Genomic DNA, 56,392 nt, shown 5'->3' on the forward strand with positions numbered 1-56,392 from the left:
TGCAACGTCGCACCGACATCCGACGTACGCGTCGTCGTCATCGACTGCACCGACACCGGTGCGTCCCCGCCGACCGCCACCGACCCGACCTGGATCTGGCGGCTGACCCGTCGGTCGGCGAGCTTGGTCGGAACGTCCGGCATTCCGAGAGAAATCGCAGTCATGCGCTGAGCATCCCCAAGGTGTGGATCAGTGTGGATCGAGGTCCCGAGACAGCGGGCTCCAGGCTTCGAGGTTACGGCACCGCGGGAGGACGGGAGGCACCCCGTCGGCGAGCCCGTCCCCCGTGGCGCCCCGCCGGGGCCCCTGCGACGTCAGGTGATCTTGACGGGGTTCACGATATCGGCGACGAGCACCAGCAGCGTGAAGCAGATGAAGATTCCGGCTACCACGTAGGCGACGGGCATGAGCTTCGCCACGTCGAACGGTCCGGGGTCGGGGCGCCTGAAGACCCGGGCCACGTTGCGGCGCAGGGATTCCCAGAGCGCTCCGGCGATGTGTCCGCCGTCCAGCGGGAGCAGGGGCAGCATGTTGAAGAGGAACAGGGAGAGGTTGAATCCGGCCAGCAGGAACAGCATCATCGCGATCTGGTTCTGCGCCGGGACGTCGAGGTTCATCACCTCGCCGCCGATGCGCGCCGCGCCGACCACGCCGACCGGTGAGTCGTCGGCACGCTCGCCGTCGCCGAACGCCGCGTCCCACAGGTCAGGGATCTTGGACGGCAGCGCGATGATCGAGTCGACGCCGTTCTCGATCATGTCGCCCATGCGGACGACCGAGTCGCCGAAGGAGAGCGGCAGGATCTCCGTCTTCGCCGCGAAGCCGAGGTAGCCGGCGCTGACGTACTGGTCGGGGACGATCTCGCCGTCCGCGTCCTTCTTGGCGACGGCGTTCTTCTTCAGCACGGCGTTCAGGGTCTGTTCCTGGCCGTCGCGCTGCACGGTGATGGTGGCGGGGCCGATGGTCTCGCGGATCTTCTCCGAGAGCGTGGCCCAGTCGTCGACCTTCCGGCCGTTGAAGGCGACGATCGTGTCGCCCTCCTCCAGTCCTGCCGCCTTCGCCGGGGAGACCGGGTCGGAGGCCTTGCAGGTGTCGCGGTTCTCGCTCTGCGCGATGACGCACTGCTGGACGCCCGCGACCTCGGTGGTCTGCGTCTGGAAGCCGAACGACATCGCCACGCCCATGAAGATCGCGACGGCGAGGACGAGGTTCATGAAGGGCCCGGCGAACATCACGATCACGCGCTTCCAGGGCTTGCGCGTGTAGAAGAGGCGGGTCTCGTCCCCCGGCTGGAGCTCCTCGAAGGCGGCGGACCTGGCGTCCTCGATCATCCCGCGCCAGGGCGAGGTGGAACGCGCTTCGAGCCGGCCGTCGGGGCCCGGCGGGAACATCCCGATCATGCGGATGTAGCCGCCGGCGGGGATGGCCTTGATGCCGTACTCGGTGTCGCCTCTTCTGCGCGACCAGATCGTCGGTCCGAAGCCGACCATGTACTGCGGCACCCGGATGCCGAAGAGCTTGGCCGTCGACAGGTGGCCCAGTTCGTGCCAGGCGATCGAGAACAGCAGACCCACGGCGAAGATGGCGATCCCCAGGATCGTCATCAGGATCGTCGTCGTACTCATACGTGCGCCTCCGCTGTCGCTTCCGCCGAGAGCTCCCGGGCCCTGGACCGCGCCCAGGTCTCCGCTTCGAGGACGTCCGCGACCGTCAGTGAAGTTCCCGTGGCGGGGGTGCCGTGTTCGGCCACCACCGCCGTGACCGTATCCATGATTCCGTTGAAGGGCAGCCGGCCCGCCAGGAACGCGTCGACGCACTCCTCGTTGGCGGCGTTGAACACGGCGGGGGCCGTCCCGCCCAGGGTGCCCACGTGACGGGCGAGCCCGACGGAGGGGAAGGCCTCGGTGTCGAGCGGGAAGAACTCCCAGCTGGAGGCCTTCGTCCAGTCGAAGGCGGGGGCGGCGTCCGGGACGCGCTCGGGCCAGCCGAGACCGATGGCGATGGGGCCCCGCATGTCGGGCGGGGTCGCCTGGGCGAGGGTGGATCCGTCGGTGAACTCCACCATCGAGTGAACGTACGACTGGGGGTGGACCACGACCTCGATCCGGTCGAACGGGATGTCGTAGAGGAGGTGCGCCTCGATGACCTCGAGCCCCTTGTTGACCAGGGTCGCGGAGTTGACCGTGATGACGGGGCCCATGGCCCAGGTCGGGTGTGCGAGGGCCTGCTCGCGCGTGACGCCGGCCAGTTCGCTCCTGGTCCGTCCGCGGAACGGGCCGCCGGACGCGGTCACGACGAGCTTGCGGACATCGGCGCGCTTCCCTGCGGCGAGGGCCTGGAAGAGCGCGGCGTGCTCCGAGTCGACCGGGATGATCTGGCCGGGGGCGGCGAGGGCCTTCACCAGCGGGCCGCCGACGATCAGCGACTCCTTGTTGGCCAGCGCGAGGGTACGGCCCGCCTTCAGGGCGGCGAGCGTGGGCGCGAGGCCGATCGAGCCGGTGATCCCGTTGAGCACGGTGTGGCAGTCGCTCGCGGCGAGCTCGGTGGCCGCGTCGGGTCCGGCCAGGATCTCCGGGAGGGGCTCGCCCGCCCCGTAGGCCTCGCGGAGCGCCTCGCGCAGCGCGGGCGCCTTGTCCGCGTCGGCGACCGCGACCGTGCGCACCCGCAGCTGCCGCGCCTGCTCGGCGAGGAGCTGGACCCTGCCGCCCGCCGCGGAGAGGGCGGTGACCCGGAAGCGGCCGGGGTTGCGCAGGACCAGGTCGATGGCCTGGGTGCCGATGGAGCCGGTGGAGCCGAGGATCACCAGATCCCGGCGGCCTTCCGCCGCGTCGAAGACAAGGTGCGGATCGGCGAGGGGTGCGGGGCTGTCGCTCATGGCCCCCATTGTTGCCGCATCCGCTGTGTGCACCGACAGCGCGCCCCCGTCGGCGCGCGCCTCAGGCCTGCCCGGCACGGAATTTCTTCCACTGGGCCGCCAGGACGGCGTCCGGGATCCCGCCGATGTCGGTGGTGCCCAGGATCTCGCCGCGGAAGGCGAGGGTGGTCGAGCCGGACCGTACGACGGTGAGGTACTCGTACAGCTTCAGCTTCCCCTTCACGTCGAGGACGGTGAAGCGGTAGGACTGCGCCTCGTCGGCCTCCTCGGCGAAGGCGGGCGGTGTGACGGGTTCGACCTTCTCGTACGTCGCGCGGGCGATCGCCCGCTCCTCGGTCAGCCCGCCGGCGCACTCCCGGCCGGCCGTGCCGAGCGCCTTCATGACCTGGGCCGCCTCGCCGTCGGCGTACGAGCGCAGGGTCACGTCGACGGTGACTCCGAGCATCTCCTCGGGCTTGTCGACCTTGCGCTGCACCTGGGCGGTGGGCTCGTGGCCGCTGACGTCACCGGCGAGGCTGACGAGCGGCTGGCAGACGGCCGGGGTGGCGGTGTAGGCGTCGCCGAGCGGCCCGTCCAGGGTGTAGTCGGACGCGGTGAACTCGCCGACGCGCTCCCCGTCGGTGAAGGCGACCGCGGTGAGCTGTGCCTCGGTGAGCCCGCCGGCCGGGGCCGGCGTGGCCGCCGGACGGGAGGCGGCTCCCTTGCCGGGCTTCCCCCCGCCGTCCGCCGGTTCCTCACCCGATCCGCCACCGCATCCGGTGAGGACCGCGAGGGCCAGTGCCACGCACCCCATGGCCGCGGCGCCTCGCCGCTCGTCCGCCCCGTACACCCCGAACATCCCTGCCCCTGTCTCCCGTTGACCCGCCGGGCCTGTGTCCCGTGCGCGGCCGAGGCTCGATTGTGCGGCATCCGGGATCAGAACCACGTATCGATGCCGGACTTCTCCCCCGGCCGGGCCGTGTCCCGCGCGTCGTGGCCGGCAGGCTCGTGACCGGGTGGCGGAACGGCGCCGCGGGCCGGGCGGGGACCGGACGGCCGACCCGCGGGGGCGAAATCCAGCAGGCGCGGCTCCTCCTCGCGCAGCAGTGCCGGGACGGACAGGGCCGCGCTCCGGTACATCGTGCGGGCGACCGTGGCCCGCCCCGCGCCGGAGCGCACGGTCCTACGCCGCGGCGCTCCTCGCCACGAACTCCGCGAACTCCTCGTGGAAACGGGGGAACGTCTTGCGCACGCAGCCGGGGTCGTCGTAGCTCATGCCGGGGGTGAGCAGTCCGGCGACCGCGAACGACATCACGATGCGGTGGTCGCCGTGGGTGACGACCTCGGTGGGCCGCGGGGTACCGGGGTGGATCTCGATCCAGTCGGGTCCGGTGTGCACGGTGATGCCCATGGCCCGCAGGTTCTCCGCGCAGGCCTCCAGCCGGTCGCACTCCTTCACGCGGGTGTTGGCGACGTCCTCGATGCGCACGGGCGAGGTGGCGTACGGCGCGATGGCGGCGAGGGTGGGCATCGTGTCGGAGATGTCGCGCATGTTCACCGTGAGACCGGAGAGCCGCCCGGAGGACCGTACGGTCGTGGAGTCCGCGGTCGTACGGACGTCGGCGCCCATGCGGCGCAGCACGTCGGTGAAGCGCAGGTCTCCCTGGAGCGCGGCGGAGCCGAGACCGGGGACGGTGACCTCACGGCCGGTGAGCGCCGCCGCGGCGAAGAAGTAGCTCGCGGTGGACGCGTCGGGCTCGACGGCGTACGTGGCGGCGCGGTAGCCCCCGGACGGGACGGTGAAGGTGTTCCCCTCCCGGACGACCTCGACGCCGAAGCTCCGCATCATCGCGAGGGTGATCTCGATGTACGGCGCCGAGACGAGCTCCGTGACCTCGATGCGGAGTCCTTCGGCGGTGAGCGGGCCGAGCATCAGGAGCGCGGTGAGGTACTGGGACGACTCCCCCGCATCGAGGGTCAGTTCGCCGCCCTTGACGCCCGACGCCTCGATGGTGAGCGGGTGGTGGCCCTCGGCTCCCTCGTGGCGCAGGTCGACGCCGAGGGTGCGGAGTGCCTCGGTGAGCGGGGCGAGCGGGCGGCGGCGCATCTGCGCGGAGGCGTCGAAGCGGTAGGTGCCGGAGGCCGCGGCGGCGGCGAGCGTCGGGAGGAAGCGCGCGGTCGTGGCACCGTCGCGGCAGTGGACCTCGGCGTCCGTGACGGCGGGGCCCGAGGGGCGCCCCTCGATGTGCCAGCGGTCCGGCTCGCGCCTCACCCCGTACCCGAGGCGGGTCAGGCCCTCGGTGAACCCCTCGGTGTCGTCCGAGTGCAGGGGCCGCAGGAGGGTGGTGGTGCCGTCCGCCGCGGCGGCCAGGAACAGGGCGCGGGCGGTGACGGACTTGGAGCCGGGAACATGGGTGACGGTCACGGGCGTCCATTTTGCCCTGCGCCGGGCGTGCCCGCGGGACGCGTCCAGGCAGTGGACGCGTCCCGCGGGGGTGCCGGGTTCAGCGGACGGGGCGGTGGACGTTCTCGCCGGTGGCAGGGCCGGGGGTGGCGTCGGCGATCCAGGGGCCGTCGCCGCTGGGGTCGATGACGCCCTCCTCCAGCCAGGTGTAGGTGCCGGAGAGAACGCCGTCCACGACGCGCTTGTCGATGTCGTCGGTGTTGGACCAGAGCCGGCCGAAGAGTTCCTCGACCCGGATGCGGGCCTGCCGGCAGAACACGTCGGCGAGCTGGTACGCCTCGCGTCCGTGGTCCCCGTCGACCCGCAGGTGCTCGGCCCGGACGCAGGCCGCGCTCATCGCGAAGAGTTCGGCGCCGATGTCGACGATCCGGCCGAGGAAGCCCTGCTTGGTCTCCATGCGGCCCTGCCAGCGGGACATGGCGTAGAAGGTGGAGCGGGCCAGCTTGCGGGCCGAGCGCTCGACGTACCGCAGGTGGGCGGAGAGGTCGGGGTGCCCCGGAACGCGGAACTCGGCGTACGAGTTGGGCAGCTGGCCCGGACCGCTGACCAGCTTGGGGAGCCAGCGGGCGTAGAAGCCGGCGGCGTTGGCGCCCGCCCTCGCCTTGTCGGAGAGCGGCTTGTCGGGGTCGATGATGTCGCCGGCGACCTTGAGGTGGGCGTCGACGGCCTCGCGTGCGATCAGCAGGTGCATGATCTCCGTGGAGCCCTCGAAGATCCGGTTGATCCGCATGTCGCGGAGCATCTGCTCGGCGGGCACGGCGCGTTCACCGCGCGCGGCGAGCGAGGCGGCGGTCTCGAAGCCGCGTCCGCCGCGGATCTGGACCAGTTCGTCGGAGATCAGCCAGCCCATCTCGGAGCCGTACAGCTTGGCGAGGGCGGCCTCGATGCGGATGTCGTTACGGCTCTCGTCGGCCATCTGCGAGGAGAGGTCCACGACCGCTTCGAGGGCGAAGGTCGTCGCGGCGATGAAGGAGATCTTCGCGCCGACCGCCTCGTGCCGGGCGACCGCCCTTCCCCACTGCTCGCGGACCGCCGACCATTCGCGGGCGATCTTCAGCGACCACTTGCCCACACCGACGCACATGGCGGGCAGCGAGAGGCGGCCGGTGTTGAGCGTGGTGAGGGCGATCTTGAGGCCGGCGCCCTCGGGGCCGATCCGGTTGGCCGCGGGGACCCGGACCTGGTGGAAACGGGTCACGCCGTTCTCGATGCCGCGCAGGCCCATGAAGGCGTTGCGGTGCTCCACGGTGATGCCCGGGGAGTCGGCCTCGACGACGAAGGCGGTGATGCCGCCCTTGTGGCCCTCCGACTCCGGGACCCGCGCCATCACGACGAGCAGGTCGGCGACGACGCCGTTGGTCGTCCAGAGCTTCACGCCGTCCAGGACGTAGTCGTCGCCGTCGGGCACGGCCGCCGTGGCGAGCCTGGCCGGGTCGGAGCCGACGTCCGGTTCGGTGAGGAGGAAGGCCGAGATGTCCGTGCGCGCCAGGCGCGGCAGGAAGGCGTCCTTCTGCTCCTGCGTGCCGAACATCTTCAGCGGCTGCGGCACGCCGATGGACTGGTGGGCGGAGAGCAGCGCGCCGATCGAGGGGTTCGCCGAACCGGCCAGTGCCAGCGCCTTGTTGTAGTACACCTGGGTCAGCCCCAGGCCGCCGTACTTGGTCTCGATCTTCATGCCGAGGGCGCCGAGCTCCTTGAGGCCGGCGACGACCTCGTCGGGAATCCTGGCCTCGCGCTCGATGAGGGCGCCGTCGACCCGGGTCTCGCAGAACTCGCGCAGCCGGGCGAGGAAGGCCTCGCCGCGCCGTACGTCGTCGGGAGCCGGCTGGGGATGGGGATGGATCAGGTCCAGCCGGAAGCGGCCGAGGAAGAGTTCCTTGGCGAAGCTCGGCTTGCGCCAGTCCTGTTCACGGGCGGCCTCGGCCACCTGCCGCGCTTCGCGCTCGGTGACTTTCGGGGCCTGGGGGATGTCGGATGGGGCGGACATGAGGAGCTCACCTCGCCGCGAGTCGGGATGTTGGTCGGGCTGTACGCGTGCCGATCGGTACTTCTCGTCCGTATCTACCCGATCTGCGCACCCCCCACCACCTCTGGGGCAGGTCCGGAGCGCTGCTCGGCAGCGGTTGGAGCCCGGCGCTGCGGCCCCGCCGGCCCGCCGCGACGGCGGGAACCGCTGCGGCCGTGACGGCGGGAAGCGCTGCGCCGGTCGGGCGACCTCGTCCTGGACGCCCGCGGTCCCGGAGGCCGCCCCGGAGGGACGCCCCGGAGGGACGCCCCCAAAGGCCGGTCCACCGGCGCGGCGTGCGGCCGCGCCGGTGGAGGTGTGCGCCTGCCCCGGACCTGCCGTCAGTCGAAGACGTAGGTGGTACCCAGGACCGCCGCGTGCTCCAGCACGTCTTCCAGGGGGTCGTCGATCTGTCCGGTCTGGATGAGCCCCACCTGGGGCCCGTTGTGCGAATGGGTGTGCGTCTCGTCGGCGCGGGCCGCCGCGGCGGACAGCCCCACGGCCATCAGAGCGGCACCGCATGCGGCGGATCCTCGGAGCAGTAACGGCGTCCGGTATGACTTCACGCTGTGACCTCGTCTTCTTCTCATCGGATGTGTCCATCCGCTGCTCGCCTCAACCGCTGGAGGAGCGCCAGGTCACGCAAGATCATCCGACGGTGGCAGATCCGTCGCCGCGCTCGTGGGCGTTTGGGCCCGGGGCCCGACCGGCCCGGGCCCCCGCCGGGTCCCGCAGCCCGCGGGGTGCCGGGCGCACGCGGTGCCCCGGCGTACGCGGCGCTTTGGCGTGAGCGTGCCGGGCTGCCGGCTACGGGGCCGCCGTGTACTGGACGACGGTGTCCTCGCAGGGACCTTCGGCGAGCACCTTCAGCGCCTCCATCTCCGTGTCGTCCGCGGTGAGCTGCCAGCGGAGCTTCGTCGCCACCCACTCGCCGGCGTAGCGGCAGTGCGCCTCCGGCACGGGTGGGAGCCAGTCCGCCGGACCCCGGTCGGCCCTCTGCCGGTTCGTGCGAGCCGTCACCGCGGACAGCGAAGCGGCCGCCCCCTGGTCGTTGGCGTACGCCTCGCGGCGGGCGGCGGTCCACGCGGACGCGCCGGAGCCCCAGGCCTCCGCGAGGGGCACCGTGTGGACCACGTCCACGGCCGCGGGACCGGCCACCTGCTGGCCGTCGTAGTACGACACCCACGTGCCGCCGGTCAGCGTGCACCCGGCCCCCACGGCCGGGACGTCGACCGCTTCGGCGAGCAGCACCTCGTTCCGGGTGTCGCAGCCGTCGGAGGGAAGCTCGCCCGACGTCCAGTGCGCGAAGGCGGACGGCTGGTAGCCGGTTCGGTTCTCGTCGACGACCTTCACCAGCCCGACGGCGTCGGCGAGCGTGGTCACGACGGCGGGCCGCGCGCCCGCAGGAGTGGGAGCGGGGGCGGCCTGCCCCGGAGCCCCGAGGAGGAGCGGGAGCAGGGCGAGGGTGAGCGCGGAGCCGCGCGGGAGGTTCTTGATCACACCGGCGTTCTACCGGCCCGCCCGGCCCCGCCGGGTACCCGGCCGTCACCCCCTCACCCGCACGGACGTGGACGTTCACCGCAGGAACGATTCGCGGGAAGGGCCGGCGGGAAGGGGCTGGGCGGGCTCGGTGGGCCGTCAGGATCGCGCACGTGGTCCCCGGCGCGGGCCGTCAGGATCGCGCGCGTGTCCCCCGGCGCGGGCCCTCACCCGGCGGAAGGCCCCGTGCCCGCAGGCCGGGTGCGGGGATGAGGGAAGGAACGGAACCGGCCGGAGCCCCCGCACAGCGGGCTCCGGCCGGTTCCGTTCCGCGCCGTGGTGCAGAAGGTCCGCGTCGCGGCCTACAGGGCCCACGCCGTGGTCCACAAGGTTCGCGCCGTGGTCGACAGGGCCCGCGCCGTGGTCCACAAGGTTCGCGCCGTGGTCTACAGGGCCAGGCCGGTGAGGACCAGCACCCGCTCGTAGGTGTAGTCATCCATGGCGTAACGCACGCCCTCGCGGCCCACTCCGGACTGCTTGGCACCGCCGTACGGCATCTGGTCGGCACGGTAGGAGGGCACGTCGCCGATGACCACGCCGCCGACCTCCAGGGCCCGGTGGGCACGGAAGGCCGTCTGCAGGTCGTGGGTGAAGACGCCCGCCTGCAGGCCGTACTTGGAGGCGTTGACGGCGGCGAAGGCCTCCGCCTCGCCCTGCGTCTTCTGGACGTACAGGACCGGGCCGAAGATCTCCTCGCGGGCGATCGTCGTGGTGTCCGGGAGGTCGGTGAGGACCGTAGGGGCGTACGTGGCGCCGTCGCGCTTGCCGCCGGTCAGCAGCGTGGCTCCCGCGGTGACGGCCTCGTCGACCCAGGACTCGACGCGGCGGGCGGCGTCCTCGCTGACCAGCGGGCCGACGTCGGTGGCCGCGTCGGAGGGGTCGCCGGTGACCAGGGCCTCGACGGCCGCGACGATCTTCGGGACGAGCCGGTCGTACACGGAGGCGTCGGCGATGACGCGCTGCACCGAGATGCAGGACTGGCCGCCCTGGTAGTTGGAGAAGGTCGCGATGCGGGTCGCGGCCCAGTCCAGGTCCTTCTCGGAGGAGTAGTCGCCGAGCACGACGGCCGCGCCGTTCCCGCCGAGTTCCAGGGTGCAGTGCTTGCGCGGCACCGACTCCATGATCGAGTAGCCGACCGGCCCGGACCCGGTGAAGGAGATCACCGGCAGGCGCTCGTCCTGGACCAGGGCCGGCATCTTGTCGTTGGGCACGGTCAGCACGGACCAGGACCCGGCCGGGAGCTCCGTCTCGGCCAGCAGCTCGCCCAGGATCAGGGAGGAGATCGGGGTGGCGGGCGCCGGCTTGAGGATGATCGGGGCACCGACGGCGATGGCCGGGGCGACCTTGTGGGCGCTCAGGTTGAGCGGGAAGTTGAAGGGCGCGATGCCGAGGACGGGACCGCGCGGGAAGCGCCGGGTCAGTCCGAGGCGGCCGGTGCCGCCGGCGTCGGTGTCCAGCCGCTGGGCGTCGCCGCCGTTGAAGCGGCGGGCCTCCTCGGCCGCGAAGCGGAAGACCGAGACGGCCCGGCCGACCTCGCCGCGGGCCCACTTGATCGGCTTGCCGTTCTCGGCGGAGATCAGCTGGGCGATCTCCTCGGTGCGCTCGGTGAGGCGGCGTACGACGTGGTCGAGGGCGGCGACCCGTACGTGGGCCGGGGTCGCGGCGAACTCCTCGCGCACCGCGTAGGCGGCGGCGACGGCCTCCTCGACCTGGGCGTCGGTCGGCACGGAGACCGCGCCGACGAGCCGGCCGTCGTAGGGGTTGGTGACGTCGAAGCTGTCCTCGCCGGTGGCCTGGCGGCCGGCGAGCCAGAAGGCGTGGGTGGAAGTCATGGCGGTACCGGCCCTTCGGGGGTGGTGAACGACGATCGCCGGGTGCCACGGGCACCCGTCGGCCCCACCGTAGGGCGACCCGGCACGGATGAGGTTTGTCCGCCGTGGAGTGGAGCCAGGAGGCGATGCGCCGGTTTGTCGTAGCCGGACTGCGCGCCCGAGGAGGCCGCCGTCCTCGTGAGCCCTACCGCAGGCCCGAGGAGGCCGCCGTCCCCGTGGGCCTACCGCGCGCCCGGGGACGCCGCCGTCCTCGTGAGCCCTACCGCAGGCCCGAGGACGCCGCCGTCCCCGTGAGCCCTACCGCGGGCCCGAGGAGGCCGCGGTCGCCTTCAGGGCGAGCCACAGCTCCATCCGGACGTCCGGGTCGTCCAGCGAGCGGCCCAGGATCTCCTCGACCCTGCGCATCCGGTAGCGCAGGGTGTGGCGGTGGACGCCCAGGTCGGCGGCCGCCGCGTCCCACTGACCGTGCCGGGAGAGCCAGGCGCGCAGGGAGGCGGTGAGGTCGCCCCGGCCCTTGGCGTCGTGCTCCCGCAGGGGCCTCAGCATCCCGTCGGCGAAGGCGCGTACGGCGTCGTCGGCCAGGAGCGGCAGGACGGATCCCGCCGCCAGTTCCTCGTGCTCGACCAGGACCCTGCCCCTGCGGCGGGCGACGGAGAGCGCCTGCTCGGCCTGTTTGTACGCCGCCGACACGGCGATCGGGCCGGCCGGGGCGGACAGGCCGATGACCACCTCGCCGTCCTCGGCCGTGGGCTCCCGCACGGGGCGGTCGTCCTCGGCCCGGGCGGCATGGGCGGCGCAGGCCGCGACCGCGGCGCCGCCGTCCGCGGCCAGGACCACGAGGCGCTCGCCCTCGGGCACCATCAGCAGCGTCTCGCCCGAACGAGAGGCCGCCGCCTCCATCGCCTCCACCAGCAGTTCCGTCCCCGTGGAGGCCGGCGCCTCGGCGATCAGGAGCCTGAAGGGGGCGTCCAGCAGGCCCCCGTACAGGTCTCCGGCGACAGCCCTGGCGTGGTCGGGCTGCCCCGCCAGCAGCATCCGCAGTACCGCCGCGCCCAGGCGTTGCTCCGCGCCCTGGAGGGAGCGGGAACGGGCCGTGGTGAGGGTCAGCAGGGCGACCGCCGAGTGCACGGCGTACCGCTCGGCCGTGCCCAGCGCCGCCCCCGTGCCGACGGCCAGCGCGCCGCGGGTCCGGTGGCCGGTGCCGAGGGACTGGAGCTCGACCCGGTCGTCGCTGTCGCTGTCGCCGACCACCGCGCTGGCCGGTGCGGGGCGCTCCCGCAGGCGCTCCACGTCGGGGGTGAGCCGGGCCGCCCGGCGGGCCGCCCAGTCGGGCGCCGCGGCGACGACGGCCCCCGAGGCGTCGTACAGGGCGGCCCAGCCGTCGACGTGCGCGGCCAGGCGGGTGAGGAGCGCCGCGGGCCCGTCGCCGGCGATCGCGGCGCGGGTCAGCTCCCGCTGTGCCTCGAAGCCGGCGGTGACGGACCTGTACTGGTCGGCGGCGATCGCCGCCGACACCGCCTTGCTGATCGCGAGGAAGGGCGTGCGCCGTGGCACCTCGAGCAGCGGCAGACCCGCCTCCTCGGCCGCGTCGACGAGCGCGGGCGGGATGTCCTCGTAGGTGACGCCGACACCGAAGCCGATCCCGGCGACCCCCGCGCCGGCCAGCCGCTGGACGTAGCGGCGCATGGTGTCCGGGTCCTCGGCGTCGAGGTTGGTGGCCGTGACGAGGAGCAGCTCGCCGCCGTCCATGTACGGCAGGGGGTCGGCGAGCTCGCTCGCGTGGGCCCAGCGCACCGGCGTACCGAGCCGGTCGGCCCCCGCCCGGACGGTGAGCTTGAGCGCCGAGTGCTGGACGAGCGAGGCGAGTGTGAGGGGCATGGGACCGCCGGACCTCTGGAAGTCGTTGCGCCGCCCCGTACGAACGGCTCGGGTGCGCCGCCCGTGCGGGCGGCCCGCGTGCACCGCGTCGTACGGGTGGCCGGATTACGCCGCCCCGTACAGGCGGCCAGGTCCGATTCTGCCAGGGCGGCAGGGTCCGCGTAACCTCGCCGCTCAGCCCCCCAGGTCGACCAGGAGCGGGGCCGCGTGCTTGCCCTCGACGTCGGTGAGCGACAGGACGGCGTGCCCGGCGGGCAGCTGGTACGCGAGCTCGGATGCCGACCAGCGCTCCCGCTCGACCCTTCGCACGGTCACGGCGTCCCTGGTCACGGCCTTTCCGGTGACCAGCTTGCGCAGGCCGTGCAAGGCGCGGGTGAACGGCTGGTCCGCGAAGACCGCGTGCTGGGCCACCTCGCGGGTCTCCACCCACTCCTTGCCCCAGACCTCGGCGAAGCGCTTGCCGTCCCAGGTGGTGACCCCGCTGAAGACCATGCAGCAGCCGACCGCGCCGAGCAGCGCGGTGTGCAGCGCTTCTGGGACGTCGTCGACGGTACGCAGCGCCAGGACCGCTCCCGCGTTGACGGTTCGCAGCCGCCTGATGTTCCGGACCGTCTCGGCGGTGACGGTGTGCGTGGCGTCGTCCAGGACGAGGCAGACGAAGAGCGAGCGGTCGGACCGCGCGGCGGCGATCGCCGTGAACTGGGCCAGGACCAGCCGGGCGAGCAGTCGCGAAGCCTCCGCGTGCCCCCGCTCGGGCAGGTCGATCCTGACCCGCAGCGGCAGGTGTTCGAGGGAGCGCAGCGAGAACGGCCGGGCCTCCTCCCCGGTGGCGAAGAACGGTGCGAACGCGGGCCGGTCCAGCAGCGCGATCCGGTCGGCGAGCACCGGGCCGGGGTCCCCCGGGGCCGACTGCTGCCTGCCGCGGGCCTCCAGCTCGCGCAGCATCGTCCGGTGGCCGCCCGCCGCGAGTGCCTCCCGCAGGGAGTCCGTCGCGGCCAGGTCGCCGTCCAGCAGCTCCCGGAGCGCCGGCACCCCGGGGAAGTGCCCGTGGACGGCGCGGTAGGGGCCGAGCAGCTGGGCGAGCACGGTGGCCGCGCGCCTGCTGTCCAGCTGGGTCACGTCGCCGACGAGCCCTTCCGCGAGCACGCCCGCCGCCTCGTCGGGGTCGGTCGTGCCGCCGTAGAGGTCGAAGTCGTGCACGGACGCGGGGTCACCGATCCGCACCACGACGTCGAACGCGTCGTCCGGGCCGAGCTCTCCTCCGCCGCTGCCGACGGCGAGCACGGCCGCCCGGCCGGCGAGTGCCTGCAGGGACAGTGACTCGACGACGGGGCGCACCAGACGGGCCGACTTGCCGGAGCCGGGGGGCCCGACCGCCAGCAGCGAGGTGCCGAGCAGCGCGGGCTCCAGGGCGACGCCCGAGCCGCGACGGGCATAGGGGTTGTGCGGGTGTTCGGCGACGCTGCCGATGCGGACCTGGCCGGTGAGCAGGTCGTGCGGAGCCGTGCGGAGCGGCAGGTCGCGGGCGCCCGAGGGGTGCAGGGCGGCGGCGCCGCCGGTGCGCAGCACGGCCTCGGTGAGTGCGGCCAGGCGTTCGGGGTGCGCCCGGCCCACGCTCCAGGCGTGGCGCACGCGCGCGACGTCGACGTCGTTCATCCGGCCGGTGCGCACCTCCGCCGCGAGGGTGTCGGCCGCGTCCGTGCGCCCGGCGGCGCGCAGTTCCGGCCACTCGTCCGGAGTGGGGGCGTCCGGGGGTGCGGCGGGGTCACGGGGCGGCTCGGCAGCGGGCTTCCCGAGCCGTCCGGCGATCAGTGCGCGCCAGCCACCGAGGCGCGCGAAGGGCCAGAGCACACCGAGGGCGATCAGGGCGTAGATCACGTTCACCACGGCCTGGCTCTGGTAGATCTCGCCTCCCGCCACCGAGGCCACGAGGATGAGGACGGGCCGGACGAGCGGCACCGCGTCCTTCCACACGAGAAGTTCGGCGAGGCCCGCCGCGGCGGCCGTCGCCAGCCCGAGGAAGAGCCGGCCCCGGCCCGCGACATGGCGCCGGAAGATCTCGGACCAGTTGCCCAGACGCCCGCACCCGTAGACGAGCAGCCCGAAGAGGACGGCCTCGTAGACGGTGAGGGCGTCGGCGCCCTCGATCGTGCGGGGCCCGCCGAAGGTGCCGGCGTACCACCAGTCGCCGGGGGTGAAGAGTTTCAGCGGCACGAGCCTGTAGGGGATGTACCCGTTGCGCCAGAGGGACCACAGGAGCAGGCCGCTCAGTACGGAGATGAGCACGCCGACCAGCAGCGAGCGGTCGGACACGCCCTCGGGCCGCTCGGGCGGGCGCGGGGTGTGCCCGAACCGCCACACGCCCGGTTCGCGTACGGGGCGGGGGGTGCGCAGCCATTCCTCGAGGCTCTCCTCGGCGGCGGGACGCCGGGGGCGCGGCGCGTACGAGGGCGGCGGCGGCACCGCGGCAGGCGGCCCCGCGTGGGCCGGGAGGGGCGGGCCCACGGGCGGTGGCCCAGCGGGACGCGGCACCCGTTCCGCGCCTGTGCCGCGTGCGTCGTACGTGCCTTCGGTGTCCATGAACCGCTGCCCCCTGACCAGCCAGGTCCCGCCTTCTGCACGGCCAATCTAGTGCCCGGGCACCGGGAGTTCAGCCATGCGGCCGGATGACCCGGCGGCACAGGTGCCGGGGTGCCCGCCCGGCCATCTGTCCGTCGCGGACAAGGACACGCCGCCACCACTCCCGATCGGAGCATGACCGGCACCCTCGGCCGCCCCTAGCCTGCAGAAACAGAAGCGTCCGAAACACCCCCAGGAGCCCCGCATGTCCGACCTCCCGCAGGAGCGCCGCGTCCTCACCGCCATCCCCGGCCCGAAGTCGGCCGAGCTGCAGGCCCGCCGTGTCGCGGCGGTGGCCGCGGGTGTGGGTTCCACCCTGCCGGTCTTCACCGCCCGCGCCGGCGGCGGGATCATCGAGGACGTGGACGGGAACCGGCTGATCGACTTCGGTTCCGGCATCGCCGTGACGTCGGTGGGCGCCTCCGCCGAAGCGGTCGTACGCCGTGCCTCGGCGCAGCTCGCCGACTTCACCCACACCTGTTTCATGGTGACGCCGTACGAGGGTTACGTGGAGGTCTGCGAGCAGCTCGCCGAGCTGACGCCGGGCGACCACGCCAAGAAGTCGGCGCTGTTCAACTCGGGTGCCGAGGCCGTCGAGAACGCCGTGAAGATCGCCCGCGCCTACACCAAGCGCACCGCGGTCGTCGTGTTCGACCACGGCTACCACGGCCGGACGAACCTCACGATGGCGCTGACGGCCAAGAACATGCCGTACAAGCAGGGCTTCGGCCCGTTCGCGCCGGAGGTCTACCGGGTGCCGGTGGCGTACGGCTACCGCTGGCCGACCGGTGCCGAGAACGCCGGGGCCGAGGCCTCCGCGCAGGCCATCGACGAGATCACCAAGCAGATCGGCGCGGACAACGTCGCCGCGATCATCATCGAGCCGGTCCTCGGCGAGGGCGGGTTCATCGAGCCGGCCAAGGGCTTCCTCCCGGCGATCGCGCAGTTCGCGAAGGACAACGGGATCGTCTTCGTCGCGGACGAGATCCAGTCCGGCTTCTGCCGCACCGGCCAGTGGTTCGCCTGTGAGGACGAGGGCATCGTGCCCGACCTGATCACGACGGCCAAGGGCATCGCCGGCGGCCTCCCGCTCTCGGCGGTGACCGGCCGCGCCGAGATCATGGACGCCGCCCACGCGGGCGGCCTCGGCGGGACGTACGGCGGCAACCCGGTGGCCTGCGCGGGTGCGCTCGGCGCCATCGAGACGATGCGCGAGCTGGACCTCAACGGCAAGGCCAAGCGCATCGAGGAGGTCATGAAGGGCCGCCTGGCCGAGATGCGGTCGAAGCTCCCCAACGGCGACACCATCGGCGACATCCGCGGCCGGGGCGCCATGATCGCGATCGAGCTGGTGAAGTCCGGCACGAAGGACCCGGACGCGGCCGCCGCGGCGGCGCTGGCCAAGGCCTGCCACGCGGAGGGGCTGCTGGTGCTCACCTGTGGCACGTACGGCAACGTCCTGCGCTTCCTGCCGCCGCTCGTCATCGGTGAGGACCTTCTGAACGAGGGCCTGGACATCATCGAGCAGGCGTTCGCCCGTATCTGATCCGTGCGAATCACCCGGGTGCCGGCACGCCGCTTCGGGCGGTGTGACCGGCGCCCGGGTGAGAGCGTGTGAAGAAGGTGTGCGGGGGCGATGGCGGGATACCGTTGTCACTTCCGGTGCCCGCTTCCTCTGACGTACGGTTTTTCCAGATGAGAGAAACACCCCGCCCGCAGGGGACTGCGGGCGAACCCGGGCCGGGGCTCCCCCAGCGCCGTCCCGGACGTGCCATCGCGCACACCGCTGGAGCCTCGTGCTCCGGGACTCCTCACCGATCGGATGGCCGCTCGCCCCACACCCCCCGGGGCGCGCGGCAAACCGATCCGACCGGCCACCTCGGAACAATCCCCCCTGTTCCCCGGTGGCCGGTTCTTCTCGTCTCCACGGCCGTGACGCTGCTGGCCCTCTTCGCCCTGATCACCTGGCAGGTGCTGGCCGACGGCCCGCTGCTGGCTCCCGACGAGCGGCTCGGCCTCGGCCTGGCGGGGCGAGGCCCGGGGTGGCTCACGGACCTCTTCGCCGACCTCGGCAACATGCAGGTCGCCGTTCCGGTACTGGCGTGCGCGGTCGTCCACGCCTGGTTCCGCGGCGCCCGGCGGGCCGCGCTGTACGCCGTACTCGCCATGGCCGCCGTCCCGGCCCTCGTCGTCCCGCTCAAGCTGTGGACGGACCGTCAGGGTCCGCTGACGGAGGCGACGGGCTACTTCCCCTCGGGGCACACGACCACGGCGATGGTGGCGTACGGGGCCGCTGCCCTGCTGCTGGTCCCGTACGTGAGGCGGACATGGGTGACGCTCGTCGCCGCCGTCCTGCTGACGGCGGCGACGAGCGTCGGTCTGGTGCTGCGCGGCTACCACTGGCCGCTGGACGTGGTGGCCGGCTGGTGCCTCAGCGGGGTGCTGCTGCTCGCCCTGCGGGCGGGTACCCGGGGCGGTCAGCCTCCGAAGTAGGCGTCGAAGTTCTTCGAGAACTCCCAGTTGTTGAAGCGGTCCCAGTTGATGGACCAGGTCATCAGCCCGCGCAGCCCGCTCCACGTGCCGTGCGTCCGGTAGCTGCCGCAGTCGGTCTTCTTCGTCAGGCAGTTCAGCGCCTTGGTGACCTCGGCGGGCGAGGTGTGACCGTTGCCCGCCTGGGTGGACGCCGGGAGTCCGAAGGCGACCTGCTCGGGGCGCAGGGCCGGGAAGACCTTGCTCTGGTCACCCGCGACGGGGAAGCCGGTGAGCAGCATGTCAGTCATGGCGATGTGGAAGTCGGCGCCGCCCATCGAGTGGTACTGGTTGTCCAGGCCCATGATGGAGCCGGAGTTGTAGTCCTGGACGTGCAGCAGGGTGAGGTCGTCGCGCAGGGCGTGGATGACCGGCAGATAGGCACCCGCGCGCGGGTCCTGGCCGCCCCAGGGGCCGGAGCCGTAGTACTGGTACCCGAGCTGGACGAAGAAGGTCTCGGGGGCCATGGTGAGGACGAAGTCGTCGCCGTACTTGGCCTTGAGGGACTTCACCGCGGAGATCAGGTTGACGATGACGGGGGTCGTCGGGCTGCGGAAGTCCGTGTCGCCCGTCGCGAGCGAGAGCGAGTGGCCCTCGAAGTCGATGTCGAGGCCGTCGAGGCCGTAGGTGTCGATGATCTTGCTGACGGAGGAGACGAAGGCGTCGCGGGCGGCGGTGGAGGCGAGCTGCACCTGTCCGTTCTGGCCGCCGATGGAGATCAGCACCTTCTTGCCCGCGGCCTGCTTCGCCTTGATGGCCGCCTTGAACTCCGCCTCCGTCTCCACTCCCGGGCACTCGGCCACGGGGCAGAGCGAGAAGCGGATGTCACCGGAGGTGACGGAGGTCGGCTCCCCGAAGGCGAGGTTGATGACGTCCCACGAGTCGGGCACGTCGGCCATGCGCGTGTAGCCGGAGCCGTTGGCGAAGCTGGAGTGGAGGTAGCCGACGAGCGCGTGGGCCGGGAGTCCCGCGTCGCTCCCTCCCCCGCCCCCGGCGGCCGTGCTCACGCTCACGGCGGCGGACTTCGCGGACTCACCGGCCGCGTTGACCGCCGCGACCTGGAAGCTGTACGCGGACGAGGCGGCCAGTCCCGTCACCGTCGCCGAGGTGCCGGTGGCGTCGAGGACCTTCGTGCCGTCGCGGTAGACCCGGTAGCCGGTGGCTCCGGCGGAGGCCGTCCAGGACAGCGGGACGGTGGAGGCGGTGGCGGTGCCGGCCCGCAGTCCGGTGGGAGCGGCGGGGACGGCCACCGGGTCGCCGCCGGGGCCCGTCAGGGTGAGGTCGTCGGCGTAGTAGGCGGGGGTGCCGTACCAGCCGTGGGTGTAGACGGTGACCGAGGTGGTCGAGGAGCCGGTCCTGAAGGTGGTGCTGATCCGCTGGTAGGCACCGGCGGACTGCGTCCAGGTGGAGACGTCGGTGGTCCCGGTGCCGGATGCCCCCAGGTAGACGTAACTCCCCTGCACCCAGGCGCTGAGCGTGTACGCGGAGTCGGGCTTCACCGTCACCGTCTGGGAGCAGCGCGCGTTGTCGCTCCCGGCCGGGGTCGCCTTGAGCGCCGAGGTCCCGCCGTGCACGGGCGTGCTGACGGTCGCTCCGCTGCCGCCCGAGCAGGACCAGCCGTCGAGTCCGGCCTCGAAGCCGCCGTTGCGCGCCAGGTCGGCGTCGGCCGCTCCGGCGGCGGGCGCCGCCGCGGCCAGACCGCCCGCGGCGAGCAGCACCGCCGAGAAGGCGGCCAGAAGTCCGGAGAAGCGGACGGGTGGTCCGGTGCGTTCCACAACAGCCTCCGTGCAGGGGGGAATTGAGCGGTCCGCGCACAACATGGTCCAGACCAATCCACTTGTCAAGACCTCTGGCAGTGCCTCACCCCTCCCCGCCGCGCGCCCCGCGGGCGGCGGCTGCCTCGTGCAGGGCGAGCTCCAGGAGCGCCGGATCGGTGAGCGTGCCCGATCCGTCCGGCAGGATCAGCCACCGCACCCCGCCCACCGTGCTGCCGGGCCGGGGCACGACGATCCACGTCCCCTCGCCGATGCCGCGGATGCCTGTCCCGATCCAGCGGGCCGCCGTCCCCGGCGGCACGAAGAAGCCCATGCGGTGATCGCCGAAGTCGGCGAGAACGGGGCCCGGCCGGTCGACGAGACGGGTGAGCACGTCGAGCGTGGGATGGCCCAGCTCGCCCGGGACGACGAGTACGTCCCAGCGCTTCCCGGCGGGGAGGAGCGCCATCCCCTGGGGGTCGCGCTCCCATTCCCTCCGGCAGGCACCCGGATGCGGTGCCACCGATGCGAGCCACGCGACCGCGGCTTTCGCCCCCGTGCCTGCCATGGACGTCCTCCTTCTCCCCGTGGGCACCGGCAGGGTCCTGCCGGTGCGTGCACGGGGAGAGAGAGGGCCCGGCCCGGATCATGACGCGGGTTCGGCCACCGATCGGTGGTGAGCTGGGTCACTCCCGGCTCAGCTGTCGAAACCGAGCCCCAGCCGGTCCATGGTGCGCAGCCAGATGTTGCGGTGCCCGCCGTTGCTGTCGGCGCGGGCGAGGGACCTCTTGGTGAGCTCGATCCCGGCCCACGCGAAAGGTTCGGGCGGGAAGGGCAGCGGCTTCGAGCGGACCATCCGCAGCGCGGTGCGCTCGGTCTCGCGGCCCGAAAGCAGGTCGAGCATCACATCCGCGCCGAAGCGTGTCGCCCCGACCCCCAGGCCGGTGTAGCCGGCGGCGTAGGCGACCCGCCCGCGATGGGCCGTGCCGAAGAAGGCGGAGAAGCGCGAGCAGGTGTCGATCGCGCCGCCCCAGGCATGGGTGAAGCGCACCCCCGTCAGCTGGGGGAAGCATTCGAAGAACTGCCCGGCGAGTTTCAGGAAGGTCTCGGGCCGCTGGTCCAGGGAGGGGTCCAGCCGCCCGCCGTAGGGATAGATCGCGTCGTATCCGCCCCACAGGACGCGGTTGTCGGCGGAGAGCCGGAAGTAGTGGAACTGGTTGGCGCTGTCCCCCAGCCCCTGTCTTCCGCGCCAGCCCAGCGAGGCGAGCCGGCCGGGGCTGAGCGGCTCGGTCATCAGGGCGTAGTCGTACACCGGCACCGTGTACGGGCGTACCCGTCTCACCAGCGAGGGGAAGATGTTCGTGGCGAGGGCGACGTCCCGGGCGAAGATCCGGCCGTACGGCGTACGCACCGCCATACCGGCCCCCGACCGGGCGAGTTCGAGTGCCCTGGTGTGCTCGTGGATCCGTACACCGAGGGTGAGGCAGGCCTTCTTCAGGCCCCAGGCGAGTTTCGCCGGATGCAGCATGGCGACGCCGCGCCGGTCGAGGAGGCCTCCGAGGAACGTCGGCGAATCCACTTCCGCCCGCACCTGGTCCCGGTCCAGGAACTCCAGTCCGGTGAAGCCCAGTTCCTCGGTCCTGCGATGCCATCCCCGCAGCTCTTCGAGCTGGTGGGGGGCCGTGGCCACGTCGATCTCGCCGGTGCGCTCGAAGTCGCAGTCGAGGGAGTGGCGGCCGACGGCGGCCTCGATGGCGTCGAGGTTCCGCGCGCCCAGCTCCTCCAGCTTCCCGATCTCGCCGGGCCAGCGCTCCAGGCCGTTGGCCAGGCCGTGTGTCAGTGACGCGGCGCAGAATCCGCCGTTGCGGCCCGAGGCTGCCCAGCCCACCTCGTTCCCCTCGACGAGGACGACGTCCCGCCCGGGATCGCGTTCCTTGGCGAGCAGGGCGGTCCACAGTCCGCTGTAGCCGCCGCCGACGACCAGCAGGTCGCACCGCTCGTCGCCGGTCAGCGCGGGAAGGGCCTCCGGCTTTCCCGGGTCGTCGAGCCAGTAGGAGAGGGGACGTGCGTCGGAGAGTGAGTGTGCGGCAGTACGCATGGCGTCCGGGGCCATGGTTTCCAACTCCTTCGGGTTCTACTTTCCCGCGTTGCTCTTCCGCCGGTTCGCGATGAGCTGTCCGGTGAGGACCACCGCCACGGCGATGACGAACATGGCCGTACCGATGACGTTGATCTGCACGGGCGTCCCTCGCTGGGCCGATCCCCAGACGTACATGGGGAAGGTCACGGTGGAGCCCGCGTTGAAGTTGGTGATGATGAAGTCGTCGAAGGAGAGCGCGAAGGCAAGCAGCGCTCCCGCCGCGATCCCGGGTGCGGCGATCGGGAGGGTCACCCGGAGGAAGGTCTGCACCGGCCCCGCGTAGAGGTCGCGGGCCGCCTCCTCCAGTCGCGGGTCCATCGACATCACGCGTGCCTTGACCGCGGTCACCACGAAGCTGAGGCAGAACATGATGTGGGCGATGAGGACGGTCCAGAAGCCGAGCTCGGCCCCCATGTTGAGGAAGAGCGTCAGCAGCGAGGCGGCCATGACGACCTCGGGCATGGCCATCGGCAGGAAGATCAGCGAGTTGATCGCGCCACGCGCCCGGAAGCGGTAGCGGACCAGCGCGAAGGCGATCATCGTGCCGAGCACGGTGGCGCCGGCTGTCGCCCAGAAGGCGATCTTCAGGGAGAGCGAGAGCGAGCCGCAGAGGTCCGCGGCGCCGCAGGGGTCCTTCCAGGCGTCGAGGGAGAAGTCCTGCCAGGCGTAGTTGAAGCGCCCGTTGGGCCGGTTGAAGGAGAAGACCATGACGACGACGTTCGGAAGGATCATGTAGGCGAGAGTCAGCAGACCCGCGATCACGACCAGGTTCCGGCGGATGAGACGGAGTACGGACATCAGACCAGGTCCTCCGTCCCGGAGCGGCGGATGTAGACGGTGACCACGAGCAGGACGACCGCCATGAGGATGAACGAGAGTGCCGCGGCGGTCGGGTAGTCCAGGACCCGCAGGAACTGGGTCTGGATGACGCTGCCCACCATCTTGGTGTCGGTGGAGCCGAGGAGTTCCGCGTTGACGTAGTCGCCGCTCGCGGGGATGAACGTCAGCAGGGTGCCGGAGACGACCCCGGGCATGGAGAGCGGCAGCGTGACCTTGCGGAAGGTGGTGGCGGGCGTGGCGTAGAGGTCGCCCGCGGCCTCGTGCAGCCGGCCGTCGATCCGCTCCAGCGAGGTGTAGAGCGGCAGGATCATGAAGGGCAGGAAGTTGTACGTCAGGCCGCAGACGACGGCCATCGGAGTGGCCAGCACCCGGTTGTTCTCGGTCCAGCCGAGCCAGCCGGTGACGTCCAGGACGTGCAGGCTGTTCAGCACCTCGACGACCGCGCCGCCGTCGGCCAGGATCGTCTTCCAGGCCAGCGTCCGGATGAGGAAGCTGGTGAAGAACGGCGCGACGACCAGCACCAGCACCAGGTTGCGCCACCGTCCGGCCTTGAAGGCGATCAAGTAGGCGAGCGGGTAGCCGAGCAGCAGGCACAGGAGCGTGGCGGTACCCGCGTACAGCAGCGACCTGACGAACTGCGGGTAGTAGTCGGCGAGCGCGTCCCAGTAGGTCCTGAAGTGCCAGGTGACCTCGAAGCCCTTCTCCAGGGACCCGGTCTGCACGGAGGTGGAGGCCTGGTAGACCATCGGCAGCGCGAAGAAGACGAGCAGCCACAGGATGCCGGGGAGCAGCAGCCAGTAGGGGACGAGCCGTCTGCGGGCGGACGGCTTGCGGACCTCGGCTTCTGCGGGGTGCGCCGGTGGCGCCTCGGTGACGCTCACGCCGCGTCCTCCAGGCTCTCGGCACCGGCGCTGATGTCCTGGGCCGCGTCGAGCCCGAAGGTGTGCTCGGGGTTCCAGTGCAGGACGACCTCGGCGCCGGGGACGAGCCGGCTGTCGCGCTCGACGTTCTGCTCGTAGACCTGGAGCGCCGTCCCGGCAGGGCTCTCGACGACGTACTGGGTGGAGACTCCGATGAAGCTGGAGTCGGTGATGCGCCCGGTGACACGGTTGCGGCCGTCGGGTATCGCGGCAGCGTCCTCGGCGTGGGCGAGCGAGATCTTCTCGGGCCGCACACCGACGAGCAGCTTCCCGCCGCCGGACGCCGGGGACGTGCACCGGGCTCCGGGCAGGCGGAGCTTCCCGCCGCCGGCCGCGACGACGACATCGGCGCCGGCGGAGACTATCTCGCCCTCGATGAGGTTGGAGGTGCCGAGGAAGTTGGCCACGAAGGTGGTTCGCGGGTTCTCGTACAGATCGGCGGGGGCGCCGAGCTGTTCGACCCGGCCGCCGTTCATCACCGCGACGGTGTCGGCCATGGTCATGGCCTCCTCCTGGTCGTGGGTGACGTGGACGAACGTGATGCCGACCTCGGTCTGGATGCGCTTGAGTTCGAGCTGCATCTGGCGGCGCAGCTTGAGGTCGAGCGCGCCGAGGGGCTCGTCGAGCAGGAGCACCTGGGGGTGGTTGATGAGCGCGCGGGCCACGGCGACGCGCTGCTGCTGGCCGCCGGAGAGCCGGTGGGGTTTGCGGTGGGCGAAGTCGCCGAGCTGGACGAGCTCCAGCATCTCCCCGACCTGCTTCTTCACGGACTTGATGCCGCGCCTGCGCAGGCCGAAGGCGATGTTCTCGAAGACGTCGAGGTGCGGGAAGAGCGCGTAGCTCTGGAAGACGGTGTTGACGGGCCGTTTGTACGGGGGCAGGTCCGTGATGTCACGGCCGCCGAGCGAGACCGTGCCGGTGGTGGCGTCCTCCAGGCCCGCGATCATCCGCAGCGTGGTGGTCTTGCCGCATCCGGACGCGCCGAGCAGCGCGAAGAAGGAGCCCTGCGGGACGGTCAGGTCGAGGGGGTGCACTGCGGTGAAGGAGCCGTAGGTCTTGCTGATCCCGGTGAGACGGACGTCGCCGCCCTCTGTCTGCTGCTGTGTCATGGGTCGCGGTCCCGGTGGTGTCGGAGGAGATCGGGCGGGGGACGGGCCGGTCAGGCACCGATGAGCGCGGCGAACTTCTCCTCGTACGCCGTCTCCTCCTCGGAGCTGAGGGAGCGGAAGGCCCGCGACTTCGCGGCCATCGCCTTGTCGGGGAGGATCAGCGTGTTGGACGCCATGGACTCGTCGATCTTCGCGAGTTCACCGGCGACCCCGTCCACCGGGCAGACGTAGTTGATGTACGCGGCCAGCTGGGCGGCCACGGGGAGCTCGTAGTAGTAGTCCATGAGCTTCTCGGCGTTCGTCTTGTGCCGTGCCTTCGCCGGGACCAGCATGTTGTCGCTGGAGGTGATGTAACCGGCGGCGGGGATGGTGAACTTGATGGCCGGGTTGTCCGCCTGGAGCTGGATGATGTCGCCCGCCCAGGCCACACAGGCCGCGATGTCGCCCTTGCTCAGGTCCGCCGTGTAGTCGTTGCCGGTGAAGCGGCGTATCTGCTTCGTGTCCACACCCTTCTGCATCCGGCCGATGGCCGCGTCGAAGTCGGCGTCGTCGAACGAACCGGGGTCCTTGCCCATGTCCAGGAGCGTCATGCCGACCGAGTCGCGCATCTCGGAGAGGAAGGAGACCTTGCCCTTGAGCTTGGGGTCGTCCAGCAGCTGGGTGATGGAGTCGACCTTCCGCCCGCCTGTCGCCTTCTCGTTGTAGGCGATGACGGTCGGGATGCCGGTCCACGGGTAGGAGTAGGCGCGTCCCGGGTCCCAGTCGGGCGTACGGAACTGGGCGGAGAGGTTCGCGAAGGCGTGCGGCAGGTTCGCGTGGTCGAGCTTCTGCGCCCAGCCGAGCCGGATGATCCGCGCGGCGAGCCAGTCCGTCACGATGATGAGGTCGCGCCCGGTGTCCTGGCCCGCGGCAAGCTGCGGCTTGATCTTCCCGAAGAACTCGACGTTGTCGTTGATGTCCTCGGTGTACTTGACCTTGATGCCGGTGCGTTTCGTGAACGCCTCCAGCGTCGGACGGCTCTTCTCGTCCTCGCCGACATCCATGTACTCGGTCCAGTTGGAGAAGTTGACCTGCTTCTCCGTCGCCGAGTGGTCGTCGGACTCCGCGGTGTCCCCGTCCCGCTTCGCGGGCGGGATGCCGCACGCGCTCAGCGCCCCGAGGCCGCCGAGCGTGAGGGCGCCCATGCCCGACGCCCGGAGGAGGGAACGGCGGGTGAGGGCGCCCCTGCCGTTGCTGAGGCTGCGCCTCATGGCGGCCAGTTGGGGCGCCGAGAGGCGCTCGGGCTCGTACTGCTCCATACGCGTGGGCCCTTCCGGGTGGGTGGGGCCGCCGTGCGGCGGCCGCTGCTATCGGTCCCCGAAGACGGTGCGGTGCCAGTCCTTCGCGGCTACCGCGGTGTTGTCGTACATGACGTGCTTGACCTGCGTGTACTCCTCGAAGGAGTACGACGACATGTCCTTGCCGAAACCGCTGGCCCGGTAACCGCCGTGCGGCATCTCGCTGATGATCGGGATGTGGTCGTTGATCCACACGCAGCCCGCCCTGAGCTCACGGGTGGCGCGGTTGGCCCGGTACAGGCCGGTGCTCCAGGCGGAGGCGGCCAGTCCGTACGGGGTGTCGTTGGCGAGGGCGATGCCCTCGTCGTCGGTGTCGAAGGGCAGCACGACCAGGACGGGGCCGAAGATCTCCGCGCTGACGATCTCGCTGTCCTGGGGGGCGCCCGTGATCAGGGTCGGCCGGTAGTAGGCCCCGCCGGCCAGGGCGCCGCCGGGAGCCTCGCCGCCGGTGACGACCGTGGCGTAGGCGCGGGCGCGGTCGACGAATCCGGCCACGCGGTCGCGCTGCTGACGGCTGATCAGCGGCCCGAGGTCGGTCGCCGGGTCGAAGGGGTCTCCCAGCCGCACGCTCTCCATCAGTGCGGCCACCCGGCTGACGAAGGCGTCGTGGAGGGGGCGCTGCACGTAGGCGCGGGTGGCGGCCGTGCAGTCCTGGCCGGTGTTGATGAGGGAGGCGGCGACCGCTCCCTGGACGGCGGCGTCGAGATCCGCGTCGTCGAACACGAGGAAGGGGGCCTTGCCGCCGAGTTCCAGGTGCAGGCGCTTCACGGTGGAGGTGGCGAGCTCGGCGACGCGCCTGCCGACCGCGGTGGAACCGGTGAAGGAGGTCATCACGACGTCGGGGTGTGCGACGAGGTGCTCACCCGCGTCCCGGCCGGCACCGGAGACGATGTTGATCACGCCGTCCGGGATGCCGGCCTCGGTGGCCGCCTGGGCGAACATCAGCGAGGTCAGCGGGGTGATCTCGGCGGGCTTCAGCACGATGGTGTTGCCCGCGGCGACGGCCGGGAGGATCTTCCAGGCGGCCATCTGGAGCGGGTAGTTCCAGGGTGCGACGGAGCCGATGACCCCGAGGGCCTCGCGGCGTACGTAGGAGGTGTGGTCACCGCTGTACTCGGCGGCCGACTTCCCTTCGAGGTGCCGTGCGGCGCCCGCGAAGAACGAGGTGTTGTCGACCGTGCCGGGGACGTCGAACTCGGTGGAGAGCTTGAGCGGCTTGCCGCACTGCAGGGACTCGGCGTACGCGAGATCCCCGGCCTGCCCGTCCAGTACGGCGGCGAAGCGGTGCAGCGCCTGGGAGCGTTCGCCCGGGGTGAGCCCCGACCAGCCGGGGAACGCCTCACGCGCGGCGGCGACGGCCGCGTCGACCTCCTCGGTGCCGGCCAGTTCGTAACGCAGGACCGTCTCGCCCGTCGCGGGGTCGACCACCTCCTGGTGGCGCCCGGAGGTGCCCGGGCGCAGCCGGCCACCGATGTACTGCGCACCCGCCGCGAAGCGCTCCCGCATCTGGAAGCCGTTGTCCATGACGCTCTCCTCCGCCACCCCCGTGACCAGGGGCGGCGTAGCTTCTTGTCGAATTGAGTGCCGATCCTGACAGAGGTGACCTCCACCAACAAGTGATTCCGTTGTTTCCTTTTGGTTACGCGACGGAATCTGTCGACGATGTGTCTCGTGCACACGGAAATCCCTGTACCTCCTGTCAGTGGCGGATGCCAGACTCGGCTGCCATGGAACGGGATTGCGTGCACCGTGACGCCCTCGAGGCGCGGGTGGCCGGCGGGGAGCGTGTGAAGTACCTGCCGTTCTGGGGGCATCGGGCCCGCACGGACGGCGTGCTCGGGAAGAGCTGCCTCAGTCAGTGGTGGCCGGCGCCCTTCACCGTCGACACGGTGACCTATGCGACGGCGGAGCACTGGATGATGGCCGGCAAGGCACGGCTCTTCGGCGACCCGGAGGCGGAGGCCGCGGCGGTGGCGGCGCGCAGCCCGGCGGAGGCGAAGAAGGCCGGGCGGCTGGTCAGGGGATTCGACGACGCCGTGTGGGAGCGGGAGCGGTTCGCCCTGGTCGTCACGGGCAGCGTCCACAAGTTCGGCCAGGACCCGGCCCTGCTGGCGTATCTGCTGGGCACCGGCGACCGGGTGCTCGTGGAGGCCAGTCCGATGGACCGGATATGGGGCATCGGACTCGCCGAGGACGATCCGCGCGCCCTGACACCGGCCTCCTGGCGGGGGCTGAACCTGCTGGGCTTCGCGCTCATGGAGGCGCGTGCGCTGCTGCGCGCCGGGTGAAACGGGCTGTGGCCGGTCCGGGAGGGGGCGCCCCCGGACCGGCCACACGCGCCGGTCCGCCGTGGGTCAGCGTGAGGAGCCGAGCACCAGCGACGTGGCGTAGGGGTCGTCGTACTCGTAGTCGTACTCGCTGCCCGAGTCCTCGTTGGCGATGGCCCAGATCATGAACCCGAGGAAGACCGCGCTGACGACGATCGCGATCGACCCCAGGATGATCCCGGCGAGCGCCATCCCCCCGTTGGTCGCCTCACCCCGCTTGGCGCGGCCGCGGCCGATGACGCCGAAGATCAGGGCGAGGATGCCCAGGATGATGCCGAGCCCCCACATGCAGAACCCGGCCACGGCGATGATGCCGAGCACCAGCGCGGCGACCCCGAGGCCGTTCGAGGGCGCCGGACCCCAGGCCGGCTGGCCCGCGTAACCGGGGTAGCCCGGGTAGCCGTACGCCCCGGACGGCGGCGCCGGAGAGGGGTAGGCGTACGCCGCGGACGGCGGGGCGGCAGGGTCCGGGTAGCCGTACTGGCCGGCCTGGCCCGGTCCGTTCGGCGCCACCGGCGGCGCGGGGACGCCGGGCTGCGGGGCTGCGGGGCCGAAGCTTCCGGGCGGTGCGGGTATGTGCCCGCCCCTCGGGTCCGGGCTCGGCATGGACGTGACCGTGGGCTGGTTGTGCACGGCGGGCGGTCCGGCGTCAGCGGGCTGCTTGCCCAGATCGACGCGGCTGTCCGGCGGTGCCCACGGATCGCGCGGCACGCCCTCGCCACCGGGCTGCGGTGTGTTGTCTGACATGGGCCTCCCCCATCGTGGTCCAGCCATGCTACGGCGCGGCATCAGGCCCCGGACCCCGGCCTACGATGATCCGTGCAGCCGGTCCGCCCGGCCCAGAACAGAGATCCGGGAGAATCCGATGAACGATCTGCACCCCTTCATCGCGGGGCTGCCCAAGGCCGAGCTCCACGTCCATCACGTGGGTTCCGCCTCGCCGCGCATCGTGGCCGAACTCGCGGCCCACCACCCCGACTCCAAGGTCCCCACCGACCCCGAGGCGCTGTCGGACTTCTTCACCTTCACCGACTTCGGGCACTTCATCGATGTCTACCTCTCGGTGGTGGACCTGATCCGCACCCCCGAGGACGTCCGGCTGCTGACCTTCGAAGTCGCACGGGACATGGCCCGGCAGAACATCCGGTACGCGGAGCTGACCGTCACCCCCTTCAGCTCGACGCGGCGGGGCATCCCGGAGCAGGGCTTCATGGAGGCCATCGAGGACGCCCGCAGGGCGGCCGAGACCGAGCTCGGTGTCGTACTGCGCTGGTGCTTCGACATCCCCGGCGAGGCAGGCCTGGAGGCCGCCGAGGAGACGACCCGGCTCGCCGTCGATCTCCGGCCCGAGGGGCTGGTCTCCTTCGGTCTCGGCGGACCCGAGGTGGGCGTGGACCGCCCGCAGTTCAAGCCGTTCTTCGACCGGGCGATCGCCGAGGGCCTGCACTCCGTCCCGCACGCCGGGGAGACCACGGGCCCGCAGACCGTCTGGGACGCGCTCACCGCCCTGCGCGCCGAGCGCATCGGGCACGGCACCAGTTCCACGCAGGACCCGAAGCTGCTGGCCCATCTCGCCGAGCACCGCATCGCCCTGGAGGTGTGCCCGACGTCGAACATCGCCACCCGCGCGGTCGCCGACCTGGACCGGCACCCGATCAAGGAGATGGTCGAGGCGGGTGTGCTGGTCACCGTCAACAGCGACGACCCGCCGATGTTCGGCACCGACCTCAACAACGAGTACGCGGTGGCGGCCCGGCTGCTCGGCCTGGACGAGATCGGCCTCGCGGCCCTGGCGAAGAACGCGGTGGAGGCGTCCTATCTCGACCCGGCCGGGAAGCGGACGCTGGCAGCCGAGATCGACACGTACACAACGAACTGGCTGAGTGCCCCCGGCCGGTGAGCCCTCGCGGTCACAATGGCCCCATGATCACCGACGTCACCGCCGTGGCCCACCGCGGCGATCCCTACCGTGCCCGCGAGAACACGCTCCCCTCGATCAGGTCCGCCGTCGCACGGGGGGCGGACGCGGTCGAGATCGACGTCCGTGTCACTCGTGACAAGGTTCCCGTCCTGCTGCACGACGCGACCCTGGAACGCCTCTGGGGCCACGACGTCCGCGTCGACCGCCTCGGCCACCGGGAGCTGACGGAGCGGACCGGCGGCGGGGTCCCGACCCTGCGCGAGGCCCTGTCCGCCGTCGGCGACCGGCGGATCATGATCGACCTGCCCGGCGCCACCGGGGCGGGGGTGCGGGAGGTCGTCGGCGTGGTGCGGGAGAGCGGGGCGGCCGACCGCGTCTACTACTGCGCGAACACCGAGGCGATGCTGCGGGTGCGCGCCGCGGACCCGTCCGCGGAGATCGCGCTGACGTGGACGACGCTCGCGCCGCCGCGTGCCGTCCTGCTCGAAGCGGTGCGTCCCCGCTGGCTCAACTACCGCTTCGGGCTGCTGAGCCGGGAGCTGGCCGCCCGCAACCACGCCGACGGGCTGCTGGTCTCCGCCTGGACCGCCGACACCCGCCGCACGATGCGCCGGCTGCTGGCGTACGGCGTCGACTCGATCACCACGAACAGGATCGACGCGCTCAGGGCGGAACTGGCCAAGTCGTCCCCGTCCGGCGCCTCTTGATCGGTCCGGCATCATGGGCGTTCCGTACCGTCCGTGACTCCAGGAGCTGACGTGCCCGAGCCAGGCCCTCGCACCGTACCCGCCCGTGTCCGTGCCGACATCGCCCACAACGCCCGCGTGTGGAACTACTGGCTGGGAGGCGAGGACCACTATCCCGTGGACCGCGTGGTCGGCGACAGGGTCACCGGCATGTACCCGAGCATCGGCGAAGTGGCGCGTGCCGACCGGGCGTTCCTGGGGCGGGTGGTGCGCCATCTGGCCGGGGACGCCGGCATCGGCCAGTTCCTGGACATAGGCACCGGGCTGCCGAGTGCGGACAACACCCATGAGGTCGCCCAGCACACCGCCCCCGACGCGCGCGTCGTCTACGTCGACAACGACCCGATCGTGCTGGCGCACGCGCGCTCCCTTCTCACCAGTTCGCCGGAGGGCGCGACCGAGTACGTCGACGCGGACGCCCGGGACCCGCTGCGCATCCTGCGGGCCGCCGAGGGGACCCTGGACCTCCGGCGCCCGGTCGCGGTGATGATGCTCGGCATCCTCAACTTCGTGCTCGACACGGACGAGGCGCGGAGCATCGTGCGGACGCTGATGGACGCGCTGCCCTCCGGCAGCCACCTGGTGCTCACCCATCCCACGCTGGAGCTGGGCGGCGAGGGCAACGAGGCGGCGATGGCCTTCTGGAACAAGAACGCCACCCCGCCGATCACCGCGCGCAGCCGCTCGGAGTTCGCCTCGTTCCTCGACGGTCTGACCGTGCTGGAGCCGGGCATCGTGTCCTGCTCCCGCTGGCGGGCGGCCTCGTCGGCGCGGATCCCCGAGGTCGCCCAGTTCGGCGCGGTGGGCCGGAAACCCTGATGAGGGGCGCCCGAACGCCGAGACCGTGGGCGCTGCGGTCCGCTCGTGAGTCGTGGGCCGGCGATCTCCTGATCGCACTGCTGGTGCAGGCCGCGGTGACCATGCCGTTCGTGGTCCCCCGGTCGGCGGACCTGCCGCCGGCCACGTGGGCGGCCTACGGGCTGACGACCTTGACCGTGGTGCCGCTGGTGGCCCGCCGGCGGGCACCGGTCGCCGTGCTGATCGCGGTACTCGCCGCGGGCGCCCTGTACAGGTTCACCGTGGACGGTCCGGGGCAGCCGCTGCCGTACACCGGTCTCGTCGCGTTCTACACGGTGGCCGAACTGTCCGCTTCCCGGCAACGGCTGGCGGTCGCCGTGCTGGTGCTGGCGGCGGTGTTCCCGTCGGTGGCGTGGAACACGGGCGAGGCCCGGGAGTTGCTGTTCTCGCTCTTCGTGTTCGCGGCGGCGTACGCCTTCGGGCGGTTCACCCACACCCGCAAGGCCTACATCCGGGCGATGGAGGACCGGGCCCGTCAGCTGGAGGTGACGCACCGGATCGAGGCGGAGCGGGCCGCGGCCGGGGAACGGGCCAGGATCGCCCGCGAGATGCACGACATCCTCTCCCACGCGGTGAGCCTGATGATCGTGCAGGCGGAGGCCGGCCCGGTGGCCGTGCGCACGGCGCCAGAACGCGCCGAGGCGGCCTTCGACGCCATATCGGAGACCGGCAGGGACGCGATGGTGCAGCTGCGCCGGATGCTGGGGGTGCTGCGGGAGGACGCCCCCGGGGACACTCCGTCGCCGCGCGCCCCGCAGCCCTCGCCGGCGGATCTTCCGGCCCTGCTGGACCGGGTGCGGTCGGGCGGGCTGGAGGTCACGTACGCGGTGACGGGCCTGCCGCGGCCGCTGCCGGCGGCGACCGGGGCCACGGTCTACCGGATCGTGCAGGAGGCCCTGACGAACGTCGTCAGACACGCCCGCGCGAACCGTGTGACGGTGGAACTGGCCCACGCGCCGGCGGAACTGACCGTGACCGTCACGGACGACGGGCGCGGGCCAGGCGCCACCACCGGGCTGGGGCTCGTGGGCATCCGGGAACGGGCCGCCGCGCACGGCGGAAGGGCCACGGCCGGACCGGGCCCCGGGGGCCGGGGGTTCCAGGTGTTCGCCACGCTCCCCCTTGTAACCTCCCCTGAGGGGGTGGGGAGTTGACGATACGGGTGGTGGTGGCCGACGACCAGGAACTGGTGCGGAGCGGCTTCGCGATGATCCTGGACGCCCAGCCGGACATCGAGGTGCTCGCCGAGGCGGGGGACGGCGCGCAGGCTCTCGGCGCGGTGCGCGCGCTGCGGCCCGACGTGGCCCTGCTGGACATCAGGATGCCCGTCATGGACGGCATCGAGGCGTGCCGGGCGATCACCGCCGAGGGCGGCTGCCGCACGGTCATGCTGACGACCTTCGACGCGGACGAGTACGTGTACGAGGCGTTGCACGCGGGCGCGAGCGGCTTCCTGCTGAAGGACGTCCGGAGGGACGACCTGGTGCACGCGGTGCGGGTGGTGGCGGCCGGCGACTCCCTGGTGGCACCGTCGGTGGCGCGCCGGCTCATCGCCGAGTACACCGCGCGGACCGCCGCGCACCGGCACGCGCCGGAGCCCGCCCGGCTGGACGTGCTCACCGCGCGCGAACGGGAGACTCTTCTGCACCTGGCGCGCGGGCTGTCCAACGCGGAGATCGCCGCGGCACTGGTGCTCAGCGAGCACACGGTGAAGACCCATGTGGGCAACGTGCTCTCCAAACTGGGCCTGCGGGACCGCATCCAGGCCGTCATCTGCGCCTACGAAACGGGACTCGTCGCTCCCTCGCCCGAGGGAGGGGCTGCTCCCGCCTCCCTCGCGCGAGTGAGGGGAACTCCCCCGCACGACCCCTCGCTCGGGTGATCCGCCGGCGCCTGCGGATCAACAGGATGGAGTCATCGAGAAGTTACGGACTTCACCTCCCGGAGGAACCTGATGAACGCACGCGCCCGCACCCTCCTGGCCGCGGCACTCGTCCTCGGCATCGCGGCGGGGCCCGCCGCACCGGCCGCCCTCGCACACGTCCCCACCGCCCCGGCCGCGCTCGCGGGCGCCTCCGCCGCGCCGGCCGCGCTCGCACACGTCCCCGCCGCACCGCTGCCCGTGGGCGGGCATGCCGTCCCCGAGGCTGACGCGACCGCCCTGAGAGCGGCGATCTCCGGGCTGCCCGCCGACGACGCCACCGCGGCGCTCGTCCGGGTGAGCGGCACCGACGGCAGCTGGAGGGGGAGCTCCGGCGTGCGTGATCTGGCCTCCGGCCGTCCCGCCGATCCGGCCGGGCGCTTCCGGGCCGGGTCGGTCACCAAGGTCTTCACCGCTGCCACGGCTCTGCAGCTGGTGGGCGAGCGCAAGCTCGACCTCGACAGGACCGCGCGGCACTACCTCCCGGAGCTGGTCCCGCCGTCGTACGGCGAGGTCACCGTGCGGCAGTTGCTCGACCACACCAGCGGCATACCCGCGGCGCCGGGGTTCGGTGACACCCTGGAGGAGGCGTACGCCCACCGCTTCGACCTGCACTCACCGCACGAGATGGCCGCCTCGGCGATGGCGCAGGCCCCGGAGTTCACGCCCGGCCGCAGCCAGCACTACCTCAACATCAACTACACGGTGCTGGGGCTGCTCGTCGAGAAGGTGACCGGCGACTCCTACGCCCACCAGGTGGGCGAGCGCATCCTGCGCCCGCTGGGGCTGCGCTCCACGTCGTTCCCCGGCACCGACCCGGAGATCCGGGGGCCGCACAACCGCGGGTACCAGCTCTTCACCACCCCGGGCGGTGGTACGGAGCTGCGGGACGTGACGGTGTGGGGCGTGACCGATGCCTGGGCCGCCGGGGACATCATCTCGACCACGGCGGATCTGGAGCGCTTCACCCGGGCGCTGTTCGCGGGGAAGGTCGTCCGCGGTCCGCTGCTGGAGGAGATGTTCACGCTGCCGGACACCTCGGTGCGTACGTACCGGACGGGTGGGCCCGCCCAGTACAGCGCGGGGCTGAGTGTGATGACCCTGGGCGGGCGTGAGGTGTGGGGCAAGACGGGCGGCCGATGGGGCTACAACGCGCTGGTGGCGGCCACCCGGGACCTCTCCAGAACTCTGGTGTACAGCGTCAATTCCACCGACGCGAAGGGCCGGGACACGAACGCCACGGCGATGGACATCGTGGTGGCGGCCTTCGGGGCCCCGGAGGCGGGCTGAGTGTCACGCCGGCACCGCGGGCGCCGCCGCGGTCGCCGTCGTGGTCGCCGCCTCCAGTCGCTTGATCATGCGGTGGACCACGAGCAGCGGGATGATCCCGAACACTCCGAAGGACATGTCGATCACGGTCCACCAGAAGGGGATGTCCCGGATCGGCCCGCAGATCAGAGCGAGCGGGATGATCCCCACGCAGGCGATCATGCCGAACTCGATCACCCAGATGTTGCGGACCGGGTCGCGGTAGGGGCCGTAGAAGGCGACCGCGATGACGAGGTGGGCGAAGGCCAGCCAGTCGGTGCCGTACAGGACGAAGGGATGGTTCGTGTCGGCCTCGTCGAGGCCGGCCCGTACCCGGCCGATCCACTCCGCCAGGGCCGGGAGGTGCTCGGGGACGGGAGAGGCGGAGGAGGTCAGCAGGTCCTCGGCCCAGCGGAGTTCGGTGACCAGCGGGAAGGCGGTGAGGCCGCTGAGCACCAGACAGACGATGAAGACGACCAACCACACGCGTATGCGCCGCAAGAGGGCTCGCTCGCTCATGGCGGCAGAGTACGCTCGCCATGAACACGTTCAAAAACCGGGGTACGCGAAACGGCCCCGGGCTGGGCCCGGGGCCGTCGTCGGCACCGCACGCGGGTCGGACGCCGCGCCTGGCTCGATCACTTCACGGCGGCCGCACCGCCGTACGAGGACCGATCGCTCCACCCGAACCGATCACCGTACGAGGACCGATCGCGCCACGCGGACCGACCGTCGTGCGCGGGTCAGTCGTCGAGCGACGTCATGACGTGCTTGATCCGGGTGTAGTCCTCGAAGCCGTACGCGGAGAGGTCCTTGCCGTAGCCGGACTTCTTGAACCCGCCGTGTGGCATCTCGGCGACGAGCGGGATGTGGGTGTTGATCCACACGCAGCCGAAGTCGAGCTTCTTGGACATCCGCATCGCGCGCGCGTGGTCCTTGGTCCACACGGAGGAGGCCAGGGCGTACTCCACGCCGTTGGCGTACTCCACGGCCTGGGCCTCGTCGCTGAAGGACTGGACGGTGATGACGGGCCCGAAGACCTCGTGCTGGATGATCTCGTCGTCCTGGCGGAGGCCGGAGACGACGGTCGGGGCGTAGAAGTAGCCCTTCTCGCCGACCCGGTGGCCGCCCGCCTCGACCTTGGCGTGCGCGGGGAGCCGCTCGATGAATCCCGAGACCTGCGCGAGCTGGTTGGCGTTGTTGAGCGGGCCGTACAGCACGTCCTCGTCGTCCGGCAGGCCGGTCTTCGTGTCCGCCGCCGCCTTGGCGAGCGCGGTGACGAACTCGTCGTGGATGGATTCGTGGACCATGACGCGGGTCGCGGCCGTACAGTCCTGGCCCGCGTTGAAGTACCCCGCGACGGAGATGCCCTCGACGGCCTTCGCGATGTCGGTGTCCTCGAACACGACGACGGGAGCCTTGCCGCCGAGCTCCAGGTGGACCCGCTTGACGTCCTTGGCGGCGGACTCGGCGACCTGCATCCCGGCCCGCACGGAGCCGGTGATGGAGGCCATCGCCGGGGTCGGGTGCTCGACCATCGCGCGGCCGGTCTCCCGGTCGCCGCAGACGACGTTGAAGACGCCCTTGGGCAGGATCTGCCCGATGATCTCGGCGATCAGCACCGTCGACGCCGGGGTGGTGTCGGACGGCTTGATGACCACGGTGTTGCCCGCGGCGAGCGCCGGGGCGAACTTCCACACGGCCATCATCATCGGGTAGTTCCACGGCGCGACCTGGGCGCAGACGCCCACCGGCTCGCGGCGGACGATGGAGGTGAGGCCCTCCATGTACTCGCCGGCCGAGCGGCCTTCGAGCAGCCGGGCGGCGCCCGCGAAGAAGCGGATCTGGTCCACCATCGGCGGGATCTCTTCGGTACGGGTGAGCTCCAGCGGTTTGCCGGTGTTCTCCGACTCGGCCGCGACGAGGTCCTCGGACCGCTCCTCGAAGGCGTCCGCGATCTTCAGCAGGGCCTTCTGGCGCTCGGCCGGAGTCACGTCACGCCAGGCGGGGAATGCCGCGGCCGCGGCGTCCATGGCGGCGTCGACGTCGGCCTGCCCGGAGAGCGGGGAGGTCGCGTAGACCTCTTCGGTCACCGGGTTGACCACGTCGATGGTCCGCCCGTCCGCGGCGTCCCGGAACTCTCCGTTGATGTAGTTGCGCAGACGGCGCACCTCGGTGGTCACAGCCACCCCTCCTGTCACTGTCCGATGGGTGAGACGTCCAGCCTAGACGGTCAGGTGACGCTTTCGACATACCCAACCGCCGAGAACTTCGGATTCAGTGCGTTTCGGCGACCCAGACAACGAATTTCATCGGTTCGGGCTTGCCAGACAGACGACCCGCAGTGCACAGTGGCTGCGTGGCCAGTCGCAGCGCAGACTCCAGGACCGGGAACGGATCGGCACCAGCGGTCGATGCCGTGTCCCTCGCAATCATCGAGCAGCTCCAGGAGGACGGGCGCAGGCCGTACGCCGCGATCGGCAAGGCCGTGGGTCTGTCCGAGGCGGCCGTACGCCAGCGCGTCCAGAAGCTGCTGGACCAGGGCGTGATGCAGATCGTCGCCGTCACGGACCCGCTCACCGTGGGGCTGCGGCGCCAGGCGATGGTCGGGATCAACGTCGAGGGCGACCTCGACCCCGTGGCCGAGGCCCTGTCGGCCATGGCCGAGTGCGAGTACGTGGTGATGACCGCGGGCTCCTTCGACCTCATGGTGGAGATCGTCTGCGAGGACGACGACCACCTGCTGGAGACGATCAACAAACGCATCCGGGCCATACCCGGCGTGCGCTCCACCGAGAGCTTCGTCTACCTCAAGCTCAAGAAGCAGACCTACATGTGGGGAACCCGATAGCCGTGAGCAAGGACCTCAGCCGAACCGCGTACGACCACCTGTGGATGCACTTCACCCGCATGTCGGACTACGAGAACGCGCCCGTTCCCACCATCGTGCGTGGCGAAGGCACCTACATCTACGACGACAAGGGCAAGCGTTACCTCGACGGCCTCTCCGGCCTGTTCGTGGTCAACGCCGGGCACGGCCGTCACGAGCTCGCCGAGACGGCGTACAAGCAGGGGCAGGAGCTCGGCTTCTTCCCCGTGTGGTCCTACGCGCACCCCAAGGCCGTGGAACTGGCCGAGCGGCTCGCGGACTACGCCCCGGGCGACCTCAACAAGGTCTTCTTCACCACGGGCGGCGGTGAGGCCGTCGAGACGGCCTGGAAGCTGGCCAAGCAGTACTTCAAGCTCAAGGGCAAGCCGACCAAGTACAAGGTCATCTCGCGCGCGGTCGCCTACCACGGCACCCCGCAGGGCGCCCTGTCGATCACCGGACTGCCCGCGCTCAAGGCGCCGTTCGAGCCGCTGGTCCCCGGCGCCCACAAGGTGCCGAACACGAACATCTACCGTGCGCCCCTGTTCGGCGACGACCCGGAGGCCTTCGGCCGCTGGGCAGCCGACCAGATCGAGCAGCAGATCCTCTTCGAGGGCCCGGACACCGTCGCCGCGGTCTTCCTGGAGCCCGTGCAGAACGCTGGCGGCTGCTTCCCGCCGCCGCCCGGGTACTTCCAGCGCGTGCGCGAGATCTGCGACCAGTACGACGTGCTGCTCGTCTCCGACGAGGTCATCTGCGCGTTCGGCCGCCTCGGCACGATGTTCGCGTGCGACAAGTTCGGCTACGTGCCGGACATGATCACCTGCGCGAAGGGCATGACCTCGGGCTACTCCCCGATAGGCGCCTGCATCATCTCCGACCGGCTGGCGGAGCCGTTCTACCAGGGTGACAACACCTTCCTGCACGGCTACACCTTCGGCGGGCACCCCGTCTCCGCCGCGGTCGGCCTCGCCAACCTCGACATCTTCGAGCGCGAGGGCCTCAACCAGCACGTCCTGGACAACGAGAACGCCTTCCTGACGACGCTCCAGAAGCTGCACGACCTGCCGATCGTCGGCGACGTCCGCGGCAACGGCTTCTTCTACGGCATCGAGCTGGTGAAGGACAAGGTCACCAAGGAGACCTTCACCGACGAGGAGACCGAGCGCGTCCTCTACGGCTTCCTCTCCAAGGCGCTGTACGAGAACGGCCTCTACTGCCGGGCCGACGACCGGGGCGACCCGGTCGTGCAGCTCGCGCCGCCGCTGATCTCCGACCAGTCGACCTTCGACGAGATCGAGGGCATCCTGCGGAGCGTGCTGACGGAGGCCTGGACCAAGCTCTGACCCGCACGCCGACCTGCCGCCCCCGATACACGCGGCAGTCATTTCATACGGTCCACACGGCCCGGATGCACCCGTTCGAGTGAGAAGGGGGGCATCCGGGCCGCGTACTGTCCCGACACCCCGGTCCGGCTGCCTAGCGTGCCGAGTGACCGATCGGCCTTTTTCTCGTTGTATTCGTTCCCCCGTACGGGGGACAGGAGATCTGATCCGAACCGAGGTGTACGCCATGGTGGCCCCGCCCGACAACGACGTGATCTGGGCACGTTCCCTGCACCACTCCCACAACGGCTCCCCGGGGCTCGGCGGTGTCTCGCTCGGCGTCCGGGACGGCGAGGTCCTCGCCGTGACCGGCCCCCGGGGGTCAGGGAAGACGACGCTGCTGCACTGCCTCTCCGGACAGCTGGTGCCCGAGCAGGGTGAGGTCTGGTTCAACAGCGTGCCCGTGCACACCATGGGCCCCCGGCTGCGCGAGCAGCTGCGCCGCGACAGATTCGGCTGGATCGCCGCCGAACCGCAGCTCGTGCCGGAGCTCAACACCTGGGAGAACGCCGCCCTGCCGCTGCTGCTGCGGGGGGTCTCGCACCGGGTGGCGAAGAAGGCCGCCACCGAGTGGCTGGAGCGCCTGGACATCGGCCCGCTCGCCAGGAAGAAGCCGCACACCCTCCTCCAGGCGCAGCGGCAGCGGATCTCCGTGGCCCGCGCGCTGGCCTCCTCCCCGTCCGTGATCTTCGCGGACGAGCCGACCGCCTCGCTGCACAGCGCCGAGCGCGCCCAGCTCCTGCGGACCCTGACGACGGCGGCACGCTCCCACGGCATCACGGTCGTCCTCGCCACCCACGACCCGGAAGTCGCCTCCCTCGCGGACCGTGTGATCTCGCTGCTGGACGGCCGCCGCGTCAACACCGTCTCCCTGCCCGCCGCGTCCGATACGGAAGGCCGCTCGGCGTGCTCGCTCTCCGTCTGACCCGCGGTTCGCACCCCTTGGTCCTGGTGCGGCGGCTGCTCCTCGCCGCCGCGTCCGCGGGGGTCGGCTTCCTGCTCCTGTGCACCCTGGGATACGCGTCGGGGCACCCGGCACACTCCTCCGGCTCCGTGCTGAGGCTGCTCTGGTGCGTCGTCCCGCTGGCCGCGACCGTGCAGTTCGCGGTGGCGGTCGCGCGCACGGACCCGAGCACCCGGCCCCGGCCCGGCCTCTTCGCCGCCGGGCTCGGCCCCAACCGGCTCGCCGTGCTCGCGGCGATCTCGACCGCGGTGTCCACCACGCTCGGCTCGGTGGTGGCGCTGCTGTTCTTCCTCCATCTGCGCGGTGACCTGACCGGGCTGCCGTTCGACGGAGGTGCGGCGGAGTTCCTGGGGGCCGGCACCCCGCTGCCCCTCGGCGCCGCGCTCACGCTGCTGGCCCTGGTACCGCTGGCCGCGTCGGCCGCCGGCGGGCTGGCGCTGCGCTCCAGGCCGGTCGCACCGTCCGAGGCCCAGGAGGCCGAGGACGACCTCACACCCGCCCCGGCGCCGACGGGGCTTCCCTGGGGGGTCGCGCTGACCGCGGCCGGACTCGCGGTCGAGGCCTACACGAGCCGCGGCTCGGGCGGCAGTCCCTTCCCGCTGCCGGGGCGGCTGGACTCCACCCCGGCGGCCGTGCTCGCGGGCTGGGTGCTCACCGCGATCGGCCTGGCCATGGCCGGCCCCGGCCTCACCCATCTGTGCGGGCGGCTGCTCCAGGCGGTGCGCCCCGGGGCCGTACGGCTGCTCGCGGGCCGGGCCCTGATGGACGAGGCGACCAGGATCGGCCGCCCGCTCGGCATCGTCTGCGCGGTGCTGTCCGGGGTGATCGCCGCATCCGTGCTGTACACCGGCGAGCCGCGCCCCTTCGGCCCGCTCACCGCGCTCGGCGCCGTACTCGTCCTCGGCTGCACCACGGCGACGCTGCTGACCTCCGCCCTGGAGGCCAAGCAGGCACGGGTCCGTACGGCCAGGACCTTGCTGCGGATGGGCGCTCCGGCCTCCGCGCTCCGCTCGGCCGCCGCTCTGCGCGCGGTGACGCTCCTGGTCGTCTTCGCTCCGCTGACCTGGGCCATCGCCTGGCTGGCCGCGCTCCCCCTGACGGAGTGACACCTGGCGCCGGGGCCGGTCCGTAGCATGGCGGCGTGGAGAATCCGGACGAGAACACCTACGTACCCGGCGTCGAGATCGAGACGCTCGCCGCATTCGACCTGGCCGTCGCGGCGGGAAGCCTGGCGGACCATCGCGTCCAGTCCGTCGATCTGACGGGACGCACGGAGGCGCTGCTCACGACCGGGACGCGGGGCGCCGTCTTCCTCGGCTGCCGGATGGAGCCCCGCGCCGACGCGAAGATACGGGCGGACGGGGCCTTCGTCTTCCCCCCGGTGCCCGGTCTGCCCTTCGACCCGTACCGCGGGCTGCTCTACAGCCCCGAAGCCCTGTACGAGGGTCTGGCCGAGGGCGGTTACGCGGCGACGCCGGACGCACGGGCCTACGGCTGGTTCCAGCTGACCAAGGCGAACGGGGACGTGTTCGCGTCGATGCTGCGGGCGCTGCACGACGACGCGGTGTCCGACGCCCTGGACGAACACCTGGCGGGGGCCCGGGTGGTGGGCGTCATGGGAGGCCACGCGATGGCCCGGGGTTCCGAGGAGTACCGCGGCGCGGCGACGCTGGGCAGGGAGCTCGCCCGCAGCGGCCTGACGGTCGCCACGGGTGGTGGCCCCGGCGCGATGGAGGCCGCCAATCTGGGCGCGTACTCCGCCCCGCACTCCGACGCGATGCTGCTCAAGGCCTGCGAACTCCTCGCTTCGGCACCTTCGTTCAGCCCGTCGGTCACCGACTGGGCGACGGCCGCCTTCGCCGTGCGGGAGCGCTGGCCGGAGGGCGGGTCCTCGGTCGCGATCCCCACCTGGTTCTACGGTCACGAGCCGCCGAACGCCTTCGCGGACCACATCGCCAAGTACTTCGCGAACGCCGTGCGCGAGGACGGGCTGCTGGCCCGGTCGACCGCCGGTGTGATCTTCCTGCCCGGAGCGGCCGGGACCGTCCAGGAGATCTTCGACAACGCGACGCCGAACTACTACGAGTCACGTTCCGCGCCCACCCCGATGGTGCTGGTGAACCGCGCGCACTGGACGGAGAAGCTCCCGGCCTGGCCGCTGCTGCGGGCACTCGCGGCGGACCGGGCGATGGAGGCGCGTATCGCGCTCGTCGACACGGTGGAGGAGGCAGCCGGGGCGCTCGCCCGGCTGACGGGCTGACCGGGCCGGAGGGCTCAGCGGGAGGCGAGCAGTGCGTCGAGGGCGTCGAAGAAGGCCTCCCAGCCGTCCTCGGCGGCCGCGTACTGCTCGGGCGTGAGATTGCCGCCGCGCCGGCGGAAGACCATCTCGGTGGACTTCCGCTCCGCTCGTGAGGGTGACCGTGACGGTCTCGCCCTCGATGTCCTCGGGCGCGCTCCCGTCCTTCAGCGTGAGGACGAGCCGTTCGGGTGCGGTCACCTCACGGCAGACGCCGTGGAAGGGCATCTCCCGCGCCCGGCATCACGATCACCGGACTCCATGCGCCGCCCGGCGTGACGTCCATGGTGACCGGGTCGAGCGGGACGTCCGCGTCGCCCCCGTACCAGGCGGCGAAGTCCTCGGGGACCGTCCGGGCGGCGAAGACCCGGTCTCTCGGCGCCGCGAAGACGCGGGTGATGTCGATGCCCTCGCTGGGTGAACCAGCCATGTCCCTGTTCCTCTCCGGCGTCCCCGTCCGGAGGACCGGGCTCCGGGCGGGGACGCGGGCCGTGGCAGCCCGGGCGGGGACGTCGTTCAGGCCGGCGGCAGGACCACCGTCTCGGCCGGGTCGAAGGTCACGCCCACGACCGTCCCCTCCTCCGGGGTGTCGCGCAGGGCGCACTCCGCCTCCAGGGGAGGCCCGTCGCCGGGGTGCAGGGTGACGGCGACATGGTGGCCGCGGAAGGTGCGGACGCCCACCGTGCAGCGGAGTCCGTCCTTCGGGCCGCCGAGCCGCACACCGCCGGGCCGCACGAGCAGCTCGCGCTCCCCCTGGGGCGAGCCCTCGGGTACCGGCACCTTGCCCCAGGGGGTGTCGGCGGCCGTGCCCGTCACCGTCGCCGCCACCACGTTGTCGAAGCCGAGGAAGCGGGCGACGAAGGCCGACGCGGGGCGCTGCCAGACCTCCAGGGGGGTGCCCGCCTGGGCGATGCGGCCGTCCCTCATGACGACGACCCGGTCGGCCAGCGCGAAGGCCTCTCCCTGGTCGTGGGTGACGGCGAGCACCGTCGTGCCCAGCCGGCCGAAGAGGGAGCGCAGTTCGACGACGAGCCGTTCGCGCAGGCTCCGGTCCAGCTGGCCGAGCGGTTCGTCCAGCATCAGCAGCTTCGGGCGCGGCGCGAGCGCGCGTGCGAGCGCCACCCGCTGCTGTTCACCGCCGGACAGGGCGGCGACGGCCCGCCGGCCCGCCCCTGGCAGGCCCACGAGGTCGAGGAGCTGGCCGGCCCTGCGGTCGCGCTCGGCGCGGGGGACGCCGTGCATCCGCAGGCCGAAGGCGACGTTGGCGCCGACGTCCCGGTGCGGGAACAGCTGGTGGTCCTGGAACATCAGCCCGAGCCCGCGCCGGTGCACGGGCAGCGGGGCCTGGTCGACGCCGTCGAGGAGGACCCTCCCGCTGTCCAGGTGCTGCAGCCCGGCGACGGCCCGCAGCAACGTCGACTTGCCGCTGCCGCTCGGCCCCAGGACACAGACGATCTCGTGGTCCGCGACCTCCAGGTCGACCGCGTCGAGCGCGGTCCGCCCGCCGAACCGGACCGTGGCCGACTCCACTGCCAGCATCTCTAGAACTCCCCGGATCGGTCGGTGCGGATACGTTCGAGCAGGAGCAACGACACCGCGCAGACGAGCATCAGAATCGTGCTGAGGGCCATCGCCTGGCCGTAGTTGAGCTCCCCGGAGCGGCCGAGCAGCCTGGCCACGGCGACCGGGAGCGTCGGGTTGTCGGGGCGGGCGATGAAGACGGTCGCCCCGAACTCCCCGAGCGACACGGCGAAGGCGAAGCCCGCCGCCACCAGGAGCGCGCGGCGCATCAGCGGCAGGTCCACCTCGCGCCAGGCCCGCAGCGGCGAGGCGCCGAGCACCGAGGCGGCCTCCCGCAGCCGTTCGTCGACCGCGCGCAGGACGGGCAGCATGGTCCGCACGACGAAGGGCACGCCCACCAGGGCCTGTGCGAGCGGGACGAGGATCCAAGACGTACGCAGGTCGAACGGCGGCTCGTCGAGCGTGATGAGGAAGCCGAAGCCGACGGTGACCGCCGAGACGCCGAGCGGGAGCATCAGGAGCGCGTCGAAGCCCCGCACGAGCCGGCCCGCGCGTCGCGTGAGGGCCGCCGCGGCGAGTCCGCCGATCAGGAGGGCGATGAGCGTCGCGACCAGGGCGTAGCGCAGGGAGTTCCCGATGGCTTCGATCGGTGGCACCAGGAAGGTGGAGCCGCCGGCGTCGGCCGATCCCAGCGCGCGGTAGAAGCCGAAGCCGTAGCCCCCGGAGGTGTCCAGGGAGCGTTCGACGAGTACACCGAGGGGCAGCACGACGAGGAGAAGCACGGTCAGCAGTACGCCTCCGAGCAGCGCCCGCTGCCCCGCGCCGCGGGGCGGCCGGGAGGTCTGGGCGGGGTCGACGAGCCTCAGCGCCGTCTCCCGCCGCCGCACGGTCCAGGCGTGTACGGCGAGGATGCCGGCGACCGCCGCGAACTGCACCAGCGTCAGCACGGCGGCCGTCGGCAGGTCCAGCAGCTGCGCGGTCTGGCGGTAGATCTCCACCTCCAGCGTGGAGTACGCCGGGCCGCCGAGGATCTGGACGACGCCGAAGGAGGTGAACGTGAACAGGAAGACCATCACCGCGGCACCGGCCACGGCGGGGGCCAGCGCGGGCAGCGTCACCCGCCGCCAGGCCGCGAACCGCCCGGCGCCGAGGACCCGGGCCGCCTCCTCCTGGCGGGGGTCGAGCTGCGACCACAGGCCGCCGACGGTGCGTACGACGACGGCGTAGTTGAAGAACACGTGGGCGAGCAGGATCGCCCACACCGTCGTGTCGAGCCGGACGCCCCAGAGCTCGTCGAGGAACCCGCCGCGTCCCAGCAGGGCCAGGAACGCCGTACCGACGACGACGGTCGGCAGCACGAACGGCACGGTCACCACGGCGCGCAGCAGCTGTTTGCCCGGGAAGTCGAGCCGGGCGAAGACATAGGCGCTCGGCAGTGCGATCAGCAGGGTGAGGGCGGTCGAGGCGAACGCCTGCCAGGTGGTGAACCAGAGGACGTCCAGGATGTCCGGCCGGCTCAGCACCGTGCCGATCCGGCCGAACTGCCAGACGCCGTCCGCCCTCAGCCCCCGGCCGACGATCGCGACGACCGGGTAGGCGAAGAACAGCCCGAAGAACGCGACGGGCAGGGCCATCAGCCCGAGCCGCACCGCGTTCCCCCTCCAGGAGGGCCGCGCGACTACTTCACGACGAGCGAGGACCACGACTGGACCCACTGCTCACGGTTCTTGGCGATCTTCTCCGGTGCCACGGTCGCCGGCTGGTCGACGGTCGCACCGAACTTCGTGAAGAGCTCCGGCAGCTTCGCGTCCTTCACCACCGGGTTCACGAACATGTTGAGGGGCATGTCCTCCTGGAACTGCTTGCTGATCAGGAAGTCCAGCAGCGCCTTGCCGCCCGCCTCGTTCTTCGCGCCGTCCAGCAGCCCGGCGAACTCGATCTGGCGGAAGCAGGTGCCGGTGGCGACACCGGTCGGGGCATCGGTCGGCTGCGGGTCGGCGTACAGCACCTCGACCGGCGGGCTGGAGGCGTACGACACGACGAGGGGCCGGTCCGCCTTGGCCTTCTTGCCGCCGGCCGAACCGGAGAACTCCTCGTTGTACGCCTGCTCCCAGCCGTCGACGACCTTGACGCCGTTGCTCTTCAGCTTCTTCCAGTAGTCCTGGTAGCCGGTCTCGCCGTAGGTGCCCACGGTGCCGAGGAGGAAGCCGAGGCCCGGGGAGGAGGTCGCGGCGTTCTCGGTGACGAGGAGGTTCTTGTACTCCGGCTTCAGAAGGTCGTCGAAGGAGTTCGGCGGGTCGAGCTTCTTGTCGGCGAAGTACTTCTTGTCGTAGTTCACGCAGATGTCGCCGGTGTCCACGGGCGTGACCCGGTGCTTGTCCGCGTCGAGCTGGGCGGCGGACGCGACGCGGTCGAGGCCCTTCGCCTCGTACGGCGTGAACAGGCCGTTGTCCAGGGCGCGGGAGAGCAGCGTGTTGTCGGCGCCGAAGAACACGTCGCCCCTGGGGGATCCCTTGGTCAGGATCTCCTGGTTCAGTGCGGCTCCGGCGTCACCGCTCTTGAGCACCTTGACCGTGTAGCCGGTCTCCTTCGTGAACGCCTTCAGGACGGCGTCCGAGGCGTTGAACGAGTCGTGGCTGACCAGGGTGACGGTCTTGGAGCCCTTCGACGACCCCGCGGCGCCGGACTCGGCGTCGCCGCCGCAGCCCGCGAGCACGGAGACGCCGAGCGCGGCGGCGAGTGCCGTCGCGGCGTACTTCGTGGTGGTGTTCATGTGATTCCTCCTGGAAGTGACCAGGAAGAGACGCGGCCCCGCCCGCTCGGTGAGCGGGCAGGGCGCAACAGCTTGAGTAAGGTCCGAACTTCCTACCCGGAATGACCCGGGCGAGGTTCAGAGGGTCTGCGGCCGACCTGTTCCGGTGCCGCACTCTCAGCGCTGTGGCGCTCCCCTGTCGGAATATGAAGTTGATTTCCGGACCAGGCTACACCGGCCGGATCTTGCCGTACCGGCCGCCCGGCCGGACGGACCGCGCACCGAGGGGCCCGCAGGGCGGCCCGTCCGGACCGCCCTCAGCGCTCCGAGGCCGCCAGCTGGCCGCAGGCGCCGTCGATCTCCTGGCCGCGGGTGTCGCGGACGGTGACGGGCACGCCGTGGCGCGCGATGGCCTCGACGAACGCCTTCTCGTCCTCGGGGCGCGAGGCGGTCCACTTCGATCCCGGGGTCGGGTTCAGCGGGATGAGGTTGACGTGCACCCGCTTGCCCTTGAGCAGCCGGCCCAGCAGGTCGCCCCGCCACGCCTGGTCGTTGATGTCGCGGATCAGCGCGTACTCGATGGAGATGCGGCGGCCCGACTTCTCCGCGTACTCCCACGCCGCGTCCAGGACCTCCCGGACCTTCCAGCGGGTGTTGACGGGCACGAGGGTGTCGCGCAGCTCGTCGTCCGGGGCGTGCAGCGAGACCGCGAGGCGGCACTTGAAGCCCTCGTCGGCGAAGCGGAGCATGGCCGGAACGAGGCCCACGGTGGAGACCGTGATCCCGCGCTGCGAGAGCCCCAGCCCGTCGGGCTCCGGATCCGTCAGCCGTCGGATCGCCCCGACGACGCGCTTGTAGTTGGCCAGCGGCTCGCCCATGCCCATGAAGACGATGTTGGACAGCCGGGCGGGCCCGCCCGGGACCTCGCCGTCACGCAGGGCCCGCATGCCGTCCACGATCTGGTGCACGATCTCGGCGGTCGACAGGTTGCGGTCGAGACCCGCCTGCCCCGTCGCGCAGAACGGGCAGTTCATGCCGCAGCCCGCCTGGGACGAGATGCACATGGTCACCCGGTCCGGATAGCGCATGAGCACGGACTCGACGAGCGTGCCGTCGTGCAGCTTCCAGAGCGTCTTACGGGTGGTGTCGTCGTCGCAGCTGATGTGGCGCACGACCGACATCAGGTCGGGGAACATCGCCTCGGCGAGCTTGTCCCGTGACGCGGCGGGGATGTTGGTCCACTCGGCCGGGTCGTGGGCGTAGCGGGTGAAGTAGTGCTGCGACAGCTGCTTGGCGCGGAAGGGCTTCTCGCCGGTCGCGGCGACTGCCTCCTTGCGCTCGTCGGGCGTGAGGTCGGCGAGGTGCCGCGGGGGCTTCTTGGCTCCGCGGGGCGCGACGAAAGTGAGTTCTCCGGGCTTAGGCATGGTTCATCCAGTGTTACAGACACGCCGAGGTCACAGAAACCTTCGCCTGCCCGGAAGGGGCAGGGGCCGCCTCGCCCGGTAGCCGTCGGCGGCCGTCGCTCGACGTCGGACCCCTCCGACGGCCCGGATACGCCCCCGGGCGGCGCTCGGGCCGTGACCGATCGCACGGCGCACGGGAGGTGCGCACGCAGACCCGCAGCCCTCTAGAATCGAATACGTGTCCGAAAACCTTTCCCGTCTGGATCGCCTGCGGATCGTGCGCGAGTGGCAGGCGTATCAGCTCGGCCGAACCGATCGGACCATCGCCGACCTGGAGAAGCGCGAGGCCGCGGCGGCCCGGGCCGCGCGCACCGCGCCACCGCCTCCGCCCTCCTGGAAGCTCTCCGTGCTGCGCGTGGGTGCGGGTGGCCGGTCCGACGCGGTGCACACGGGCGACTGCGGTATGGGCGGGGGGAGCACACGGCCGATGACGCGCGAACAGGCCCTGCGCGCCCTGACGGAGGACGGCATCCCGGCCTGCCCGTACTGCCGGCCGGACCGGGACCTCGGCGTGCTGTGACCACGGGCGTCCGGAGATCCTCCCCCGTCCGCCCGGTACGCCCACGGGTCGAGGTGCGCGGGCGCCGATGAATTTCCCCGCGAACTCGGGTCATCACCTGTAGGGCGTTACTGCATTCCGAGAAGCGGCCGCACAGGGAGCGACATGTCGGACAACGAGCCAGACGTACGGCTGGGGCCTTTCTCGTCCCCGGGCGCGCGAGCGACGCCATGGGCGGCGGCGTCGGCCGTCATCGCCGCGGCGGAGGTGTTCTGGCTGTCCACGGTGCGGCCTGACGGGCGACCGCACGTGACACCGCTGCTGGCGGCCTGGAGCCTGGGCGGGATGTGCTTCACCACGGGCGGCCAGGAGCGCAAGGCGCGCAATCTGGAGCGCAATCCCCGCTGCGTGCTGACGACCGGCACGAACGCTCTGACGGGGGTGGACGTCGTCATCGAGGGCGTCGCGTCCACGGTGGACGGGCGCCCCGAGCGCGAGCAGGCCGTCGCGGACCTGGAGCGGAAGTACGGTGCACATCTGACCAGCCCTGAGGGTGTCTGGTCCGGGCTGGGCGAAGCTGTCCTCGTCGGCACCGTCAGGCTCTACCGGGTCGAGCCGGCCGTCGGATTCGCCTTCGGCAAGTTGCCGACGTCCAGCGAGACCCGCTACACATGGTCCGCCCGGTGACGATCATGCCCTCGCTGCAGTACGAGATCCAGGGCGTTCTCGACGACGTCGTCGGCACGGGAGCCGAAACCGGCCTGCAGGTCGCCGTTCACCACCGAGGCGCTCTCGTCGCGGACGCGGTGGCGGGCGTCGCCGACGCCCGGAGCGGGCGCACGGTGACCTCTCGGACCCCGTTCTTCAGCTTCTCCGCGGGCAAGGTCATGACGTCGCTGATCGCTCACCTGCTCGTCAGGAACGGCGTGGTCGGATACGACACACCTGTGGCCGACCTGTGGCCGGAGTTCGGTGCCCATGGCAAGGAGACCGCGACCCTTCGGCACGTACTGACCCATTCGGTGGGTGTGCCGGCCATGCCACGGCACATCGGCCCCGCCGATCTCGCCGACCGGCCGCGGGTCTGCGAGGCGATCGCCGGGGCGGAGCCGCGGTGGCGGCCCGGGACGAGGACCGGGTACCACTCGTTCACCTTCGGCTTCCTGGTCGGCGAGATCGCGCGCCGGGCCACCGGCAGACCGATGCACCGGCTTCTTCGCGAGTGGGTCGGCGTACCCCTGGGCCTCGAGGATGAACTGTATTTCGCTGTACCTCGCACCGACCTGGCCCGCCTGGCGCGACTCGAGGACGCGACGCCCCTGACTGCCGGCGAACCCGTGGGCGACGCCGTTCTCGCGCCGTGGGAGATGCGGCCGAGCGCGGCGCTCGGCAACAGCGAAACGATCCTGATGGCGGACATCCCCTCGGTCGGCACCTTCACCGCGCGGGGAGTCGCCGCGATGAACGCGGCGGTACTCGACGGCCGGCTCATCGGCCCGGACCAGCTCGCGGAGCTGACGACGGTGGCCTTCGAGGGCACCGACCAGGTCTTCGGCAACCACGTGCGAATGGCCCTGGGCTGTCCACTGGGCCGCGTGGGCGCTCCGCCGGACGAAGCGTCCACCACGTTCGGCTGGATCGGTGGAGGCGGCAGCTATGTCTGTGCCGACCCGGCGACCGGCCTCTCCTTCGCGATGACCAAGACCCGCCTCACCCCCCACCTCGACACGGCACGACGACTCGCTGACATCGCCGCGGCCCGGATCGGGCCACCCGTCTGAATGCCGGCGACGGCGCCCGGCGGGTCGCGGCCACGCTACGGAAGCCGGACGACCGGTACCGCGCGCCAAGTCCACCGTGGTGCGGTTCGGGGCACGCCGTCGTCCTCGTCGTCCCGCATCAGCAGGGCCGACCGCCGCTCCGTGGTGTTGCTCCACCCCGCTCGGCCCGTGAACGCGTGTGGGGCCGTCGCTCCCGGCGACGGCCCCACACGGAATGCTCCCGGCGTCGTCTCAGCCGGCCCCGACGAACAGCACCAGCAGCAGCCACACCACCGGCGCGCTCGGCAGCAGCGAGTCCAGCCGGTCCATGATGCCGCCGTGGCCGGGCAGCAGGGTGCCCATGTCCTTGATCCCGAGGTCTCGCTTGATCATGGACTCGCCCAGGTCCCCCAGGGTCGCGCTGGCGGCGACAGCGAGGCCCATCAGCAGCCCCTGCCACCAGCTTCCGCCGTCGATCAGGAACTCCATGCACAGGGCACCGGCCACCATCGCGAAGCCGACCGCGCCGAGCAGGCCCTCACGGGTCTTTCCGGGGCTGATGCGCGGCGCCAGCTTGTGCGTACCGAAGCGCCACCCGACGGCGTACGCGCCGGTGTCGCTGACCACGGTCAGCAGCAGGAAGGTCAGCACCCGCCACGCACCGTCGTCCGCGGTGAGCATCATGCTGACGAAGGTGGCCAGGAACGGGACGTAGAAGACGGCGAATACACCCGCCGTGACGTCCTTGAGGTAGCCCTCGGGAGGCTCCGTCATCCGCCACACCAGCACGGCGAGGGCGGTGAGGGCCATGGCGACCCAGGCGCCCTCGGCCTCCCGTACGTATCCGGCGACCACCATCGCGGCGCCACCCACGGCGAGCGGCACCAAGGGGACGTTGATGCCCTTGCGCTCCTTGAGGCGGGACGTGAGCTCCCACACCCCGACGACCACGGCCAGCGCGACCACACCGACGAAGACGGCTTTCACGACGAAGAGGGAGCCGGCGACGAGCGCACCGAGACCCAGGCCCACCCCTATGGCCGCACGCAGGTCACGCCCCGCACGCTTCTTGGGCGGCGTGGGGGGCGGCAGCGGGGTGGACATGGGCTCCTGCGGCTTCTCGTCACGGAACAGGGGGCCGCTGACGCGCGCGGCGTCCCCGTTCCGGTCGTCGCGGTCGTCAGCGTCTCTACCTGCGTCGGGAACGTCCGGCACGATGGGCATGGGCCGAGTCTGCTGGGCGCCGTGCACATCGTATGCAGGACCCGCCGGAGCGGCCCCCATCTCGGGCGCGCCCCAGTAACCGGCTCCCTGCGGGGCGCCCCAGGAGGAGTCGTTCATCAGACTTCGAGCAGCTCGGCTTCCTTGTGCTTGAGCAGCTCGTCCACCTGCGCGACGTACTTCGCGGTGGTGTCGTCGAGCTCCTTCTCCGCGCGGCGGACCTCGTCCTCGCCGGACTCCTTGTCCTTGACGAGCTTGTCGAGCGACTCCTTGGCCTTGCGGCGGATGGAGCGGATCGAGATCTTGGAGTCCTCGGCCTTGGTCTTGGCGACCTTGATGTACTCCTTGCGGCGGTCCTGCGTGAGCTCGGGGAACGTCACACGGATGATGTTGCCGTCGTTGCTCGGGTTGACGCCGAGGTCGGAGTCACGGATCGCCTGCTCGATGTTGCGCAGCGCGCTCTTGTCGAACGGGGTCACCACAGCCATCCGCGGCTCGGGGACCGAGAACGAGGCCAGCTGGTTGATCGGGGTCAGCGCGCCGTAGTAGTCCGCGACGATCTTGTTGAACATCGCCGGGTGCGCACGGCCGGTACGGATGGCGGCGAAGTCTTCTTTCGCGACCACGACGGCCTTCTCCATCTTCTCCTCGGCCTCGAGGAGGATTTCTTCGATCACCACGTGCTCCTGCGTGTCTTGAGCGGACCCGGCATCGTCGGGTCCTGCGGATGCTGCGTCGCGTCCTCACCTGCACGGTGTCCGACCGGCAGGCCGTTGTCCATCTTCTGGGCCGTCAGGCCCGGGTGCTCTCGTCGCTCACCAGCGTGCCGATCTTCTCACCCTTGACCGCGCGGGCGATATTGCCCTCCGCGGTCAGCTCGAAGACGAGGATCGGGAGCTGGTTGTCGCGGCACAGCGTGATGGCGGTGGCGTCGGCGACCTTGAGGTCGCGGGCGATCACCTCGCCGTACTCCAGGGCGTCGAACTTCACCGCGTCCGGGTTGGTCTTGGGGTCGGAGTCGTAGACGCCGTCCACCCCGTTCTTCCCCATCAGCAGCGCCTGGGCGTCGATCTCCAGGGCGCGCTGGGCGGCGGTCGTGTCGGTGGAGAAGTACGGCATGCCCATGCCGGCGCCGAAGATCACGACGCGTCCCTTCTCCAGGTGCCGCACGGCACGGAGCGGGATGTACGGCTCAGCGACCTGGCCCATGGTGATGGCGGTCTGGACGCGTGAGTCGATGCCTTCCTTCTCCAGGAAGTCCTGCAGCGCCAGGCAGTTCATGACCGTGCCGAGCATGCCCATGTAGTCGGACCGCGCCCGGTCCATGCCGCGCTGCTGGAGCTCGGCGCCACGGAAGAAGTTGCCGCCGCCGATGACGATCGCGATCTCCGCGCCGTCGCGCACGACCGCGGCGATCTCGCGGGCGATGGCGTGCACGACGTCGGGGTCGACACCGAGGCCTCCCCCACCGGCGAAGGCCTCGCCGGACAGCTTCAGCATGAAGCGTCCGGAAATCTTGCCGTCGTCGCGCTTGTGGTCACCGTGTGTGGCGTCCGCGCCCTTGTTCATGGAGATTCTCCTCGTGCACATACGAAGAAGGCCATTGCCGATGGGGCTGTCGTCCCTGAGCGGCAATGGCCTCCTCGTCAGATCTGCGGTCGTCCGGCTGGGTGCGGCCGACGACTGCACCAGACCCTATCGGGGTCCACCGTTGTTCGCGGACGGACTCAGATGCCGACCTTGATACGCGCGAAGCGCTTCAGGCTGACACCGGCCTCGTCCAGGACCTTCTGGACCGACTTCTTGTTGTCCAGCGCGTACGGCTGACCGAGGAGGGTGGCCTCCTTGAAGAAGCCGTTGACGCGACCCTCGACGATCTTCGGGAGCGCGGCCTCGGGCTTGCCCTCGGCACGCGTGGTCTCCTCGGCGACGCGGCGCTCGGCCTCGACGACCTCGGCGGGGACGTCCTCGCGGGACAGGTACTTCGGGGCGAAGGCGGCGATGTGCTGCGCGAGGCCCTTGGCCAGCTCGGCGTCGGCCTTGTCCAGCTCGACCATGACACCGATCTGCGGCGGCAGGTCGGGCATCGTGCGGTGCATGTACACGGAGACGAAGGCACCCGTGAACTGCGCGAAGCGGTCCAGGACGATCTTCTCGCCGAGGTTGGCGTTGGCCTCGTCCACGTACGCCTGGACGGTCTTGCCGGGCTCGATCTCCGAGGCGAGCAGCGCCTCGATGTCGGCCGGGGAGGTCGCGGCGACGTGCGCGGCCAGCGCGTTGGCGACGGCCTGGAACTTGTCACCCTTGGCGACGAAGTCCGTCTCGCACTTCAGCTCGACCAGCACGCCGGACGTCTTGTCCTCGGAGACGAGGGAGACGACGGCGCCGTTCTCGGCCGAACGGCCCTCGCGCTTGGCGACGCCCTTCTGGCCCTTGATACGGAGGGCCTCGACCGCGCCGTCGACGTTGCCGTCGGCCTCGTCGAGCGCCTTCTTGCAGTCCATCATGCCGGCGCCGGTGAGCTCGCGGAGCTTCTTGACGTCAGCGGCGGTGTAGTTCGCCATGAGTCTGTTTCTCTCTCGAAGTCTGAAAGATCTACGGGTGAACGGCGGGGGCGGTGCCTGCGCACCGGCCCCCGCCGTCATTCAGCCGTGACTGACGGGTGTCAGGCCTGCTCGCCGTCGGCGGCCGGAGCCTCGGCGGCGGGCGCCTCGGCGGCGGCGGGGGCCTCGGCCTGCTCCTCGGCGGCGGCGGCCGGCTCGGCGTCGGCGGCCTTCTCGGTCTCGGCGGAGGACTGGACCTCCGCGTCGTCCTTCTTCTCGCCCGCGAGCAGGTCGCGCTCCCACTCGGCGAGGGGCTCGCCGGCGGCCTTCTCGCCCGGCTTCGAGTCACCGGTGGCGGCACCGGAACGGGCGATGAGGCCCTCGGCGACGGCGTCGGCGATCACGCGGGTGAGCAGGGTGACGGAGCGGATCGCGTCGTCGTTGCCCGGGATCTTGTAGTCGACCTCGTCGGGGTCGCAGTTGGTGTCGAGGATCGCGACGACCGGGATGTGGAGCTTGCGCGCCTCACCGACGGCGATGTGCTCCTTCTTGGTGTCGACGATCCAGACGGCGCTCGGCACCTTCTGCATCTCGCGGATACCACCGAGGGTCTTCTCCAGCTTGGCCTTCTCGCGGGAGAGGACCAGGAGCTCCTTCTTGGTGAGGCCGGAGGCGGCCACGTCCTCGAAGTCGATGAGCTCGAGCTCCTTCAGACGCTGAAGGCGCTTGTAGACGGTGGAGAAGTTGGTGAGCATGCCACCGAGCCAACGCTGGTTGACGTACGGCATGCCGACGCGCGTCGCCTGCTCGGCGATGGCCTCCTGGGCCTGCTTCTTCGTACCCACGAACATGATGGAGCCGCCGTGGGCGACGGTCTCCTTGACGAACTCGTAGGCGCGGTCGATGTACGACAGCGACTGGAGCAGGTCGATGATGTAGATGCCGTTGCGCTCGGTGAAGATGAAGCGCTTCATCTTCGGGTTCCAGCGACGGGTCTGGTGACCGAAGTGGACGCCGCTTTCCAGCAGCTCCCGCATCGTGACGACGGCCATGGCCGTACTCCTTGAGGTACTCGGTTGTCGCGACCGCAGGATTGCTGTCGCGCCTGACGCCCCGACGCGCCGTGCCACGAGGGACCGAGAGGCGCGGCCACCGTCCGCAGAGAGGGAGGTGGAGGGGCGTGCGAAGTCGACCCGGTGACCCGGATCGCCAGAAGAAGTGTACGGGACCCGCCGGGTGCCGGGTGACGGCGATGTCCACAAGCGGCCGGCTGTCCACAGATCCGGACCATGATCCCCACGGGAAGGGCGGCCGGGAGATCGTGACGCCATGCCCCGTACACCTGGAACACGGCGGTCCTGGCCCCCGGTCTTTCGCATCGCCCTGCCGTCGGTGCCGCTCTCGCGCGCCGTGGCCGCGGCGCTGCCGACCGTGCTGCTGGCCTCACTGCTGACCTTGCTACTGGCGTCGCCCGCGGTACGGGCCGCCCACGGGCCAGGGGCCCCGGAGCCCACCGCGGGGACCGCGTCCCGGGAGCCCACGGCCCGGGAGTCCACCGCCCGGGAACCCACCGTCCGGGACGCCGTCTCGGGGCCCAGGGCCGGTGCCGGGACACGGGGGCCCGGCGGTGACCGTGTCTGGCCGCTCGCGGGCCGGCCGCTGGTCGTGCGGGGCTGGGAGCCGCCCGCGGGGCCCTTCGGGCCGGGCCATCGCGGCGTGGATCTCGCCGCCCCACCGGGCACCCCGGTGCGGGCGGCTGCGGCGGGCCGAGTCGTCTTCGCGGGTCAGGTGGCGGGGCGCGGGGTGCTTTCGATCGACGTGGCCGGGAGCGGCGACCCCCCGCTGCGCTTCACGTACGAGCCGGTGCGGGCGCGGGTCGCCAGGGGCGAGACGGTGACCGCGGGACAGCTGGTGGGGGTGGCGGGCCCTGAGCCGTCCCACTGCGCCTCCGGCTGTCTGCACTGGGGGCTGCGCCGGGGCGACGTCTACCTGGACCCGCTGACGATGCTCCCGCCCTCACAGCTGTGGCGGGGTCCTTCCAGGCTGCTGCCGGTGCTGGGGGTGCCGTTGCCGGAGGCGGGGGGTACGTCGCCGGAGCCGGAGAGGTCGACCGCTCAGCCGCGTACGCCGCGCAGGATCATGGCCACGGCCGTGTCGGCCACGATGCCGGGCTCCTCCGCCGCGCCCAGCTCGATCCTGCGCACCGCGGCGTCCACGG

General features: G+C 71.6%; 49 protein-coding genes, 2 pseudogenes and 1 riboswitch (1 of these 52 cut by a window edge). Of the genes and pseudogenes, 18 read left to right on the forward strand and 33 right to left on the reverse strand.

The features are described 5' to 3' along the window. The 11 genes from ACFYQ6_RS32290 to ACFYQ6_RS32340 form a co-directional block, all read right to left on the reverse strand. On the reverse strand, positions 1-164 hold a 164-nt coding region (locus ACFYQ6_RS32290), incomplete at its 3' end, for a flavodoxin-dependent (E)-4-hydroxy-3-methylbut-2-enyl-diphosphate synthase (RefSeq protein ID WP_381965179.1). 150 nt (positions 165-314) lie between these two features. After that, positions 315-1,625, reverse strand: coding sequence for a site-2 protease family protein (locus ACFYQ6_RS32295; protein WP_361583740.1), 1,311 nt, complete (start codon positions 1,623-1,625; stop codon positions 315-317). Next, a complete protein-coding gene (dxr, locus tag ACFYQ6_RS32300; RefSeq protein ID WP_361583737.1) occupies positions 1,622-2,875 on the reverse strand; it encodes a 1-deoxy-D-xylulose-5-phosphate reductoisomerase in 1,254 nt (417 codons plus the stop codon). Before dxr ends, ACFYQ6_RS32295 begins: the two co-directional genes overlap by 4 nt. Positions 2,876-2,936: 61 nt before the next feature. Then, on the reverse strand, positions 2,937-3,713 hold the full coding sequence (locus tag ACFYQ6_RS32305; RefSeq protein WP_361583735.1) for a hypothetical protein: 777 nt from the start codon (positions 3,711-3,713) through the stop codon (positions 2,937-2,939). Between the two features lie 324 nt (positions 3,714-4,037). After that, positions 4,038-5,279 (reverse strand): 3-phosphoshikimate 1-carboxyvinyltransferase, encoded by a 1,242-nt coding sequence (aroA, locus tag ACFYQ6_RS32310; protein WP_361583733.1) that lies wholly within the window; start codon positions 5,277-5,279, stop codon positions 4,038-4,040. 79 nt (positions 5,280-5,358) lie between these two features. Further along, positions 5,359-7,305, reverse strand: a complete 1,947-nt coding sequence (locus ACFYQ6_RS32315; protein WP_361583730.1) for an acyl-CoA dehydrogenase family protein — start codon at positions 7,303-7,305, stop codon at positions 5,359-5,361. 359 nt (positions 7,306-7,664) lie between these two features. Next, entirely contained in the window at positions 7,665-7,829 is a 165-nt protein-coding gene (locus tag ACFYQ6_RS32320) for a hypothetical protein (protein ID WP_361583727.1), read from the reverse strand. A gap of 301 nt (positions 7,830-8,130) precedes the next feature. Beyond that, positions 8,131-8,823, reverse strand: a complete 693-nt coding sequence (locus ACFYQ6_RS32325; protein ID WP_388766410.1) for an HNH endonuclease — start codon at positions 8,821-8,823, stop codon at positions 8,131-8,133. A 425-nt stretch (positions 8,824-9,248) separates the two neighbouring features. Next, a complete protein-coding gene (locus tag ACFYQ6_RS32330) occupies positions 9,249-10,694 on the reverse strand; it encodes an aldehyde dehydrogenase family protein (protein WP_361583721.1) in 1,446 nt (481 codons plus the stop codon). Between the two features lie 297 nt (positions 10,695-10,991). After that, positions 10,992-12,572, reverse strand: coding sequence for a PucR family transcriptional regulator (locus ACFYQ6_RS32335; protein ID WP_361583718.1), 1,581 nt, complete (start codon positions 12,570-12,572; stop codon positions 10,992-10,994). A 174-nt stretch (positions 12,573-12,746) separates the two neighbouring features. Then, complete coding sequence (locus ACFYQ6_RS32340; protein WP_361583715.1) at positions 12,747-15,152, reverse strand: ATP/GTP-binding protein; 2,406 nt, start codon at positions 15,150-15,152, stop codon at positions 12,747-12,749. A 244-nt stretch (positions 15,153-15,396) separates the two neighbouring features. Here ACFYQ6_RS32340 and gabT point away from each other — a divergent pair, with 244 nt between their 5' ends. Then, on the forward strand, positions 15,397-16,737 hold the full coding sequence (gene gabT / locus ACFYQ6_RS32345; protein WP_361583712.1) for a 4-aminobutyrate--2-oxoglutarate transaminase: 1,341 nt from the start codon (positions 15,397-15,399) through the stop codon (positions 16,735-16,737). A 386-nt stretch (positions 16,738-17,123) separates the two neighbouring features. Then, positions 17,124-17,684, forward strand: a complete 561-nt coding sequence (locus tag ACFYQ6_RS32350) for a phosphatase PAP2 family protein (protein WP_361583709.1) — start codon at positions 17,124-17,126, stop codon at positions 17,682-17,684. Here the strand turns inward: ACFYQ6_RS32350 and ACFYQ6_RS32355 are convergent. The 8 genes from ACFYQ6_RS32355 to ACFYQ6_RS32390 form a co-directional block, all read right to left on the reverse strand. After that, positions 17,669-19,495 carry a chitinase gene (locus tag ACFYQ6_RS32355; protein WP_388766414.1) on the reverse strand — a complete coding sequence of 609 codons (1,827 nt, stop codon included), beginning with the start codon at positions 19,493-19,495 and terminating at the stop codon, positions 17,669-17,671. The genes ACFYQ6_RS32350 and ACFYQ6_RS32355 overlap by 16 nt on opposite strands. An 85-nt stretch (positions 19,496-19,580) precedes the next feature. Then, the gene (locus tag ACFYQ6_RS32360; protein ID WP_361583703.1) at positions 19,581-20,042 is read right to left on the reverse strand and encodes a hypothetical protein; all 462 of its coding nucleotides are present in this window, start codon (positions 20,040-20,042) and stop codon (positions 19,581-19,583) included. 129 nt (positions 20,043-20,171) lie between these two features. Continuing rightward, positions 20,172-21,587: an NAD(P)/FAD-dependent oxidoreductase gene (locus ACFYQ6_RS32365; RefSeq protein WP_388766416.1), complete on the reverse strand. Its 1,416-nt coding sequence runs from the start codon at positions 21,585-21,587 to the stop codon at positions 20,172-20,174. Positions 21,588-21,608: 21 nt separating this feature from the next. Next, positions 21,609-22,412 carry an ABC transporter permease gene (locus ACFYQ6_RS32370; protein ID WP_361583697.1) on the reverse strand — a complete coding sequence of 268 codons (804 nt, stop codon included), beginning with the start codon at positions 22,410-22,412 and terminating at the stop codon, positions 21,609-21,611. Beyond that, positions 22,412-23,335 carry an ABC transporter permease gene (locus ACFYQ6_RS32375; RefSeq protein ID WP_361583694.1) on the reverse strand — a complete coding sequence of 308 codons (924 nt, stop codon included), beginning with the start codon at positions 23,333-23,335 and terminating at the stop codon, positions 22,412-22,414. The genes ACFYQ6_RS32370 and ACFYQ6_RS32375 overlap by 1 nt, the downstream gene beginning before the upstream one ends. Next, positions 23,332-24,483, reverse strand: coding sequence for an ABC transporter ATP-binding protein (locus ACFYQ6_RS32380; protein WP_361583691.1), 1,152 nt, complete (start codon positions 24,481-24,483; stop codon positions 23,332-23,334). The genes ACFYQ6_RS32375 and ACFYQ6_RS32380 overlap by 4 nt, the downstream gene beginning before the upstream one ends. Positions 24,484-24,533: 50 nt before the next feature. Then, positions 24,534-25,781, reverse strand: a complete 1,248-nt coding sequence (locus tag ACFYQ6_RS32385; protein ID WP_361583688.1) for a spermidine/putrescine ABC transporter substrate-binding protein — start codon at positions 25,779-25,781, stop codon at positions 24,534-24,536. A 48-nt stretch (positions 25,782-25,829) separates the two neighbouring features. After that, positions 25,830-27,344 carry a gamma-aminobutyraldehyde dehydrogenase gene (locus tag ACFYQ6_RS32390; protein ID WP_388766420.1) on the reverse strand — a complete coding sequence of 505 codons (1,515 nt, stop codon included), beginning with the start codon at positions 27,342-27,344 and terminating at the stop codon, positions 25,830-25,832. A 203-nt stretch (positions 27,345-27,547) separates the two neighbouring features. On the opposite strand from ACFYQ6_RS32390, the gene ACFYQ6_RS32395 reads away from it, so the two are divergent. Beyond that, complete coding sequence (locus ACFYQ6_RS32395; protein ID WP_388766422.1) at positions 27,548-28,108, forward strand: NADAR family protein; 561 nt, start codon at positions 27,548-27,550, stop codon at positions 28,106-28,108. A gap of 66 nt (positions 28,109-28,174) precedes the next feature. Here the strand turns inward: ACFYQ6_RS32395 and ACFYQ6_RS32400 are convergent, their stop codons facing one another. Next, complete coding sequence (locus ACFYQ6_RS32400) at positions 28,175-28,894, reverse strand: DUF4190 domain-containing protein (RefSeq protein WP_361583680.1); 720 nt, start codon at positions 28,892-28,894, stop codon at positions 28,175-28,177. 118 nt (positions 28,895-29,012) lie between these two features. Here ACFYQ6_RS32400 and ACFYQ6_RS32405 point away from each other — a divergent pair, with 118 nt between their 5' ends. The 6 genes from ACFYQ6_RS32405 (at position 29,013) to ACFYQ6_RS32430 (ending at position 34,883) form a co-directional block, all read left to right on the forward strand. Continuing rightward, positions 29,013-30,047 (forward strand): adenosine deaminase, encoded by a 1,035-nt coding sequence (locus ACFYQ6_RS32405; protein ID WP_388766424.1) that lies wholly within the window; start codon positions 29,013-29,015, stop codon positions 30,045-30,047. A 23-nt stretch (positions 30,048-30,070) separates the two neighbouring features. Next, positions 30,071-30,775 (forward strand): glycerophosphodiester phosphodiesterase, encoded by a 705-nt coding sequence (locus tag ACFYQ6_RS32410; RefSeq protein WP_361583675.1) that lies wholly within the window; start codon positions 30,071-30,073, stop codon positions 30,773-30,775. A 51-nt stretch (positions 30,776-30,826) separates the two neighbouring features. After that, on the forward strand, positions 30,827-31,633 hold the full coding sequence (locus tag ACFYQ6_RS32415; protein ID WP_361583672.1) for an SAM-dependent methyltransferase: 807 nt from the start codon (positions 30,827-30,829) through the stop codon (positions 31,631-31,633). Further along, positions 31,633-32,826, forward strand: a complete 1,194-nt coding sequence (locus ACFYQ6_RS32420; protein ID WP_388766427.1) for a sensor histidine kinase — start codon at positions 31,633-31,635, stop codon at positions 32,824-32,826. Before ACFYQ6_RS32415 ends, ACFYQ6_RS32420 begins: the two co-directional genes overlap by 1 nt. Beyond that, complete coding sequence (locus ACFYQ6_RS32425) at positions 32,823-33,554, forward strand: response regulator transcription factor (protein WP_361583669.1); 732 nt, start codon at positions 32,823-32,825, stop codon at positions 33,552-33,554. Before ACFYQ6_RS32420 ends, ACFYQ6_RS32425 begins: the two co-directional genes overlap by 4 nt. 72 nt (positions 33,555-33,626) lie before the next feature. Continuing rightward, positions 33,627-34,883: a serine hydrolase domain-containing protein gene (locus ACFYQ6_RS32430; RefSeq protein ID WP_361583667.1), complete on the forward strand. Its 1,257-nt coding sequence runs from the start codon at positions 33,627-33,629 to the stop codon at positions 34,881-34,883. A 3-nt stretch (positions 34,884-34,886) separates the two neighbouring features. Here ACFYQ6_RS32430 and ACFYQ6_RS32435 read toward each other — a convergent pair whose 3' ends face one another. Then, the gene (locus ACFYQ6_RS32435; protein ID WP_361583665.1) at positions 34,887-35,420 is read right to left on the reverse strand and encodes a hypothetical protein; all 534 of its coding nucleotides are present in this window, start codon (positions 35,418-35,420) and stop codon (positions 34,887-34,889) included. A gap of 224 nt (positions 35,421-35,644) precedes the next feature. After that, positions 35,645-37,084 (reverse strand): gamma-aminobutyraldehyde dehydrogenase, encoded by a 1,440-nt coding sequence (locus ACFYQ6_RS32440; protein ID WP_361583663.1) that lies wholly within the window; start codon positions 37,082-37,084, stop codon positions 35,645-35,647. A gap of 161 nt (positions 37,085-37,245) precedes the next feature. Here ACFYQ6_RS32440 and ACFYQ6_RS32445 point away from each other — a divergent pair, with 161 nt between their 5' ends. The 5 genes from ACFYQ6_RS32445 to ACFYQ6_RS32465 all read left to right on the forward strand — a co-directional run bounded on the left by ACFYQ6_RS32445 (position 37,246) and on the right by ACFYQ6_RS32465 (position 42,379). After that, positions 37,246-37,752, forward strand: a complete 507-nt coding sequence (locus ACFYQ6_RS32445) for an Lrp/AsnC family transcriptional regulator (protein WP_145810919.1) — start codon at positions 37,246-37,248, stop codon at positions 37,750-37,752. Beyond that, positions 37,737-39,116: an aspartate aminotransferase family protein gene (locus ACFYQ6_RS32450; protein ID WP_361583660.1), complete on the forward strand. Its 1,380-nt coding sequence runs from the start codon at positions 37,737-37,739 to the stop codon at positions 39,114-39,116. Before ACFYQ6_RS32445 ends, ACFYQ6_RS32450 begins: the two co-directional genes overlap by 16 nt. Before the next feature lie 226 nt (positions 39,117-39,342). Further along, positions 39,343-40,080: an ABC transporter ATP-binding protein gene (locus tag ACFYQ6_RS32455; protein ID WP_388766430.1), complete on the forward strand. Its 738-nt coding sequence runs from the start codon at positions 39,343-39,345 to the stop codon at positions 40,078-40,080. Continuing rightward, positions 40,062-41,225 (forward strand): hypothetical protein, encoded by a 1,164-nt coding sequence (locus ACFYQ6_RS32460; protein ID WP_361583655.1) that lies wholly within the window; start codon positions 40,062-40,064, stop codon positions 41,223-41,225. The genes ACFYQ6_RS32455 and ACFYQ6_RS32460 overlap by 19 nt, the downstream gene beginning before the upstream one ends. Positions 41,226-41,260: 35 nt before the next feature. Beyond that, positions 41,261-42,379, forward strand: coding sequence for an LOG family protein (locus tag ACFYQ6_RS32465; RefSeq protein ID WP_388766433.1), 1,119 nt, complete (start codon positions 41,261-41,263; stop codon positions 42,377-42,379). Between the two features lie 14 nt (positions 42,380-42,393). Here the strand turns inward: ACFYQ6_RS32465 and ACFYQ6_RS32470 are convergent. From ACFYQ6_RS32470 to rlmN, 5 genes and pseudogenes are all read right to left on the reverse strand, one after another. Continuing rightward, a pseudogene (locus tag ACFYQ6_RS32470) lies at positions 42,394-42,845 on the reverse strand (SRPBCC domain-containing protein). Between the two features lie 86 nt (positions 42,846-42,931). Next, positions 42,932-43,954 carry an ABC transporter ATP-binding protein gene (locus ACFYQ6_RS32475; protein ID WP_388766436.1) on the reverse strand — a complete coding sequence of 341 codons (1,023 nt, stop codon included), beginning with the start codon at positions 43,952-43,954 and terminating at the stop codon, positions 42,932-42,934. A gap of 2 nt (positions 43,955-43,956) precedes the next feature. Then, on the reverse strand, positions 43,957-45,570 hold the full coding sequence (locus tag ACFYQ6_RS32480) for an ABC transporter permease (protein WP_388766487.1): 1,614 nt from the start codon (positions 45,568-45,570) through the stop codon (positions 43,957-43,959). Positions 45,571-45,614: 44 nt separating this feature from the next. Then, positions 45,615-46,709 carry a thiamine ABC transporter substrate binding subunit gene (locus ACFYQ6_RS32485; RefSeq protein ID WP_388766438.1) on the reverse strand — a complete coding sequence of 365 codons (1,095 nt, stop codon included), beginning with the start codon at positions 46,707-46,709 and terminating at the stop codon, positions 45,615-45,617. Positions 46,710-46,780: 71 nt separating this feature from the next. After that, positions 46,781-46,896: riboswitch (TPP riboswitch) on the reverse strand. Positions 46,897-47,005: 109 nt separating this feature from the next. Continuing rightward, a complete protein-coding gene (gene rlmN, locus ACFYQ6_RS32490; RefSeq protein ID WP_145810792.1) occupies positions 47,006-48,112 on the reverse strand; it encodes a 23S rRNA (adenine(2503)-C(2))-methyltransferase RlmN in 1,107 nt (368 codons plus the stop codon). A 217-nt stretch (positions 48,113-48,329) separates the two neighbouring features. Between rlmN and ACFYQ6_RS32495 the strand changes: the two genes are divergently transcribed. The 3 genes from ACFYQ6_RS32495 to ACFYQ6_RS32505 all read left to right on the forward strand — a co-directional run bounded on the left by ACFYQ6_RS32495 (position 48,330) and on the right by ACFYQ6_RS32505 (position 50,431). After that, complete coding sequence (locus ACFYQ6_RS32495; protein WP_388766440.1) at positions 48,330-48,671, forward strand: DUF6233 domain-containing protein; 342 nt, start codon at positions 48,330-48,332, stop codon at positions 48,669-48,671. Between the two features lie 144 nt (positions 48,672-48,815). Then, positions 48,816-49,337, forward strand: a complete 522-nt coding sequence (locus ACFYQ6_RS32500; RefSeq protein WP_388766442.1) for a pyridoxamine 5'-phosphate oxidase family protein — start codon at positions 48,816-48,818, stop codon at positions 49,335-49,337. Between the two features lie 5 nt (positions 49,338-49,342). Next, positions 49,343-50,431, forward strand: a complete 1,089-nt coding sequence (locus tag ACFYQ6_RS32505) for a serine hydrolase domain-containing protein (protein ID WP_388766489.1) — start codon at positions 49,343-49,345, stop codon at positions 50,429-50,431. A gap of 231 nt (positions 50,432-50,662) precedes the next feature. On the opposite strand, the gene ACFYQ6_RS32510 is transcribed toward ACFYQ6_RS32505, so the two are convergent. From ACFYQ6_RS32510 to rpsB, 5 genes are all read right to left on the reverse strand, one after another. Further along, on the reverse strand, positions 50,663-51,751 hold the full coding sequence (locus tag ACFYQ6_RS32510; RefSeq protein WP_361583636.1) for a phosphatidate cytidylyltransferase: 1,089 nt from the start codon (positions 51,749-51,751) through the stop codon (positions 50,663-50,665). Further along, complete coding sequence (gene frr, locus ACFYQ6_RS32515) at positions 51,751-52,308, reverse strand: ribosome recycling factor (RefSeq protein WP_203182718.1); 558 nt, start codon at positions 52,306-52,308, stop codon at positions 51,751-51,753. Before frr ends, ACFYQ6_RS32510 begins: the two co-directional genes overlap by 1 nt. Positions 52,309-52,423: 115 nt before the next feature. Further along, entirely contained in the window at positions 52,424-53,200 is a 777-nt protein-coding gene (gene pyrH / locus ACFYQ6_RS32520) for a UMP kinase (protein ID WP_356745967.1), read from the reverse strand. Positions 53,201-53,358: 158 nt separating this feature from the next. After that, complete coding sequence (gene tsf / locus ACFYQ6_RS32525; RefSeq protein ID WP_361583632.1) at positions 53,359-54,195, reverse strand: translation elongation factor Ts; 837 nt, start codon at positions 54,193-54,195, stop codon at positions 53,359-53,361. A 101-nt stretch (positions 54,196-54,296) separates the two neighbouring features. Next, positions 54,297-55,226 carry a 30S ribosomal protein S2 gene (gene rpsB / locus ACFYQ6_RS32530; protein WP_361583629.1) on the reverse strand — a complete coding sequence of 310 codons (930 nt, stop codon included), beginning with the start codon at positions 55,224-55,226 and terminating at the stop codon, positions 54,297-54,299. A 277-nt stretch (positions 55,227-55,503) separates the two neighbouring features. Here rpsB and ACFYQ6_RS32535 point away from each other — a divergent pair. Beyond that, positions 55,504-56,112 (forward strand): annotated as a pseudogene (locus ACFYQ6_RS32535) (murein hydrolase activator EnvC family protein); the annotation flags it as partial. Positions 56,113-56,288: 176 nt separating this feature from the next. Here ACFYQ6_RS32535 and ACFYQ6_RS32540 read toward each other — a convergent pair. Next, positions 56,289-56,392, reverse strand: partial view of a TetR/AcrR family transcriptional regulator gene (locus ACFYQ6_RS32540; protein WP_388766491.1) — the 3' end only. 454 nt of this gene lie beyond the right edge of the window; the window shows 104 of its 558 coding nt (coding positions 455-558); the start codon falls outside the window, past its right edge; the stop codon is at positions 56,289-56,291.

Source organism: Streptomyces sp. NPDC005494 (assembly GCF_042872025.1).
Classification (GTDB): Bacteria; Actinomycetota; Actinomycetes; order Streptomycetales; family Streptomycetaceae; genus Streptomyces.

Bases quoted from the DNA above. Each gene is read 5' to 3' on its own strand.
- ACFYQ6_RS32295 (WP_361583740.1), bottom strand. From the start codon at position 1,625: ATGAGTACGACGACGATCCTGATGACGATCCTGGGGATCGCCATCTTC.
- dxr (WP_361583737.1), bottom strand. From the start codon at position 2,875: ATGAGCGACAGCCCCGCACCCCTCGCCGATCCGCACCTTGTCTTCGAC.
- ACFYQ6_RS32305 (WP_361583735.1), bottom strand. From the start codon at position 3,713: ATGTTCGGGGTGTACGGGGCGGACGAGCGGCGAGGCGCCGCGGCCATG.
- ACFYQ6_RS32315 (WP_361583730.1), bottom strand. From the start codon at position 7,305: ATGTCCGCCCCATCCGACATCCCCCAGGCCCCGAAAGTCACCGAGCGC.
- ACFYQ6_RS32320 (WP_361583727.1), bottom strand. From the start codon at position 7,829: ATGGCCGTGGGGCTGTCCGCCGCGGCGGCCCGCGCCGACGAGACGCAC.
- ACFYQ6_RS32330 (WP_361583721.1), bottom strand. From the start codon at position 10,694: ATGACTTCCACCCACGCCTTCTGGCTCGCCGGCCGCCAGGCCACCGGC.
- ACFYQ6_RS32335 (WP_361583718.1), bottom strand. From the start codon at position 12,572: ATGCCCCTCACACTCGCCTCGCTCGTCCAGCACTCGGCGCTCAAGCTC.
- ACFYQ6_RS32340 (WP_361583715.1), bottom strand. From the start codon at position 15,152: ATGGACACCGAAGGCACGTACGACGCACGCGGCACAGGCGCGGAACGG.
- gabT (WP_361583712.1), top strand. From the start codon at position 15,397: ATGTCCGACCTCCCGCAGGAGCGCCGCGTCCTCACCGCCATCCCCGGC.
- ACFYQ6_RS32360 (WP_361583703.1), bottom strand. From the start codon at position 20,042: ATGGCAGGCACGGGGGCGAAAGCCGCGGTCGCGTGGCTCGCATCGGTG.
- ACFYQ6_RS32365 (WP_388766416.1), bottom strand. From the start codon at position 21,587: ATGGCCCCGGACGCCATGCGTACTGCCGCACACTCACTCTCCGACGCA.
- ACFYQ6_RS32370 (WP_361583697.1), bottom strand. From the start codon at position 22,412: ATGTCCGTACTCCGTCTCATCCGCCGGAACCTGGTCGTGATCGCGGGT.
- ACFYQ6_RS32380 (WP_361583691.1), bottom strand. From the start codon at position 24,483: ATGACACAGCAGCAGACAGAGGGCGGCGACGTCCGTCTCACCGGGATC.
- ACFYQ6_RS32385 (WP_361583688.1), bottom strand. From the start codon at position 25,781: ATGGAGCAGTACGAGCCCGAGCGCCTCTCGGCGCCCCAACTGGCCGCC.
- ACFYQ6_RS32390 (WP_388766420.1), bottom strand. From the start codon at position 27,344: ATGGACAACGGCTTCCAGATGCGGGAGCGCTTCGCGGCGGGTGCGCAG.
- ACFYQ6_RS32395 (WP_388766422.1), top strand. From the start codon at position 27,548: ATGGAACGGGATTGCGTGCACCGTGACGCCCTCGAGGCGCGGGTGGCC.
- ACFYQ6_RS32400 (WP_361583680.1), bottom strand. From the start codon at position 28,894: ATGTCAGACAACACACCGCAGCCCGGTGGCGAGGGCGTGCCGCGCGAT.
- ACFYQ6_RS32405 (WP_388766424.1), top strand. From the start codon at position 29,013: ATGAACGATCTGCACCCCTTCATCGCGGGGCTGCCCAAGGCCGAGCTC.
- ACFYQ6_RS32410 (WP_361583675.1), top strand. From the start codon at position 30,071: ATGATCACCGACGTCACCGCCGTGGCCCACCGCGGCGATCCCTACCGT.
- ACFYQ6_RS32420 (WP_388766427.1), top strand. From the start codon at position 31,633: ATGAGGGGCGCCCGAACGCCGAGACCGTGGGCGCTGCGGTCCGCTCGT.
- ACFYQ6_RS32430 (WP_361583667.1), top strand. From the start codon at position 33,627: ATGAACGCACGCGCCCGCACCCTCCTGGCCGCGGCACTCGTCCTCGGC.
- ACFYQ6_RS32435 (WP_361583665.1), bottom strand. From the start codon at position 35,420: ATGAGCGAGCGAGCCCTCTTGCGGCGCATACGCGTGTGGTTGGTCGTC.
- ACFYQ6_RS32455 (WP_388766430.1), top strand. From the start codon at position 39,343: ATGGTGGCCCCGCCCGACAACGACGTGATCTGGGCACGTTCCCTGCAC.
- ACFYQ6_RS32475 (WP_388766436.1), bottom strand. From the start codon at position 43,954: ATGCTGGCAGTGGAGTCGGCCACGGTCCGGTTCGGCGGGCGGACCGCG.
- ACFYQ6_RS32480 (WP_388766487.1), bottom strand. From the start codon at position 45,570: ATGGCCCTGCCCGTCGCGTTCTTCGGGCTGTTCTTCGCCTACCCGGTC.
- ACFYQ6_RS32485 (WP_388766438.1), bottom strand. From the start codon at position 46,709: ATGAACACCACCACGAAGTACGCCGCGACGGCACTCGCCGCCGCGCTC.
- rlmN (WP_145810792.1), bottom strand. From the start codon at position 48,112: ATGCCTAAGCCCGGAGAACTCACTTTCGTCGCGCCCCGCGGAGCCAAG.
- ACFYQ6_RS32500 (WP_388766442.1), top strand. From the start codon at position 48,816: ATGTCGGACAACGAGCCAGACGTACGGCTGGGGCCTTTCTCGTCCCCG.
- ACFYQ6_RS32505 (WP_388766489.1), top strand. From the start codon at position 49,343: ATGCCCTCGCTGCAGTACGAGATCCAGGGCGTTCTCGACGACGTCGTC.
- ACFYQ6_RS32510 (WP_361583636.1), bottom strand. From the start codon at position 51,751: ATGAACGACTCCTCCTGGGGCGCCCCGCAGGGAGCCGGTTACTGGGGC.
- pyrH (WP_356745967.1), bottom strand. From the start codon at position 53,200: ATGAACAAGGGCGCGGACGCCACACACGGTGACCACAAGCGCGACGAC.
- tsf (WP_361583632.1), bottom strand. From the start codon at position 54,195: ATGGCGAACTACACCGCCGCTGACGTCAAGAAGCTCCGCGAGCTCACC.
- rpsB (WP_361583629.1), bottom strand. From the start codon at position 55,226: ATGGCCGTCGTCACGATGCGGGAGCTGCTGGAAAGCGGCGTCCACTTC.